The sequence below is a fragment of the Streptomyces caeruleatus genome (assembly GCF_001514235.1).
Taxonomy (GTDB): domain Bacteria; phylum Actinomycetota; class Actinomycetes; order Streptomycetales; family Streptomycetaceae; genus Streptomyces; species Streptomyces caeruleatus.
On sequence record NZ_KQ948929.1, the window covers coordinates 113,566 to 168,604 of the forward strand.

At 69.5% G+C, this 55,039-nt stretch carries 54 protein-coding genes and 6 pseudogenes (1 of these 60 cut by a window edge); 19 read left to right on the forward strand and 41 right to left on the reverse strand.

What is annotated here, in order from left to right:
- Window positions 1–637: DNA-directed RNA polymerase subunit alpha (locus tag AQJ67_RS18805; RefSeq protein WP_244190504.1), on the forward strand; the 637-nt coding region annotated here is incomplete at its 5' end.
- Window positions 638–762: 125 nt separating this feature from the next.
- On the opposite strand, the gene AQJ67_RS18810 is transcribed toward AQJ67_RS18805, so the two are convergent.
- A complete protein-coding gene (locus AQJ67_RS18810) occupies window positions 763–1,251 on the reverse strand; it encodes a GNAT family N-acetyltransferase (protein ID WP_062720166.1) in 489 nt (162 codons plus the stop codon).
- Between the two features lie 244 nt (window positions 1,252–1,495).
- Here AQJ67_RS18810 and AQJ67_RS18815 point away from each other — a divergent pair, with 244 nt between their 5' ends.
- Entirely contained in the window at window positions 1,496–2,719 is a 1,224-nt protein-coding gene (locus AQJ67_RS18815; RefSeq protein WP_062720167.1) for a metallophosphoesterase, read from the forward strand.
- 240 nt (window positions 2,720–2,959) lie between these two features.
- On the opposite strand, the gene AQJ67_RS18820 is transcribed toward AQJ67_RS18815, so the two are convergent.
- The 3 genes from AQJ67_RS18820 to AQJ67_RS18830 all read right to left on the reverse strand — a co-directional run bounded on the left by AQJ67_RS18820 (window position 2,960) and on the right by AQJ67_RS18830 (window position 8,736).
- Entirely contained in the window at window positions 2,960–3,328 is a 369-nt protein-coding gene (locus AQJ67_RS18820; RefSeq protein WP_062720168.1) for a hypothetical protein, read from the reverse strand.
- Between the two features lie 354 nt (window positions 3,329–3,682).
- Complete coding sequence (locus AQJ67_RS18825; protein WP_062720169.1) at window positions 3,683–7,243, reverse strand: SpoIIE family protein phosphatase; 3,561 nt, start codon at window positions 7,241–7,243, stop codon at window positions 3,683–3,685.
- Between the two features lie 506 nt (window positions 7,244–7,749).
- Entirely contained in the window at window positions 7,750–8,736 is a 987-nt protein-coding gene (locus AQJ67_RS18830; protein WP_062720170.1) for an NADP-dependent oxidoreductase, read from the reverse strand.
- 128 nt (window positions 8,737–8,864) lie between these two features.
- Between AQJ67_RS18830 and AQJ67_RS18835 the strand changes: the two genes are divergently transcribed.
- Window positions 8,865–9,836 (forward strand): GlxA family transcriptional regulator, encoded by a 972-nt coding sequence (locus AQJ67_RS18835; RefSeq protein WP_062720171.1) that lies wholly within the window; start codon window positions 8,865–8,867, stop codon window positions 9,834–9,836.
- 386 nt (window positions 9,837–10,222) lie between these two features.
- Window positions 10,223–11,095: a hypothetical protein gene (locus tag AQJ67_RS48615; RefSeq protein ID WP_107122921.1), complete on the forward strand. Its 873-nt coding sequence runs from the start codon at window positions 10,223–10,225 to the stop codon at window positions 11,093–11,095.
- 86 nt (window positions 11,096–11,181) lie between these two features.
- On the opposite strand, the gene AQJ67_RS18850 is transcribed toward AQJ67_RS48615, so the two are convergent.
- From AQJ67_RS18850 to AQJ67_RS18865, 5 genes are all read right to left on the reverse strand, one after another.
- Entirely contained in the window at window positions 11,182–11,745 is a 564-nt protein-coding gene (locus AQJ67_RS18850) for an MFS transporter (RefSeq protein ID WP_244190505.1), read from the reverse strand.
- A gap of 639 nt (window positions 11,746–12,384) precedes the next feature.
- Entirely contained in the window at window positions 12,385–12,669 is a 285-nt protein-coding gene (locus AQJ67_RS49405; protein WP_244190506.1) for a hypothetical protein, read from the reverse strand.
- Window positions 12,666–13,214 carry a transglutaminase-like domain-containing protein gene (locus AQJ67_RS18855; RefSeq protein ID WP_244190507.1) on the reverse strand — a complete coding sequence of 183 codons (549 nt, stop codon included), beginning with the start codon at window positions 13,212–13,214 and terminating at the stop codon, window positions 12,666–12,668. The genes AQJ67_RS49405 and AQJ67_RS18855 overlap by 4 nt, the downstream gene beginning before the upstream one ends.
- 621 nt (window positions 13,215–13,835) lie before the next feature.
- Entirely contained in the window at window positions 13,836–14,813 is a 978-nt protein-coding gene (locus AQJ67_RS18860; protein ID WP_062720173.1) for a CU044_5270 family protein, read from the reverse strand.
- The gene (locus AQJ67_RS18865; protein ID WP_062720174.1) at window positions 14,806–15,438 is read right to left on the reverse strand and encodes an RNA polymerase sigma factor; all 633 of its coding nucleotides are present in this window, start codon (window positions 15,436–15,438) and stop codon (window positions 14,806–14,808) included. The genes AQJ67_RS18860 and AQJ67_RS18865 overlap by 8 nt, the downstream gene beginning before the upstream one ends.
- Window positions 15,439–15,463: 25 nt before the next feature.
- Here AQJ67_RS18865 and AQJ67_RS18870 point away from each other — a divergent pair, with 25 nt between their 5' ends.
- Complete coding sequence (locus AQJ67_RS18870) at window positions 15,464–15,859, forward strand: metallophosphatase family protein (protein WP_244190508.1); 396 nt, start codon at window positions 15,464–15,466, stop codon at window positions 15,857–15,859.
- Window positions 15,860–16,041: 182 nt separating this feature from the next.
- Complete coding sequence (locus AQJ67_RS18875; protein WP_107122940.1) at window positions 16,042–16,479, forward strand: DinB family protein; 438 nt, start codon at window positions 16,042–16,044, stop codon at window positions 16,477–16,479.
- A gap of 764 nt (window positions 16,480–17,243) precedes the next feature.
- Here the strand turns inward: AQJ67_RS18875 and AQJ67_RS18880 are convergent.
- The 7 genes from AQJ67_RS18880 to AQJ67_RS47725 all read right to left on the reverse strand — a co-directional run bounded on the left by AQJ67_RS18880 (window position 17,244) and on the right by AQJ67_RS47725 (window position 23,237).
- Window positions 17,244–17,744 carry an acid shock protein gene (locus AQJ67_RS18880; RefSeq protein WP_062720176.1) on the reverse strand — a complete coding sequence of 167 codons (501 nt, stop codon included), beginning with the start codon at window positions 17,742–17,744 and terminating at the stop codon, window positions 17,244–17,246.
- Window positions 17,745–18,023: 279 nt separating this feature from the next.
- Complete coding sequence (locus tag AQJ67_RS50205; RefSeq protein ID WP_279616893.1) at window positions 18,024–18,146, reverse strand: hypothetical protein; 123 nt, start codon at window positions 18,144–18,146, stop codon at window positions 18,024–18,026.
- 120 nt (window positions 18,147–18,266) lie between these two features.
- Entirely contained in the window at window positions 18,267–18,905 is a 639-nt protein-coding gene (locus tag AQJ67_RS46820; RefSeq protein ID WP_107122922.1) for a hypothetical protein, read from the reverse strand.
- A 791-nt stretch (window positions 18,906–19,696) separates the two neighbouring features.
- The gene (locus tag AQJ67_RS18890; RefSeq protein ID WP_062720177.1) at window positions 19,697–20,947 is read right to left on the reverse strand and encodes an NAD(P)/FAD-dependent oxidoreductase; all 1,251 of its coding nucleotides are present in this window, start codon (window positions 20,945–20,947) and stop codon (window positions 19,697–19,699) included.
- 31 nt (window positions 20,948–20,978) lie between these two features.
- A complete protein-coding gene (tal, locus tag AQJ67_RS18895; RefSeq protein ID WP_062720178.1) occupies window positions 20,979–22,094 on the reverse strand; it encodes a transaldolase in 1,116 nt (371 codons plus the stop codon).
- A 35-nt stretch (window positions 22,095–22,129) separates the two neighbouring features.
- The gene (locus AQJ67_RS18900) at window positions 22,130–22,942 is read right to left on the reverse strand and encodes a helix-turn-helix transcriptional regulator (RefSeq protein WP_062720179.1); all 813 of its coding nucleotides are present in this window, start codon (window positions 22,940–22,942) and stop codon (window positions 22,130–22,132) included.
- A 46-nt stretch (window positions 22,943–22,988) separates the two neighbouring features.
- Complete coding sequence (locus AQJ67_RS47725) at window positions 22,989–23,237, reverse strand: hypothetical protein (RefSeq protein ID WP_159058793.1); 249 nt, start codon at window positions 23,235–23,237, stop codon at window positions 22,989–22,991.
- On the opposite strand from AQJ67_RS47725, the gene folE reads away from it, so the two are divergent.
- Window positions 23,236–23,889: a GTP cyclohydrolase I FolE gene (gene folE / locus AQJ67_RS18905; protein ID WP_244190509.1), complete on the forward strand. Its 654-nt coding sequence runs from the start codon at window positions 23,236–23,238 to the stop codon at window positions 23,887–23,889. The two genes, AQJ67_RS47725 and folE, sit on opposite strands and share 2 nt — an antisense overlap.
- Window positions 23,890–24,776: 887 nt before the next feature.
- Here folE and AQJ67_RS18915 read toward each other — a convergent pair.
- Entirely contained in the window at window positions 24,777–25,559 is a 783-nt protein-coding gene (locus AQJ67_RS18915; protein ID WP_062720181.1) for a phosphotransferase enzyme family protein, read from the reverse strand.
- 119 nt (window positions 25,560–25,678) lie between these two features.
- On the opposite strand from AQJ67_RS18915, the gene AQJ67_RS18920 reads away from it, so the two are divergent.
- The gene (locus tag AQJ67_RS18920) at window positions 25,679–26,575 is read left to right on the forward strand and encodes an aminoglycoside phosphotransferase family protein (RefSeq protein WP_062720182.1); all 897 of its coding nucleotides are present in this window, start codon (window positions 25,679–25,681) and stop codon (window positions 26,573–26,575) included.
- Between the two features lie 65 nt (window positions 26,576–26,640).
- Here AQJ67_RS18920 and AQJ67_RS48620 read toward each other — a convergent pair whose 3' ends face one another.
- Together AQJ67_RS48620 and AQJ67_RS18930 are read right to left on the reverse strand one after the other, a co-directional pair.
- Window positions 26,641–27,117, reverse strand: a complete 477-nt coding sequence (locus AQJ67_RS48620) for a hypothetical protein (RefSeq protein ID WP_062720183.1) — start codon at window positions 27,115–27,117, stop codon at window positions 26,641–26,643.
- On the reverse strand, window positions 27,110–27,340 hold the full coding sequence (locus tag AQJ67_RS18930) for a hypothetical protein (protein ID WP_062720184.1): 231 nt from the start codon (window positions 27,338–27,340) through the stop codon (window positions 27,110–27,112). The genes AQJ67_RS48620 and AQJ67_RS18930 overlap by 8 nt, the downstream gene beginning before the upstream one ends.
- Window positions 27,341–27,439: 99 nt before the next feature.
- Between AQJ67_RS18930 and AQJ67_RS18935 the strand changes: the two genes are divergently transcribed.
- On the forward strand, window positions 27,440–27,799 hold the full coding sequence (locus tag AQJ67_RS18935; RefSeq protein ID WP_208614996.1) for a hypothetical protein: 360 nt from the start codon (window positions 27,440–27,442) through the stop codon (window positions 27,797–27,799).
- Here the strand turns inward: AQJ67_RS18935 and AQJ67_RS45285 are convergent.
- Both AQJ67_RS45285 and AQJ67_RS18940 read right to left on the reverse strand, forming a co-directional pair.
- Window positions 27,796–28,221, reverse strand: a pseudogene (locus tag AQJ67_RS45285) (oxidoreductase); the annotation flags it as partial. The gene AQJ67_RS18935 and the pseudogene AQJ67_RS45285 sit on opposite strands and share 4 nt — an antisense overlap.
- Before the next feature lie 55 nt (window positions 28,222–28,276).
- The gene (locus tag AQJ67_RS18940) at window positions 28,277–29,110 is read right to left on the reverse strand and encodes an NAD(P)H-binding protein (RefSeq protein ID WP_062720185.1); all 834 of its coding nucleotides are present in this window, start codon (window positions 29,108–29,110) and stop codon (window positions 28,277–28,279) included.
- A 1,011-nt stretch (window positions 29,111–30,121) separates the two neighbouring features.
- On the opposite strand from AQJ67_RS18940, the gene AQJ67_RS18945 reads away from it, so the two are divergent.
- Entirely contained in the window at window positions 30,122–31,126 is a 1,005-nt protein-coding gene (locus AQJ67_RS18945; protein ID WP_062720186.1) for an esterase/lipase family protein, read from the forward strand.
- A 105-nt stretch (window positions 31,127–31,231) separates the two neighbouring features.
- On the opposite strand, the pseudogene AQJ67_RS18950 reads toward AQJ67_RS18945, so the two are convergent.
- Both AQJ67_RS18950 and AQJ67_RS18955 read right to left on the reverse strand, forming a co-directional pair.
- Window positions 31,232–32,014, reverse strand: a pseudogene (locus AQJ67_RS18950) (SulP family inorganic anion transporter); the annotation flags it as partial.
- 46 nt (window positions 32,015–32,060) lie between these two features.
- Window positions 32,061–32,981 (reverse strand): NADP-dependent oxidoreductase, encoded by a 921-nt coding sequence (locus AQJ67_RS18955; RefSeq protein ID WP_062720187.1) that lies wholly within the window; start codon window positions 32,979–32,981, stop codon window positions 32,061–32,063.
- 531 nt (window positions 32,982–33,512) lie between these two features.
- Between AQJ67_RS18955 and AQJ67_RS18960 the strand changes: the two are divergent.
- Window positions 33,513–33,780 (forward strand): annotated as a pseudogene (locus AQJ67_RS18960) (VOC family protein).
- Window positions 33,781–33,890: 110 nt separating this feature from the next.
- On the opposite strand, the gene AQJ67_RS18965 reads toward AQJ67_RS18960, so the two are convergent.
- Both AQJ67_RS18965 and AQJ67_RS18970 read right to left on the reverse strand, forming a co-directional pair.
- Entirely contained in the window at window positions 33,891–34,202 is a 312-nt protein-coding gene (locus AQJ67_RS18965; protein ID WP_063807339.1) for a GNAT family N-acetyltransferase, read from the reverse strand.
- Window positions 34,203–34,273: 71 nt separating this feature from the next.
- Window positions 34,274–34,456, reverse strand: coding sequence for a hypothetical protein (locus AQJ67_RS18970; protein ID WP_062720188.1), 183 nt, complete (start codon window positions 34,454–34,456; stop codon window positions 34,274–34,276).
- Window positions 34,457–34,636: 180 nt separating this feature from the next.
- On the opposite strand from AQJ67_RS18970, the gene AQJ67_RS18975 reads away from it, so the two are divergent.
- Window positions 34,637–35,092 carry a MarR family winged helix-turn-helix transcriptional regulator gene (locus tag AQJ67_RS18975; protein ID WP_062720189.1) on the forward strand — a complete coding sequence of 152 codons (456 nt, stop codon included), beginning with the start codon at window positions 34,637–34,639 and terminating at the stop codon, window positions 35,090–35,092.
- A gap of 35 nt (window positions 35,093–35,127) precedes the next feature.
- Here the strand turns inward: AQJ67_RS18975 and AQJ67_RS49415 are convergent, their stop codons facing one another.
- Complete coding sequence (locus AQJ67_RS49415; RefSeq protein WP_244190510.1) at window positions 35,128–35,502, reverse strand: SRPBCC family protein; 375 nt, start codon at window positions 35,500–35,502, stop codon at window positions 35,128–35,130.
- Between the two features lie 125 nt (window positions 35,503–35,627).
- Between AQJ67_RS49415 and AQJ67_RS18985 the strand changes: the two genes are divergently transcribed.
- Entirely contained in the window at window positions 35,628–36,560 is a 933-nt protein-coding gene (locus tag AQJ67_RS18985) for a LysR family transcriptional regulator (protein ID WP_062720537.1), read from the forward strand.
- 83 nt (window positions 36,561–36,643) lie between these two features.
- Here AQJ67_RS18985 and AQJ67_RS18990 read toward each other — a convergent pair whose 3' ends face one another.
- Both AQJ67_RS18990 and AQJ67_RS18995 read right to left on the reverse strand, forming a co-directional pair.
- Window positions 36,644–37,228 (reverse strand): DinB family protein, encoded by a 585-nt coding sequence (locus tag AQJ67_RS18990; protein WP_062720190.1) that lies wholly within the window; start codon window positions 37,226–37,228, stop codon window positions 36,644–36,646.
- A 127-nt stretch (window positions 37,229–37,355) separates the two neighbouring features.
- Complete coding sequence (locus tag AQJ67_RS18995) at window positions 37,356–38,627, reverse strand: MFS transporter (protein ID WP_062720191.1); 1,272 nt, start codon at window positions 38,625–38,627, stop codon at window positions 37,356–37,358.
- Between the two features lie 89 nt (window positions 38,628–38,716).
- Here AQJ67_RS18995 and AQJ67_RS19000 point away from each other — a divergent pair, with 89 nt between their 5' ends.
- Window positions 38,717–39,697: an ArsR/SmtB family transcription factor gene (locus AQJ67_RS19000; protein WP_062720192.1), complete on the forward strand. Its 981-nt coding sequence runs from the start codon at window positions 38,717–38,719 to the stop codon at window positions 39,695–39,697.
- Window positions 39,698–39,818: 121 nt separating this feature from the next.
- Here AQJ67_RS19000 and AQJ67_RS50210 read toward each other — a convergent pair.
- Window positions 39,819–40,028: pseudogene (locus tag AQJ67_RS50210) on the reverse strand (NUDIX domain-containing protein); the annotation flags it as partial.
- Between the two features lie 409 nt (window positions 40,029–40,437).
- Window positions 40,438–41,205 (reverse strand): annotated as a pseudogene (locus tag AQJ67_RS19010) (SDR family oxidoreductase); the annotation flags it as partial.
- A gap of 56 nt (window positions 41,206–41,261) precedes the next feature.
- Here AQJ67_RS19010 and AQJ67_RS46830 point away from each other — a divergent pair.
- Both AQJ67_RS46830 and AQJ67_RS19015 read left to right on the forward strand, forming a co-directional pair.
- Window positions 41,262–41,447, forward strand: a pseudogene (locus AQJ67_RS46830) (transcriptional regulator); the annotation flags it as partial.
- A gap of 451 nt (window positions 41,448–41,898) precedes the next feature.
- On the forward strand, window positions 41,899–42,357 hold the full coding sequence (locus AQJ67_RS19015; RefSeq protein WP_079056035.1) for a hypothetical protein: 459 nt from the start codon (window positions 41,899–41,901) through the stop codon (window positions 42,355–42,357).
- 245 nt (window positions 42,358–42,602) lie between these two features.
- On the opposite strand, the gene AQJ67_RS19020 is transcribed toward AQJ67_RS19015, so the two are convergent.
- Window positions 42,603–43,193 (reverse strand): TetR/AcrR family transcriptional regulator, encoded by a 591-nt coding sequence (locus AQJ67_RS19020; RefSeq protein ID WP_063807340.1) that lies wholly within the window; start codon window positions 43,191–43,193, stop codon window positions 42,603–42,605.
- Window positions 43,194–43,266: 73 nt separating this feature from the next.
- On the opposite strand from AQJ67_RS19020, the gene AQJ67_RS19025 reads away from it, so the two are divergent.
- Both AQJ67_RS19025 and AQJ67_RS19030 read left to right on the forward strand, forming a co-directional pair.
- Window positions 43,267–44,091: an SDR family NAD(P)-dependent oxidoreductase gene (locus AQJ67_RS19025; protein WP_062720195.1), complete on the forward strand. Its 825-nt coding sequence runs from the start codon at window positions 43,267–43,269 to the stop codon at window positions 44,089–44,091.
- A 390-nt stretch (window positions 44,092–44,481) separates the two neighbouring features.
- A complete protein-coding gene (locus tag AQJ67_RS19030; RefSeq protein ID WP_062720196.1) occupies window positions 44,482–45,297 on the forward strand; it encodes a class I SAM-dependent methyltransferase in 816 nt (271 codons plus the stop codon).
- Window positions 45,298–45,532: 235 nt separating this feature from the next.
- Here AQJ67_RS19030 and AQJ67_RS19035 read toward each other — a convergent pair whose 3' ends face one another.
- The 8 genes from AQJ67_RS19035 to AQJ67_RS19070 form a co-directional block, all read right to left on the reverse strand.
- The gene (locus AQJ67_RS19035; protein WP_062720197.1) at window positions 45,533–46,711 is read right to left on the reverse strand and encodes a Cmx/CmrA family chloramphenicol efflux MFS transporter; all 1,179 of its coding nucleotides are present in this window, start codon (window positions 46,709–46,711) and stop codon (window positions 45,533–45,535) included.
- A 260-nt stretch (window positions 46,712–46,971) separates the two neighbouring features.
- Window positions 46,972–47,667: a restriction endonuclease gene (locus AQJ67_RS19040; RefSeq protein ID WP_062720198.1), complete on the reverse strand. Its 696-nt coding sequence runs from the start codon at window positions 47,665–47,667 to the stop codon at window positions 46,972–46,974.
- A complete protein-coding gene (locus tag AQJ67_RS19045; protein ID WP_244190511.1) occupies window positions 47,664–47,939 on the reverse strand; it encodes a hypothetical protein in 276 nt (91 codons plus the stop codon). The genes AQJ67_RS19040 and AQJ67_RS19045 overlap by 4 nt, the downstream gene beginning before the upstream one ends.
- A gap of 265 nt (window positions 47,940–48,204) precedes the next feature.
- Entirely contained in the window at window positions 48,205–48,738 is a 534-nt protein-coding gene (locus AQJ67_RS19050; protein WP_062720200.1) for a P-loop NTPase family protein, read from the reverse strand.
- A gap of 203 nt (window positions 48,739–48,941) precedes the next feature.
- Window positions 48,942–49,331, reverse strand: a complete 390-nt coding sequence (locus tag AQJ67_RS19055; protein WP_107122941.1) for a hypothetical protein — start codon at window positions 49,329–49,331, stop codon at window positions 48,942–48,944.
- Between the two features lie 17 nt (window positions 49,332–49,348).
- The gene (locus AQJ67_RS19060; protein ID WP_062720202.1) at window positions 49,349–49,789 is read right to left on the reverse strand and encodes a protease inhibitor I42 family protein; all 441 of its coding nucleotides are present in this window, start codon (window positions 49,787–49,789) and stop codon (window positions 49,349–49,351) included.
- Window positions 49,790–49,806: 17 nt separating this feature from the next.
- Window positions 49,807–51,423 carry a WXG100 family type VII secretion target gene (locus AQJ67_RS19065; RefSeq protein ID WP_062720203.1) on the reverse strand — a complete coding sequence of 539 codons (1,617 nt, stop codon included), beginning with the start codon at window positions 51,421–51,423 and terminating at the stop codon, window positions 49,807–49,809.
- 82 nt (window positions 51,424–51,505) lie between these two features.
- Window positions 51,506–51,931, reverse strand: a complete 426-nt coding sequence (locus tag AQJ67_RS19070) for a WXG100 family type VII secretion target (protein WP_159058795.1) — start codon at window positions 51,929–51,931, stop codon at window positions 51,506–51,508.
- Window positions 51,932–52,129: 198 nt separating this feature from the next.
- Here AQJ67_RS19070 and AQJ67_RS19075 point away from each other — a divergent pair, with 198 nt between their 5' ends.
- On the forward strand, window positions 52,130–52,708 hold the full coding sequence (locus tag AQJ67_RS19075) for a GNAT family N-acetyltransferase (RefSeq protein ID WP_062720205.1): 579 nt from the start codon (window positions 52,130–52,132) through the stop codon (window positions 52,706–52,708).
- 113 nt (window positions 52,709–52,821) lie between these two features.
- Here the strand turns inward: AQJ67_RS19075 and AQJ67_RS19080 are convergent, their stop codons facing one another.
- Together AQJ67_RS19080 and AQJ67_RS19085 are read right to left on the reverse strand one after the other, a co-directional pair.
- The gene (locus tag AQJ67_RS19080) at window positions 52,822–53,010 is read right to left on the reverse strand and encodes a YbdD/YjiX family protein (RefSeq protein ID WP_062720206.1); all 189 of its coding nucleotides are present in this window, start codon (window positions 53,008–53,010) and stop codon (window positions 52,822–52,824) included.
- Window positions 53,007–55,039 carry the 3' portion of a carbon starvation CstA family protein gene (locus AQJ67_RS19085; RefSeq protein ID WP_208615015.1) on the reverse strand. The gene runs 121 nt beyond the window's last position, so 2,033 of the gene's 2,154 nt are visible here — the last part of the coding sequence; its start codon lies off the right edge, out of view; its stop codon occupies window positions 53,007–53,009. The genes AQJ67_RS19080 and AQJ67_RS19085 overlap by 4 nt, the downstream gene beginning before the upstream one ends.

A 55,039-nucleotide genomic window follows, 5' to 3' on the forward strand; every position in this document is an offset into this window, starting at 1 on the left:
CATCAACGGCAAGGGCAAGCTGGAGATGGAGCTCACGGTCGAGCGCGGCCGTGGTTACGTCTCCGCCGTGCAGAACAAGCAGGTGGGCCAGGAGATCGGCCGTATCCCGGTCGACTCCATCTACTCGCCCGTCCTGAAGGTCACGTACAAGGTCGAGGCGACCCGTGTCGAGCAGCGCACCGACTTCGACAAGCTGATCGTCGACGTCGAGACCAAGCAGGCCATGCGTCCGCGTGACGCCATGGCCTCGGCCGGCAAGACCCTGGTCGAGCTGTTCGGCCTGGCCCGCGAGCTCAACATCGACGCCGAGGGCATCGACATGGGCCCGTCCCCCACCGACGCCGCGCTCGCCGCCGATCTGGTCATGCCGATCGAGGAGCTGGAGCTCACCGTACGTTCGTACAACTGTCTAAAGCGTGAGGGCGTCCACTCCGTGGGTGAGCTCGTCGCCCGCTCCGAGGCGGACCTGCTCGACATCCGCAACTTCGGTGCGAAGTCCATCGACGAGGTCAAGGCGAAGCTCGCCGGTATGGGCCTGGGCCTCAAGGACAGCCCGCCCGGATTCGACCCGACCGCCGCCGCACTCGGGGCGGACGACGACACGGACGCGGGTTTCGTGGAGACGGAGCAATACTGAACGCTGCGCTGCGCCGGCCGGGGCAGCACAGCGTTTGAGGCATCGGACGCCTAAAGGTCGGTCGCCTTGACGAGGCGACCGACCTCTTCCGCGAAGCCGGTTGGCCCGCCAACCGGTACACCGCGTCATTCCGAAGGAATGCGAAACTCGAATTCGGGACGGTCCCACGGCACGGCGGGCGGGTTCGCGAACGCGGTCCCGGTCCGTACCGCACCAACGCGGTGGTAGAAGTCCTCGGCGGGAACGTGCGACACGACCTTGAGGCGGTCTATCCCGGCGGCACGGGCCTCGGACTGCATGTGCGCGACGAGGAGCCGTCCAATTCCGCGTCCTTGCACTTCGTCGGCGACGAACAGCAGGTCGAGCTCCGGTGGAGTGAGGACGAGCGAGTAGAACCCGAGGACCCGGCCTCCGTACTCGTCGGCGCCGACGGCTACGAAGACGCGGTGGGCTTCGATGTAATCAGGACCGACCCGATAGCCCGCGACTGCGGCTGCGTACTTACCCTCGTAGGCGCCTGAGCCACGCACGAGCCGCGTGAGCCGTTTGGCATCCCGCGCGACGGCCCTCCGTATCGTGATCGGCTGGCTGATCGGGGAAGTGCGTGAACCCATCAGGAGAGTATTTCGCACCGCGGAGTGCCTTCGTGCGGCGGGTCGGCCAGAGTCTCGTGGTAAAGGTCCCGTCCCAATACCCGACTGAGGTGCGCGGCCGACGCCCTCTGATCGATCGGTCCGGGCCGGTCGCCCCGTCGCGCGCGTTGCCGATGAAGTGGGCATCAGCGATCGGCAAAGCGCCCCTTGGGACGACCGGATACAGTGCGCGCGTCGGCAGTCTGGTTACTTGAGGAGGGGAAGCGTGCCCGCCACCAGTGAGGCCCGATCCGCGGACGGTGCAGCGCATGATGCGCCCCGGCAGAGCCTGCTGCGCCGCCTGATGCGCTATCTCCCATTGATCGCCCCCGTCCTGCTGTGGACCGTGCCCTGCTGGCTGCTGCTGCACGTGGGCCAGCACTGGCCGCTCCCTGTCACGCTGGCCGGAACCGCCCTGTTCGCCCTCGGTCTGATCGCTATGCCGCTCGCGATGGTGCGCGGTCACGGCCGGCGGCAGCACGACTGGGCGGCCATCGTCGGGGACACCCTCCTCGGAGCCAGCTGGGTACTGTTCACTTGGTCCGTCCTGCTCGGCGTCCTGCTGCGCCTCGCCCTGACCATGGCCGACATCGGCGACGGTCAGAGCCGGGCCCGGATCGTCACTTGGGCGGTCCTCGGCGTGTCCGCCGTGCTGCTCGCCTGGGGGTACGCCGAGGCCCGCAGGGTGCCACGGGTGCGCCGGCTCGACGTACAACTCCCGCGCCTGGGCGTCGGATTGGACGGCACCCGCGTCGTCCTCATCACCGACACTCACTACGGCCCGCTCGACCGCGCCCGCTGGTCCGCGCGGGTCTGCGCGAAGGTCAACACCCTGGACGCCGACCTGGTCTGCCACACCGGCGACATCGCGGACGGCACGGCCGAACGCCGCCGCGCCCAGGCCACACCACTCGGTACCGTGCAAGCCATCCGGGCCCGGGTCTACGTCACCGGAAACCACGAGTACTACAGCGAGGCCCAGGGCTGGGTCGACCTCATGGGCGAGCTGGGATGGGAGCCGCTGCGCAACCGTCATCTGCTGATCGAACGCGGCGGCGACGCCCTCGTGGTCGCCGGCGTGGACGACGTCACCGCCGAATCCTCCGGCCTCGCCGGCCACCGCGCCCACCTCGCCGGAGCCCTGGACGGCGCCGACCCCGACCTGCCCGTCCTGCTCCTGGCCCACCAGCCCAAGTTCGTCGACCGGGCCGCAGCAGGCGGCATCGACCTCCAGCTCTCGGGCCACACCCACGGCGGCCAGATCTGGCCCTTCCACCACCTCGTCCGCATCGACCAGCCCGCCCTCGCCGGCCTCAGCCGCCACGGCAGCCGCACCCTCCTCTACACCAGCCGCGGCACCGGATTCTGGGGCCCGCCGTTCCGCGTCTTCGCCCCCAGCGAGATCACCCTGCTCGTACTCCGCTCCCCGCAGCGGCCTCCCACGCGATGACCCGGAGCGGTCGGTCCTGCAATCCCTCATGTCGCCGTTTGGCCAGGTCGTAAACCTCCCGGGCCGCGCAGCGTTTGAGCCGGTCGGAGCAGCGCTCGATCATGTTGCGTCGCCGGTAGGTCTCCCGAAAGTGCCGCTGCGGCCCAGGGCGGGGCGGCCGGCGATCTGCTTGGACACGAGCGAGCCCCGCCACCGCTGGTGACGTGGGCTCGCCCGCCCAGATCCTCTGATGCGACGAACCTACGGGTACACGATGTAGGCGTGGCAGTCAGCGCAGCCCTTGATGTACGCCCAGCGGAACTTGCCCTTGGGGCTGGTCCGCGTGATCGACGTCGGGTCGTTGCTCCACTTGCCCAAGCTGTCGCCCATCATGCGGAGCCAGACGTGGCCGGCGCAGTGGCCGGAATAGATGTTCTTGCCGGCCACGGCCCTCGTAGAGGAGATGGTCAGGCTGTAGTAGGTCTCGCACGAACGCTCGTAGTAGAAGTGGCCAGGGACGTCGTCGTAGATCGTGTCGCCTGGGCCGACGGTACGCGCGGAAGCGGGCGTGACGGCGAGCATGAAGGCCGTCGCGAGAATGCCGAGGACGGTGGCGATGCGTTTACCCATGAGGGTCCTCCCCCTGTTTCTGTCGCACGTGGTCGGTGCGGTCTGACAACGGCGGCCAACGTAGTGAGCCTGCCGCAGAGGAGGTACCTGTAACTCTGCAGGGTGCACCGGGAGTTCGCATGGTTCGGGCCGCGGCGCTGTGGTGGCGTCCCGGGCCGGTCTGCCCATTCGAAGCGCACGTTGCCGGAGCGGGGCGCCGTCCGCACCGGAACCCCCGGACCGTCGGCTGCTCCACCACGCGGCGGCAGGTCTTTCCGGTGGCACCGGGGCCGTTCCAGGATCCGCAACTCTTTCAGCGGTGAAGGCAGTTCCTCCGCAGCTTCGTCAGCAATGACTTCGAGCAGTAGCCGTCGGTTATACGGCACTTCCGTCAGCATGCGGGTCGCCGGTTCGACCCGACGGTTCGGCGGTGGCGGCGAGCAGGGCGGTGTCGTCGTCGGCCCGGTCGGGGGTGTTCAGCAGTTCCAGGGCCCGTTCGGTGATCTGCTGGGGGTCGGTGCGGGCGGCGGCGGGCAGCGCGCCGCAGGTCTGGCGCAGGGCCGCCAGGCGGTCGTCCAGGGACAGTGCCCGGTTTTCGACCAGGCCGTCGGTGTACAGCAGCAGGCTGGTGCCGGGCGGGAACGCCACCTCCCGGTCGACGGGGGTGCTGCCCAGTCCCAGCGGCAGCGCTGGGGGCAGTTCCAGGTAGGCGGTGTCGGCGGCTACCAGCAGGGGCGGCAGGTGCCCGCTGGCGGCGTAGCGCAGGCGGTGGCGGTGTGGGTTGTAGACCGCATACAGGCAGGTGGCGAAGCGCGCGGTGGCGAGCGACTGCAGGTAGGCGTCCAGTCTGGCCAGCACCTGGGCCGGGCCGGCGCCCTCCATCGCGAGACTGTGCAGGGCGGAGCGGAGTTGGCCCATCACGGTGGCGGCTTCCACGTCGTGGCCCATGACGTCGCCGATGGCCAGCCCCACGGCGCCGTCGGGCAGTGCGAGCACGTCGTACCAGTCGCCGCCGACTTCGGCGCCGCGGGCGCTGGCCCGGTAGTGGGTGGCCAGGCGCACCCCGGGCACCTGGGGCAGGCTGTGGGGCAGCAGGGCGCGCTGCAGGGTCAGGGCCAGGTGTCGCTCGTTGTGGTACCGGGTGGCGTTGTCGTAGGCCATGGCGAGGCGGTGGGCGAGGTTCTCCAGATACTTCTGTTCGACCGCTGAGTAGTCGGTGTGCCGGACCAGTACCAAGGCCCCCAGTGTCTGATCGTGGGCGTGCAGCGGCAGGGCCAGCATGGCGGCGGGCGCCGGGTTCGGGCCGGCCGGGGCTGGGGCGGTGCCGTTGAGCGCGTGGGTGGCGGCGGCGGCCAGGGCCTCACGGTCGAGAAGGGGGGTGCCTGCAATGTATGCCGGGGGCGACTGCGCCGGGGCGGGTTTTGCGGGGGTGAGGTGGATGCTGATCTGGTCGGCGAGGTCGGGCAGCAGGATCTGGCCGGCGGTCCGCAGGATCTGGTCCGGATCGAGGGTGGCCGACAGCCGCAGGCCCGCGTCGGACAGGGAGGCCAGCACGGCCAGCTGGTTGCGGGTCTCGGTCAGGACCTGTTCGCGCAGCCGGGACAGTTCCAGCCCGGTGCGGACGCGCGCCAGCAGCTGGCGCGCGGAGAAGGGTTTGGCCAGGTAGTCGTCGGCGCCGGCACGCCGGCCCTGCATGGATTCCTCCTCGCCGGCGCGGGCGGTGAGCAAGACGATGGGCAGGCGGGCGGTGTGCGGGTCCGCGCGCAGCGCCCGGACCAGCTCGAAGCCGTCCATGCGGGGCATCATCACGTCGCTGAGCACCATCTCCACCGGCTGCGCCAGGGCCGTCTCCAGGGCGGCCCGGCCGTCGGCGGCGAGCAGCACGTCGTAGTCGGTCTGCAGGAGCTGGGTGAGGTAGGCGCGCATGTCGGCGTTGTCGTCGACGACCAGCAGGCGGGCCCGTTGGGGGCGGTCGGTTTCGTGCGGACCGGGGGCGTCGTGGGTCGACGGGGCGTCGTGGGTCGAGGGGGCGTGCGGGGTGCGTGCCGCTGGGGCGGCCGCGGCGGGGGCGGGGGCGGCCGCCAGCCAGCCCAGCGCCTCGTCCACGTAGGCCGCGGCGCGGCCGGGCCGGCCGGGCCGGCCGCCTCCGCCTTCCCTGGGGGTTTCCCCGGGGGACCCGGCGTCGGCCGCGGGCGGGTCCGGCCGGGTCCGGTGGGCGGCGGCGAAGGGGAGGAGCACGGTGACGGTGGTGCCCTGGCCGAGCCGGCTGTCCACGCCGACGGTGCCGCCGTGCGCTTCCACCAGGTCCTTGACCAGTACCAGGCCGAGGCCGCTGCCCTCGTGGGAGCGGGAGCGGGCGCCGCGGACCCGGTGGAAGCGTTCGAACAGACGCGGCAGCTCGTCCGCGGGGATGCCGGTGCCGGTGTCGGTCACGGTCAGCCGGGCCCGGTCGCCGGCCGCGGCCACCTGTACCCGGGCGCCGCCGGTGAAGGTGAACTTCAGGGCGTTGCTGAGCAGGTTGAGGATGATCTTCTCCCACATCTCCCGGTCCAGGGACACCGGCCGGGGCAGCGGCGGGCAGTCCACCTCCAGCGTCAGCCCGGCCGCTTCGAAGGCGGAGCGGAACACCCCGGCCAGCTCGGCCGTGGCACCGGCGAGGTCGACCGGCTCGAGGGCCGGGCGTATCTGCCCGGCATCGGCCCTGGCGACCTCCAGGAGGGTGTTGACCTGCTTCAGCAGGCGCAGGGCGCCGCGCTCGGCCAGCTCCAGCTGCTCGCGGCGCTCGGGCCGGTCCTCGTCGGCCAGCACCTGCTGGAGTGGCCCCAGGAGCAGGGTGAGCGGGGTGCGCAGTTCGTGGCTGACGTTGGCGAAGAAGGTGGTCTTGGCCCGGTCCAGCTCGGCCAGTGCCTCCGCCCGCCGGCGCTGTTCGTCGTGGGCGAGCGCGGCCGTGAGCGCCCCGGCCACCGCGGCGGCGAGCACCTCCAGGAAGTCCCGGTAGGCCCCGGCCGGCGGGAAGCAGGGGTTGATGCCCACGACCAGGACTCCTCTCACTTGCCCCGCACAGTCCAGCGGCAGGGCCAACGCCTCCTCGACGGGGAGTCGGGAGGCTGCGGCGTGCTGCCCGGCCGTGTTGCCGCCGGTGAACGCGGCGGCCGGCAGCGTGGCAGGGGCGCCGTCGGCGACCACCTGCGCCAGCCGGGCCGCGACCTCCGGCCCGTCGGCCGCACCCGGCAAGACGGCCTCGGGCGCCGGCCGCAGTCCGGCGGAGGCGGCCGGCCGCAGCATCCCCGGCTCGGAGGCCAGGTACAGGCCGAGGAACGGGATCTCTTCGGGATAGGAGCCCAGCACCTCCGCGACGACGCGGGCGACCTCGCCCGGGGTGGGCAGCCCGGCTGTGCGGGCGCCGGTCTCGCTCAGCAGGCGGAGCCGTCGCTCGCCCAGGACCCGGCCGGTGGTCTCGGTGATGATCTGCAGCACGCCGCCGGAGGTGCCGTCGTCCAGCAGCACGGGCTGGAAGGAGGAGTCGAAGTAGCACTGTTCCAAAAAGCCGTGGCGCTCCATGATGAGCGGCTCGTCGGGGATCAGCAGGGACTTGCGGGTGTCGGTCACATAGTGGAAGTGGGAGCTCACGGGGTGGGCCCAGACTTCGGGGAACACATCCTTGTAGGGCTTGCCGAGCGCCCAGGGGTGTTTGGCGCCGACGATGGGTGAGGAGCCCAGGTTGTACAGCGTGGCGAATTCGGCGCCCCAGTACAGAGCCATCCCGTGCTCAGAGGTGAGCATGAGGCGCAGGGTGTCCACCAGGGGCCCCGGCCAGGACTCGGGGGGCCCGAGTGGCGTCGCCGCCCACTCGATCCCAGCCAGAAGCTCGCCGAACGCACCGCCTTCGGCGAACATCCGGGCCGCCGCGGTGCGCGGGTCATCTGGCCGGGTCATCGATAAATCTTCCTCCTGGCGCCAATGTGATCCGCCCGCGCCCTCCCCAGGCTGCCGGAGGCCACTCGCTGCGGACCTTCGGGCAGAACGGACGCCGGATCCGACGGTTCTGGCTGCACTCCTGCCAGAATTGCAACGTTAAGTTAATTTAAACTCCGATTTGCTCAGAATTATAAGCTTTCAGGCTTTCCGTCGACCGCGGCGACCACCGACTCGCAGTTCCTGTGGGGCGGCCCGCACGTCGACGCCGACGCTGTGAGCCGGGACGATGGGAAGAAGGTGGCGGGCCGCAAAGGGCAGGTCATGGACTGCCTAGGATCGGTGCTGGTGGTGCTGGTAGTGCTGGTAGTGCTGGTGGTGCTGGTCACCGCCGCGAGCGTCCAGGACCGGGCCCATGCGCCGCCGACTCGTACTGCGCCGCTGACTCCGCGGCGCGCTCACCATCGTCAAACGCACCGATGGTGCCAGGGAGTTCCTCGCCCTGCCTCGGCGCCTCACCGGCAAAGCTACGGGCGCTCGGGATCAGAGGCGACAGTCAGGACGATCTTTCCGGTGGTGTGACCGGTTTCGCCCAACTCGTGGGCCTGGGCGGCTCGTTCGAGTGGGAATGTCGCATCGACGAGCACCTGAAGTCGCCCGTTTTCGATCAGTGCGCTGATCTCACGCAGCCCCTGCTGGTCGGGTTCTACGAGCATGAACACCGCTCGCACCCCAGCTGCTTCGGCCTGCTGGGTGGGGAAGGTGTCGTCGAACGGCAGGATCGAGACGAGTGTGCCTCCCTTGCGCAGGGTGCGCAGTGAGCGTGCCCAGTTGGGTCCGCCGATGCTGTCGATGACGACATCCACGTCGCGGACGGTGTCGGCGACGTCATGGGTGCGGTAGTCGATGAGCTCATCGGCGCCGAGCGTGCGCAGCAGGTCGTGCTTGGCGGCGCTGGCGGTGGCGATGACGTAGGCGCCGCGGGCCTTGGCGATCTGTACGGCCAGGTGGCCGACACCACCGGCCGCGGCGTGGATCAGGACACGGTGTCCTGGCTGGACATGAGCGGTGTCGACCAGGGCCTGCCACGCGGTGAGCGAGGCCAGCGGCAGGGCGCCGGCCTGGATGGCGTCGAGGCCGCGCGGGCGCGGGGCGAAGTGGCGGGCCGGTGCGGTGACGTACTCGGCATACGCGCCTGCCGGGTGCGGGAAGCGAGGCATACCGAACACCTCGTCGCCGGGCTGGTAGAGGGTCACGCCCGCGCCGACGGCCTCGACGGCTCCGGCCACGTCGAAGCCGAGGGTGAAGGGAGGTGTCGCTCCGGTGGCGAAGACGCCGCGCTCGCGGGTCTTCCAGTCGGCGGGGTTCACGCCCGCCGCGTGCACACGGACCAGGATCTCGCCCCGGCCCGGCTCCGGTCGCCTCGTCTCGATGACCTTCAGGACGTCGGGGGCTCCGGCCCTGTCCTGGGATACGGCACGCATGGTGAAAGAGGCAGTGACGGGCTGGGACATGAAGGCGTTCCTTCTCCGGGGAGGTGCGTTGGCTACTCGTGCCGGTGGCACCGGGCACGACGCAAGACTGCCTAGTCGGCGAAGCACCCGGTGGTGGCGTGTTGGCCATGTCCTGAAAGGATCTGGCCATGCACCGTGTTGGCGTCCTGGCCCTGGACGGCGTCGTCCCCTTCGAACTCGGCATCCCAGCCCGCATCTTCAACGCCGCCCGCGACAGCGACGGCAACCCGCTCTACTCCGTGACCACGTGCAGCGTGGACGGCGGCCCCGTGCGCGCCGAAGCGGACTACGACCTCGCCGTCTCCCACGACGCCTCCGTGCTGGCCACCGTCGACACCGTCGTCGTCCCGCCCTCCCACCAACTGGGATCGATACGGGAGGAAGGCCGCCTGCCCGGCCCGCTGCGTCATGCCCTTGCCGCCATCCGCCCCGGCACGAGGATCGTCGCCATCTGCACCGGCACCTACGTCCTGGCCGCCGCCGGCATCCTCGACGGCCGCCCCGCCACCACGCACTGGCGCGAAGCCGACCGGCTGCAGCGCATGTTCACCACCACCCGCATCGACCCCGACGTCCTCTACGTCGACGACGGCGACGTCCTCACCTCCGCCGGAGTCGCGGCGGGCATCGACCTGTGTCTGCACATCGTCCGCCTCGATCACGGCAGCCACATCGCCAACGAGGTCGCCCGCTCCTGCGTCGTCCCGCCGTGGCGCGACGGCGGCCAGGCACAGTACATCCAATGCCCAGTGCCCGATGCATCCACCGGCAGCACCGCGGCCACCCAGGCATGGGCCATGCAGCACCTGGCCGAACCGCTCACCCTGCCCGGCCTCGCCGCCCACGCCAACATGAGTGTGCGTACCTTCAGCCGCCGCTTCCGCGACGAAGTCGGCAGCACGCCCGGCCAGTGGCTCACCCGGCAACGCGTCGACCTCGCACGACACCTCCTGGAGACCACCGATTGGCCGATCGACCTGGTCGCCCACAGCGCCGGCTTCGGCACCGGCACCTCTCTGCGCCAACACCTCCACACCGCCGTCGGTGTCAGCCCCCAGGCGTACCGCCGCACCTTCCGCCCGCAGCAGACGGCTACCTGACCGGTCAGCTCCACGACCAGATCAGCGGTGCGGCGACCGCCACGGTGCCCAGGTAGACGTAACCGCGCTTGCCATACCAGCGACTGCATGTGCGCGCACGCTCATGTGAACTGATCTTCGCGCCGCCCCCCTCCCCCCCCCCGGCTCAGTGGGAACTCGCGACGTCCGCACCAGCGGGTGCCGCGAGTCAGCACACGGAAGGGCCTGCACCACGGGCGACGGCTCGGAAGGCTGCTCCAGGACCTCCCGGTAGGCATCCTCCGGCAGCAGGGCCGGGCAGCGCAGATGCATCACCGTCGACACCCCACACGGAGGGCCCGATGAGCCTCTGCACGGCCGCGAGGGCCCCGTTAGCCATCCGATCCGCACCTGGTTGAATCGGCCGGATGAGTGAGACCTCTGTTGACCTGGGAGTCGTCACCGCGCCGTCCGGCGTGCTGGTCCTGGGCATGGCCGGCTCGATCGAGCAGTGGCCCGAAATCGGCGATCCGCTGTCCATGCGGGCACTGGCCGCGGCAAGGCTCGGGGGCAGCCACCTCCACGAGCCTGCGGACGGCCCCAGCAGCGAATGGTGGTGCGAGGCGGTCGCGGTGCCGGCCGCCGCCGACCGGCCGCTGAAGGTACGCGCCGAACCGTGGGCCTCCTACGACGGGCCGGTGATCTCCGTCTTGGAAGTCGACCTCGGCCTGCCCTGGCCGGACGACCGCAGCGTGGAGCGGATCCGGCTCGGCGACCTGCCGGTCGACCGGTGCGGCATGGTCCTCGGGGACGCGCGAGCCCTGGACGCGTTCGTCGGACTGGACGGTGAATCGGTCGACGGACTCGCCGACGTCACCTACTGGGGGAAGTACGCGGATGACGCCCACGCTCGCTTCGGCGGCGAACGGACGCCCCAGTACGGCGGCCAGGGGCCCTACGGGCGGCTCGACCTCCCGTTGCGCGACGCGGACGAGTTCGCCGACCGGATGCGGAGCTGGGGGCCCCGCACCGGCCTGATGGTCTCGGTGGACGCGCACACTCACTTCCACCTGCTGGAGCGGGCCGGCCGGACCCACCCCCTGCTCGCAGGACGGATCGAGCTCGACGGATGCCCGGTCCTGGGTCTGGGCTGGGACCCCGGCGACCACTCCATGCGCCACCGCGGCGAACGAGCCTGGAACCAGGTCTACCCAGTGACCCTGGAACAGTCCGGAGCCACCACCCTCCTGCGCTGGACCATCTCCGTAGAGGCAGAGGAGACCGAACAGGCCGAAAGCTGACGACGTACCGGGCACGGACCCGCTGGGCGCATCATCGTGCGCGGAACACCACCCACCTGTGGTTGTTTTGCGCGTAGGAGTCGGGCTCAGCGGGGCACCGGATCTTCGGAGGCGGGCAGCGGTTGTGCCGTCTTCGGGACCAGCGCGCGGATGGAGGGGGTGGCGACCATGGCGAGGGTGGCGAGGAGGATGAGCGCGGCGGCCGCGTAGAGGGTGGCTTGGAGGCCGAGGAGGAGTACGGCGGGGCCGGCGGCGAACTGGGCGAGTGGAAGCGCGAGGTAGGAGCCGAGGTCGTCGTAGGCGTAGACGCGGGCGAGGCGGTCTTCTGGGATCTGTTCGTTGAGGGTCGAGTACCAGGCGACGCCGGCCTGTTCGCCGCCCACGCCTGCCACGAAGTTGGCCACGACCAGCAGCCAGGTGTAGGGGGCGAGCGCGAGCAGCAGCGGGATCGTCGCCGTCAGGCCCATCAGCGCGCAGCCGACCAGGATCGCGCGCCGGGGCCGCCATCTCAGCGACAGTACGCCGCCGGCGACCGCGCCGAGCGAACCCGCGGCAAGGGCCAGGCCCCAGCCGCTGCGGCCGATCTCGGAGCATTCCGGCCGGCCTTCCCCACACCAACGGCGTCTTCTGACGGCCGGTACAACCAGCACCCTGCCGCACCACGCTTCCGCTGGCCCCCCACCGCCAGGGTGACCACGCCGCCGCCGAGCGCCGGCGGACGGGGCCGGCACGTACGAGGCCTGCTCGATCACCCACCTGCCACTGAAAGCATCGCGCCAATCGCGCCGGTCTCGCCCGAACCACAGGAAGTCGAAGTGCGTGCACAGGTCCCGGGCATGCGCGCACGGACTGGGTGTTGCACGGCGACGACGCCAACCACACCGAGAAACAGCGGTTCAACGCCAGGTCATACCGGCCCTCCGGACTGACCAGGAACGGCTGGCCATCAGGCACGACCAGGCCGTCCAGCCGCTGGTCGAACCGGCGAACATCGCGCCGAACTCCCCTACAGACGGGTCCGCCTCGCGTGGCCACGCCGAATCCCGGCAGGTGAGGTGGCCCCGTCACCCCATGACCGGCAGCTGAAGTGGCCCCGCCACCCCATGACCGGCAGGTGAAGTGGACCCGCCACCCCATGACCGGCATGCGCTGGACGGCAGTCCGTGAGACCGGCACCGACTCCAACCGCCTCGCCCAGTCCCGGGCCAAGGCCGAAGCGGCCACCGTGACCTGAGTACGGTGGGGACCGGCACGGTAGGCGATGCCCGGTGTCCGGTCCCCGCCCCCCCTCAAGTGACCAGGCGCTGCGGAACTGCCAGGTCTTCATGGGCGAGCAGGCGAGTCAGGGTCAGCGGGTCGGCCTTGGAACAGGCGTCCGCGACCCCGTCAATCAGCTGGTCGTAGTCCGGGCCGGTCTCGCCCTCATAGGCCGCGGTCATACGGCCCCACTCGTCCCAGTTGAGTGTCTCCTGCTTGCAGAGCGCGGCGAGGTCGCGGACGGCGTTGCCGCTGATCTCATGCGGTCCCCAGGCATGGTCGGTGCCGGCCACCCCGAACATGTGGGGGTCGATCACCCCGTTGCGATACTGGATCCAGGCTTCACCCCCGTCAGGAATTCGCTCGGGGCGAGGTCGTCCGGGCGATCGACGTGGTTCTTGCCGAGGTGCTCGGTGTCGACCCGCACCCAGCGGTGCCGGTCTTCATCCCAGTACTCGGTGATCCAGTGATCGACGCCGCGGCCTGTGAGGAAGTACGTGCCGAAGCCACACCGGGCCCGGGAGGCTATGCCCCGAGCGCGCAGGATCGCGCAGGCAATGGTGGCGAAGTGGCGGCAGGTGCCGATCACCCGCGTCTCGGGCGTCCGGGGCCGGTGAAGCGGCGCGGGGTTCAGGGCGGTCAGCGCGGTGATCAGCTTGCTGACCGGCCGGATGTTCTTCTCGGCGATCCGGTCTTCGGGAACCCCTGACGCCGCGGCGTCCGCAGGCTGGATGACCAGGCTTTGCACGGCGGCACAGACGCCCACGGGATCCTCCGGCAGCCCCTCAAGAAGCCGGAGTTGGTTCGAGTTCAGGCTCGTGAAAGGCCCGGGGCGGGAGTAGTCGAGCACGTCGTCGGTCATAACCGGGCATGGTAAGGGCCGGGGCTGACACCGAGACCGGGCACAGCCGCTGACGAATCCTGGTGTTGCTGCAACTCGCCGACATTTCTGTGGCCGGGCCCCCTCAAGCGTTCCCGGAACTCACCAGCACGCGTTGCTGCTTCCCACCGACACAAGCAACCACCGGCTCCAGCTCGGCAAGCACAGAAAATCGGCGACAACCGCTGACCAGGCAGTCCGCAGGCATGCAGTAGCCTTCCGCGGCCGGTGGCGCCGGACGCGGAAGCGCGGGAGCGCGGGAGCGCGGGAGCACGGGAGCACGGGAGCACGGGAGCACCACCGGGCTATGCAGAAGTGGTGGGACGGGCCCGCGGTACACCACTGCCCGTCCGAATGAGCAGCCTGCGTACGGCACTTGGGCCCCCGCCAGCCGCAAATGCGGTCACGGGTGCGGCGCGCTGTGCACCCGCATACGCCTCCCGGTGCCTGCTACTACATCGCGCGGCGTTCGCGACGCCGGGCGGCGAGGTCCTCGGCTGCGGCATCCCCACTGACCTCCCGGAGGCGAGGCAAACCTCAGGGCCGCCGGCGACCATCTGCCGGTGTCGGCGGCCCTGCGGGTCCCGGCCGCGGGACAGCGGCCTACGGGCGCTGCTTCACCCGGTCGACGACCCCCCAGGCAACTACGTGCGACAGCTGGATGTACTTCTTCTTCCCGGAAGCCGAGGTCCGCTCGTCGCGGAAGCCCAGGAATTCATATGACGCCGGGTCGAAGATCAGGTATTGGCTTTCGTAGGACCCACGCTCGGTAGAGGCGATCCCCACCCCGGTCCGCCCGGCGGAGTCCTTCACTCCCGGGATCGTCTTGACGCCCGGCACAAGGGCCAGCGCCTCGTACGCCGCGGGGCGCAGTCCCTGGGGCAGCACCGGGTTCTTCAGGAGCTCGCCGAGCAGCCAGTAGGCCTCGTACCGATCGAGTTTGTCGAGATCGCTGACCGACCAGTCGTCGGACCCGTAGCGAGAGCCCATGGAGATGATGGCCGAGATGAGCTTCTCCGGGTCCTGGGGCAGCTTCTTCAGCTCGCTCCACTTCCGGGGTGGCCACACCCCGCCACCGTTCTCCGCGGCCTCCTCCCACATCTCGCGGCCCAGTTCCATGGACAAGGAGGGCTTGGAGACGTCCACCGACTCCCACATCTCGTCGGTGTAGGTCTTGACCTCGCCGGTCTTCTGCTCCGTCTCCTTGATGATCCGCTTCGAGTAGATGAACTGGTCGTCGCGCGGCGCCACCGGCTCCTTCTCCTGCTCGCGCTCCCACGCCGCCGCCCCGTTCAGCACCGTCGCGGCGGCGTTCTCCACCCGCGGGGTGCTCGTGCCCGGTGCACCGCCCTCGCCGGAGCCGTCCGTGCCGATCAGCGCCGCCGTCCCCGTAACCGCCGTGGCGACCACTGCGGCCGCCGCGAAGCGCAGTGCGTGGCGGCGACTGGGGCCGGTGCCGGTGCGCTGGTCCGCGTGGGCCATCGCGTTGAGCAGCTGGTGCCGGGCCCGGTCTCGGGCCGGACCGGTGAGCGGGGCCGCGTCCGCGTCCCACTCCCTCAAGAGTTCGAGTTCGTCATTCATGGTCGGATACCTCTCGCAGTGCCGTCGGATTGGATCCGCCCAATGCTTCGCGCAGCTTGCTGCGAGCCCGGTGCAGCCGTGATCTGACGGTGCCCACGGGGATACCGAGGGCCTGGGCCGCCTCCCCGTAGCCGAGATCACCCCAGGCCACCAGCAGGAGCACGTCCCGGTGCCGAGCGGGCAGCGCGGCCAGCGCCGCCGCCAGCTCGCGGCGTACGGCCAGCGCCACCACCCGGTCCGCCGCCCGGTCGGCCAGCGGCTCGTCGTGGTCGGCGAGGGCCGGGACCCGGGCCATGGCCTTGAACCGGCGGGCCTCAGCCCGCCGATGCCGGCCGACCAGGTTGGTCGCTATGCCAAACAGCCAGGGCCGGGCGTCGGCGCCCGCGCCGCGGTCCGGGTCGTAGCAATGTCGCTGCTGGAATGCGGTGGTGAAGGTCTCCGCCACGAGGTCATCGGCGACCTCGCTGCCCAGGCGGCGGGCCACATAGCGGTGCACGGCGTCGACGTGCCGGTCGAAGAGCGCGGCGAACGCCTCGGGCTCATCCCGGGACCGCGCGATCACTGAGGCGTCGCTCTCCGCATCGGCACGCGCGGTGCCGATGCCGACGCCTGGTCCGACGGTCATCGGGGCTCCTCTCGTCCAAGGGACGATGCTCGAATACTTGGGCTTTCACCTGTCCTTCGCCCATCGCGCCGAAGCGGTTCCCTCAGACCCCCTGGGCGACACCATGGTCTGCGGCCACACCCACATGCCGTTCGTCCGCCTCGCCCACGGCCGGCTCGTGATCAACCCCGACAGCATCGGCGTGCCCTACGGACGGACCGGAGCGCACAGGGCCCTGCCGGGCCCGGGCGTCGAACTCCGCACCACGCACTTCAATATCGACGCCGCAGCCACCCAACTCGGCCAGGACTGCTCCCATCCTGACACCACCGAATGGGCCGACTGCTTCCTGCACGCTCGCGCGACCGACGCCGACGCCGACACCGACGCCGACGCCCGCGCTGCGTTCGCTCCACGGGACGGACGCGACCCCAGTCCATGACACTCGCGCCCCATCCACGACAGCGGGCAACCGAACACCGACTGCACGATCAACGACGCCTGGCTGTGTTACTTCGTTGGGGAGTCATTTGGTCACTGACTCGCCATGGGAGGGGCCAAGATGCGTGTTCGTCGCCGGCGAAGGTGGTCGTAGGCCATGGCTGTCACTGCCATGGTGTGCCGATGAAGACGACACCGAATGGACGACCTGTCCCACCCGCGCATGCTGACGAGCGCGCCATGCTGGAGGCATGGCTGGACTTTCACCGTGCAACTCTTGCCCTGAAGTGTTCGGGCCTCAACGATGATCAATTACGGCTTGCTGCAGCGTCACCTTCGTCGATGACGTTGCTCGGTCTCGTGCAGCATCTGACCGAGGTGGAACGCAACTGGTTCCAGCGTGTATTCGCGGGTCAAGATGTGCCGCCGGTCTTCGGCGAGAACAACATCGACGGCTATGTGCTCCGGCCGGACCGAGGGCTCGACGAGGCATTGGCTGTCTGGCAAGCCGAGGTCGCCCGAGGCCGTGAGCTGATCGCTGACGCATCGCTGGAATACGCCCGTCACAACGGTCATGCCGATCTCATCCGCGAGCAGATCGACGGAGTCACCGGCGCATGAGACGTGCTTGCGCGGTCGCGAGTACCGCGCAAGCACCCGGCTCCGGCGCTCAGCCGGCGGCGGTGTGGGCGAGGCGATAGGAGTCCGGAACGCCAAGACGGCCGCTGCTGTCCCAACCAACGAGCCGCCAGCCCCGCCGAGCAGGGAAGAGGCGAAAGGCAGCCTCCAGCAGGTAAACCGCGCGGTGGGCGAGGATGCCTTCTGCGTCCCGTGGGAATCGTCCACGACAGCCTTGTAGGTGTAGGTTCCCTCGCCGACACACCAGCCGCCGACAGAGTCGACGTCAGTGCTGCTCAGTTGCACGATCTCGCCAACCACCTGCCAGCCGCACCACCGCTCCCGGAGCAGCGGTCACCGCGGACCCGCCGCCTGAGCGGCCCGAGAATTTCGACACGGGCTAATACGCCGAGTGCCAGGACCGCCCCTGCGGTGCCGGCACCGAGCTTGGAATGGATCCTGGCAAGGAAGGGAATCAAGGCAATGGCTATCGGCTGTCCCGGACAGTCCGTCATGTGTCCGTGCTGATCGGAACGGTGTTCCGGGACAGCCCCGGACAGTCCCATCGGCCGCCGACTCCGGGCGGTTCACCGTGTTGCCCGGAGTCGGCGGCGTGGGTGACGAAGCTGCGCTGGGAGCAAGCCAAGTCACAGAAAGGGAGAACTCTTCCGACGAAAAGCTATCGGGTGGCAGTCCCCGGGGCCCGGTCGGGCATTTCCCTTCCTATCTTGGCGAGGCGCCCAACGGCCGCCCAGCGCCCGGAATTTCTAGTCCCAGACAGGGCCCTTCGCGCCGATATCGTTAGTCGTTTTGATATCCGCCGGGTCGAAATGGTACACATTGGTGAATGTGTTCCAGTCCTTGATCGGGCGATAGACGTTCTCGCCGGTGACCCGGATGTAGACGGTGGCGTCGTTGGGGTACTTGACCAGCCGGGCTCCAGCCAGCGATGTGGAAGGATCGAAGCACTCCATGTCACCGTCCGACACCGTGCGGATGCCGTCCCAACTGCCCCACAGGGCTTCGTAGTCGGCGGCACTGGGGATGTAGTACAGCCGGCTGTTCGGACCGATCAGATAGACCCTGTCGCTGGAGGCCTTCTTGATCCGCAGGCCCTTGGCAGGCGGACAGGCGGTCGCGGACGCCGGAGACAGCGTGCTGTGCTGTGCCGGCACCGCCTCGGCGGCGCTCGAAACGCCGGACGTGCCCAGCGTCGCGGCGATTACTGGCAACGCCAGTACCGCCATCATGTTCCTGAGGTTCTTCATGGGTTCCTTCCGGTTTGACCCTGTGTCCGGCGCACAACTCGCTTCGGCTGCGCGCCCTGTCATGCACTGCTGCTGGAACTTCTGCGGCGAATGGCCGTGAGTTCCTCAGAAGTGCCAGGCCGACGTTGGCAGGGGAATTCGGTCTCCGGCGATGAATCCATGCTCAGTGGGACGCTGGGACAGCGGTACGCGAGTGACCTCATGTTTCTTTGACCTGCTGGGACGCCAGTGGGACAAAGTGCTGGGGCGGGACGGCGGTGGGGCCGCGATCGAGCAGTATCAGGCCGGCAGCCGCACGCCGCCCTCGGCGACACCGTTGTCATGCTCGTCCCCGACGTCCTCACCGCCCTGCAGGTCCAGGAGGAGGACCACACCGGCTACACACGCGACAAGTTCCGCCACTGGATCGACGCCGGCCGCCGACAGCTACCTCACAGTCGCCCGCCGCGCCGGCTTCGCCCTCTTGCGAAAGAGTCCTGCTTGCGTGACGGAGCTTTGTGAACCTCGCACTTGTGGCGCGGTTTATTGCAGCTCCTCGTACAGCTCGATCTCTGAAGGCCCGCGATCAAGCAGCAGTTCGAGATGCCCCTCTATGGCAGCGAACCACTGGTCGAGGTCCACGCCGCTATCGTGAAAGAACCAGGAGCTGAAGCTCCCCAGGCCGTCCAAGGCGGGTTCGGTCTCGTAGCGGAGTTCGCAGTGAACCTGCACGTAGTGATCGTGCTCACCATCTTCATCACTGATGTCGAACTGTCGCGCGAAGTCCACAGTGAACATCGGTCGTCCGCTGAAGGTGTACGTGCCGTACTGGAAGAGCAAGCCGTCGGAGTCTGGTCCGAGTACTGTGTCAAAGCGCTGCCGCCCGAATTGCGTGAAGGCCAGCCAAGCAGCCCAAGTGGTCAACTCAGTCGTCATCGATCGTCCGGCCGCCATTTCGGCACGCAGGAAATCGAGGGCTTCCCCCAGCCGCAGTCTGTTGGGCACGCCGGCTCTCCTCACTTCGTGAATCAACACCGTACTGTCGCGGGGCAGGATCAAATCCAGCCCAGGGACAAGCCAGCCGCTCCAGCAACGCAACGCACCCAGCTGAGCCGTCTGCGCGCCGGCGCGCAGCGCGGTCTCCGGTGATGCGTCCTTCAGCCCTACGTCGTCGGGATCCACCAGGGTCTCCGGTGCGTAGGCGAGGTGCAGGCATTGAGGACTGGACGCCGTGCCCTGTGCTCGTACTTCTCCCAGGAGTTGTGCGAGTGCGACGGCCTGGGGAGGTCGATGGGGATCGGTTCGCCCGAGGGTTCTGCTCCAGCAGTGATAGGTCAGGAACTGTCGGTCCACGTGCGCGTGGACGTCCACACGGCGGGCAAGGCGGTGACCGCCGTCGTGCCGTGTCCCACTGGGGTCATCCCGCCAGGCTGACGCGCTGTAGCAGATTCCTTGATCAGTCGATAGCCAGGCCGTGGATGATCGTGGTGACGGCCCTGTGCCCTCTGCGGCCTTGGTGGGGCCCTACTGGCTGGAACGGGAACCTGAGTCCGGGTACCAGCGCAGTGTGGCGGAGCGTGCATGCGGCATGCGTCTGCGGCCGGTTCCCACCGGCCGGGCCGTCATGGTCGCTGTCGCCACGGTCACCGTGGTCGCCGCGGTGGTGACGGCCTTGATGTAGGACCAGTTCGGGGACGGCGTCGGGCTCCGTTTCAGGGCGACTGCGCACGGATGGGGTTGGTTGGGGGAAATCTGGCGGTGGGTCCCGTCTATCCCTGGTTCGGATCGGCCCGACCAGATTTCTTCAGCGCGAGGCCGAGCAGTTTGTCGGCTCGGACCGCGGTCGAGGTGGTCGCGGATCGTCATAGCCTTGGTGCCTGGAGGGTCGCTCGCCCGCGCCACCCTCATCGTCGGCTCGGGCGGTTTCGCCGGCCATGCTCAGCCAACTGCGCCATTTGAAGCCTCCACCGATGTCAACTGGCCCGGCCGGAATCGTCGAGCAGGTCCACGAGCGGCACCTTCGTGTCGGCGAGCTTGGTCGCGTCGACGGACCGGCCAGAGGTCACGAGGCGGCGGATCGGGTCGGTGACGTCCCAGACGTTGACGTTCATCCCGGCCAGGACCCGGTCCTCGAACAGCCAGAACGCGATGAATTCGCGGGTGTCCCTACGGCCACGGAAGACGACCTGGTCGTAACCGCCTGGCTCGACGTAGCCGGTGTACTCCATGCCCAGGTCGTACTGGTCGGTGAAGAAGTAGGGCACGCGGTCGTAGGACACGTCCTGGCCCAGCATGGCCTTGGCGGCGGTCTGGGGCTGGTTCAGGGCGTTGGCCCAGTGCTCGACGCGGATGTGTGTGCCGAGCAGCGGGTGGGCGGCGTTGGCGACGTCGCCTGCGGCGTAGACGTCGGGGTGGGAGGAGCGCAGGTGGGCGTCGACGCGGACGCCGTTGTCGACTTCCAGACCGGCCGCTTCGGCAAGGCCGGTGTTGGGGGTGATGCCGATGCCGACGATGACCGCGTCGGCCTCGATGCGGCTGCCGTCGGCCAGCAGGACGCCGTCGGCCCGGCCGTCTGCGCCGGTGATCTCGGCTACCTGGGCGCCGTAGCGCAGGTCGACGCCGTGGTCGGTGTGCAGGTCGGCGAAGAGCGGGGCGGCCTCGCGGCCCAGCACACGCAGCAGTGGCAACTCCCCCCTCTCCAGCACCGTGACCTCGACGCCGGCGGCGCGGGCGGCGGCCGCGGTCTCCAGGCCGATCCAGCCCGCCCCGATCACCGCGATCCGGGAGGCGGACGCCAAGGTCTCCTTGATCCGGTCGCTGTCGTCGAGGCGGCGCAGGTAGAGCACGCCGTCGAGGTCGGCTCCGGGTACCGGCAGGCGGCGGGGTGAGGAGCCGGTGGTCAGCAGCAGTTTCGCGTAACCGAGGCGGCTGCCGTCGGCGAGTGTCACCTCGTGGGCAGCGGGGTCGATCGCGTTGACCGTGGTACCGAGGCTCAGGTCGACGTCGTGGTCGGCGTACCACTGGGGCGGGTGGACGTAGACCGTGTCACGCTCGTCCTTGCCCAGCAGGTAGCCCTTCGACAGCGGCGGCCGCTCGTAGGGGCGTTCGCTCTCCTGTCCGAGCAGGAGGACCGGGTCGCTGAAGCCCTCCTCCCTGAGGGTCTGCGCGGCTTTCGCGCCGGCCAGCCCGGCTCCGACGATCACCAATGCCGTGTGTGCGGCCATCTCCGCTCCTCTGCTGGGTTCGGCGGCGTCGTCAGGCGGCGTCACGCTCGGTGTTCAGGACGGTGTCCAGGTCCCTGAACAGGTCGGTCCCGGAAGCCGTGAACTTGGCGACGCCCTCGTCCTCCAGCACGTGCACCACGTCGTCGTAGGACACCCCGACAGCGTCCAGGTCGTGGAGTACCTGGCGGGCTGCCGGATAGGTGCCGTGGATGGTGTCGCCCTGGATACGGCCGTGGTCGGCGACCGCGCGCAGGGTCTGCTCCGGCATCGTGTTGACCACGCCGGGCGCCACCAGTTCGGTGACGTAGCGGGTGTCGTCGTAGGAGGGGTCCTTCACTCCGGTGGAGGCCCACAGCGGGCGTTGCGGGCGCATGCCGGCCGCGGCCAGTGCCTGCCACTGCTGGGAGGAAACGGCCCGCTCGAAGTGCTGGTAGGCCAGGCGTGCGTTGGCAATCGCGGCCCGTCCACGCAGAGCGCCTGCCTCGCGCGTGCCGATCTTGTCCAATCGGCTGTCGACCTCGGTGTCCACGCGGCTGACGAAGAACGAGGCGACCGACGCGATGGATGCCAGATCACGTCCGGCCGCGTGCGCCTGGGCCATGCCGTCCAGGAAGGCCCGGAGCACCTGGTCGTAACGGTGGAGGGAGAAGATCAGCGTCACGTTGATGCTGATGCCCTCCGCGAGCGCCGTGCTGATCGCCTGCAGGCCCTTGTGGGTGGCGGGGATCTTCACGAACAGGTTCGGCCGGTCCACCAGCCACCACAGGGCACGCGCCTCGGCGATCGTCGCCGCGGTGTCATGGGCGACGCGCGGGTCCACTTCGATGGAGACCCTCCCATCCACCCCGTCACTGGCCTCGTACACCGGACGCAGCAGGTCGCAGGCCCAGCGCACGTCAAATGCGGTCAGCAGCCGAACGGCCTCCTCCACCCGCACCCCGCGCCGGGCCAGATCACCGATCTGTTCGTCGTAGCGGTCACCGGAACGGATCGCCTTGGCGAAGATCGTCGGGTTGCTCGTGATGCCGACAACCCGGTGCTCGCGCACCAGGTCGGCCAGCCCCGCGCCGGCCAGCCGTTCCCGGCTCAGATCATCGAGCCAGACCGCTACTCCTTCGGCGGTCAGCCGGTCCAGGTTCTCACTCATGATCTTCTCCCTTACGTCGCCTCACGCGACGCCGTTCAGGGCGCGCTGTCCGGATTCTGCGGTGGCGTGGCGCCGGGCTCCTCCCCTCCGGCGCCGACGGCGGGGTTCGGCGCGCCGCGGCCGCCTGACGCGGCGCGCAGTTCCACACAGCACCGTCCCGGGCGCGGCGCGAGGACCGCGTCGATCCCGGCCGCCCGCACTCCGGTGAGGAACCCGCCGAGGAAGGCATGGTTGATCCCGCACACCAGCTCGGGCGAGCGGGCGGCGAGCGGATGGAAAGGGCAGTTGAGCAGCCGCAACTCGGTCGGGGCCGGGCGGTCGGGTTCGAAGCCGTGCTGCTCCAGCACGGCCTCAGCGAGGCTGACGGAACGCTCTGGCCCCAGGCGGCCGGGACGGCTGCGGGCGCGCGTCGCGGCGCCGAGGTCCTCGCCGCGGCGGCGGGCCGAGCGCAGGGCGGCCAACTGTGCGTCCTCACCTGGCTCCTGGCCGAGGACCGCGTCGACGAGGATCTCCGCGAGCAGGTCGGGACGGCGCTCCGGGATGCTGATGCGGATGTCGGCGTCCGCCGGTTCGTAGACCTTGGGCCTGCGGCCGACCCGGCGACTGCCCTCCGGGCTGTCGTAGCGGGAACGCAGCAGGCCGGCGGCGACGAGCTTGTCCAGATGGAAGGCGGCCAGCTTCACCGAGACGCCTGCGTCGGCAGCGGCTTCCTCCCTCGTCACCGCCCGGTGGGCGCGCCGCGTGAAGCCGAACATCCGACGGCGCACATCGTCCGCAAGGACGGTGACCGCTTCCAGGCCCACAGCGGCGGGCGGCGAAGACGAAGCCGGAGTCAGGTCAGAGTCCATACATCCACAGTAACGCCAATCGTCATTGGAGAAACCCGCTTCGGCCTCACAAAACCTTCCAGCCTTGACCGATTCGAGAATAACTCCAATGATGGTTGGTGAAATAGGCGGGGGTGGCGGCCGCCGTGCCCATGGGCATGGAGCAGTCGACCACGGCCGACTCGCCCCGCCGGCGCACGGTAGCCGACCGTGCACCCAGGGCCAGGCGATGCCCATGGACATCGCCGCCCTCGATCGCCAGGCGGCCTTCGGCGCTTCGTACGCACCAGCGGAGTTCAGAAACGGTGAGTGACATGACCCAGCACCCCCACCCCAAGCTGCACATAGCCGCGGACGGCGCGCAGACTCCGGCACCGGCGCCCGCCGCCCTGCGCGTGGCCCACGAGCCGCAGGGGACGGATCTGGAGGCCGCCGAACTCGCCGCCGCACAGTTCCTGCGGGCGCTGGGTGTCAGCACCGACTCCGAGAGCCTGCGCGATACGCCGCGCCGGATGACGCACGCCTACGCCGAACTGTTCAGCCCCCGTCCGTTCGACCTGACCACCTTCCCCAACGACGAGGGCTACGACGAACTCGTCCTCGCCCGCGGCATCCCGCTGCGCAGCGTCTGTGAGCATCATCTGATGCCGTTCGTGGGCACCGCCCACATCGGCTACCTCCCCGGGCAGCGCATCCTGGGCCTGTCGAAACTCGCCCGCGTCCTGGAGCACTTCGCCTTCCGGCCTCAGGTTCAAGAACGCCTCACCAAGCAGGTCGCCGACTGGCTCCAGCATCAGCTCGAACCCAAAGGCGTCGGCGTCGTCATCCAGGCCGAACACACCTGTATGACTCTGCGCGGCGTCCAGGCCACCGGCACCGCCACCATGACCTCGACCCTCCTCGGCCTGCTGCGCACCGATGCCCGGTCGCGCAGCAAGTTCCTCGCACTGACGGGCCTGCCTCGCTGACCGGCGCGGCGGCCGGGAGTCATGTCGGCAGCAGGGCACGCGGGCGTACGGCGTAGGGCGTAGGGCGTAGGGCAGGATGCGCCCGTGCCGGTCGGCCTCAGCGGAGTTGTCGAGCCGTACGCGTGCGGTGAACTTCTGGGGGCCCGCCGGGAGCGGCAGAGCGGCAGCTCGGCAAGCCCCCGGACATGGAGGTCGCCTCGCCCGTCAGGCCCGGCAGGCGGGCGTTTCGGGCCCGGGACGAACTGCAGCGGCGCGGGGTGGGGACGAACCGGGACCGGCTGGCGGCGTCCGTGGTGCCCGGCTCCCGCACCGCGCCCGATACGCAGAGGCCCGAACCGGCGGCGGAGGGTGCGCCCGGGTCGGCGTCCTGAAAACCCCCGCACCCCGCTCTCCCTCCGTGACGAACTGAACGCCGCTACTGCTGAGATGAGCAGTGCGGCCCGGTCACGGGCGCTCAGCCGCTGCGGTGCCGTACTGGGAACGGCGAGCGCGGCTGGCGCCACCGGTCTGTGGCCGACATCCAGGCGTTCGCCGACATCAAATCCCGAGGTACGCACGGCAAGTGGCACTACGTATGGGTCTGTTGAAGAAGGCCGCCCGCTGAGCTTGTCTGAGGTCGCTAGGCGGTGCCTTCGTGCATGGGTTTCATCGCCACTGCGGCCGCCGCGTTCAGCTTGTTCCTATCGACTGAGGTCGAAATGGGCCTTGAGCGAAGTCGCTCACCTGGGCTTTCACCGGACGCTGGAGCGTCCTTCGTCTCGATCGGTGCACCATGGGCGGAGCACATGATCAGACGAAGGCCGCTTCCATGACCGGCGGATGCCCAGGCAAGTGGTCCAGTTCGAGATGTCCTTCGACGCCGGGAGCCAGGCACGGGCCCTGATGCATCAGCCAGCTAGCAGAGCCTGCATCCACTGGTCTTCGCGTTGCTCGATGTATTCGGCGTCGTTTCGCCAGGCGTCACCATGTCCTTCAGCCCACAGCCTTGCCCAGGGCTGGGCTCCTTGGGCCGCCTGGTCGCGCAGGAAGTCGTGCATGGAACGCGTACGGCGCCCCAGTAGAGGGACCAACTGGCGGCGTTCGGACTCAGCCAGACCGTAGGCGTCGGCGAAGACTCGCAGTCGGTCCGCCGCGTCCGGGCTCTGCCAGTCCGGATGCGCGGACAGCGGGATGAACCCGTGAATGGCGTATGCGACATCCCACAGGCGCGAGCCGGGACCTGCAGCATCCCAGTCGATGAAGGCCCATCGCGCCTCGTCTGCGACCACGAGATTCCAGGGAGCCAGGTCGTTATGGGCGATGATGTCACTGCCCTCAGCGGGGATCAGCTTCTGCCACCGCGCATCGGAGGGCGGCGTGAAGCCTTGCACGGCGTCGTGGAAGTCCCGGATCAGCCGTGCCACGCGAGCCAGTTGACGAGCGGGTTCCATCAGCGAGAACCGGTCGGGCCAGACCACATCCCCCGGCATGAAGGTCAGGACCTCACGCCCCTGATCGTCAATGCCGAGTGGGCTAGGCGCCGCGCCGAATCCCACTTCATGCAGGTGGGCAAGCAGAGCATGCACAGCGGGAGTCCATGGTCCGGCCGGACGGCGAACGGTGTTCCCGACGCGAACGACACCATCACTGACGTTGCCGCCGGACAAGGGTTCTTCATCATCGTGCCGCATCGAACCAGTGTGTCGGATCAGCCCGTCATGATCACCCCATTAAGGGGGGAGCGTCAGGACGCGGCGATCCGCCATGATGCCGGACGTCTCCGTCTGCCCCCTTAGTACTGTGACTTCGCATGACCGACACCGAGATCGAGATCACTGCGGACCTGGTCCGCGACCTGCTGCAGGAGCAACATCCAGACCTTGCAGGGCTGGCCATTCGCGAGGTGGCGGGCGGCTGGGGCAACCAAATGTGGCGCCTCGGGGATGAGTTGGCCGTGCGTATGCAGCGCATGGATCCGACCCCGGAGCTCCAGCTCAAGGAGCGGCGGTGGCTCCCCGTGCTGGCCCCGCGCCTGCCGCTCCCGGTGCCAACCCCGGTGCGGTTCGGCGAACCGTCCGAGAGCTTCCCCAAGCACTGGACCGTGATGACCTGGGTTCCCGGCGAGCCGCTGGACCACGGCTCGATCAGCCGCGGCGACCACGCGGCCGACACGCTGGCGGGCTTCCTCCGGGCACTCCATGTGGAGGCGCCCGCCGAGGCGCCGATCGCTGCGGACCGCGGTGGCCATCCCAAGGACTGCACGCACGGCTTCGAGAACTTCTTCCAGGCCGTTGTCCCCGACGACATCGCTGCCGACGTCCGGTCCGTCTGGGACGACGCTGTCGCGGCCCGCGCATGGGAAGGCCCGCGCGTGTGGGTGCACGGCGACCTCCATCCCGCGAACGTCGTCGTCTCGGACGGAACGCTCTCCGGCATCGTCGACTTCGGCGACATGTTCGCCGGCGATCCTGCGTGGGACCTCGCCGCCGCATGGGTGCTGCTACCCGCGGGCACGGCCTCACGGTTCTTCGACATGTACGCGCATGCCGACGAGGCTGCGATCCGGCGCGCCCGCGGGCTGGCCGCGATGAAGAGCCTCTTCCTGATGCTCATGGGGCAGAACGGAGATCGGGGCCTCCCCGGCGGCAAGCCGCACTGGGGACCCGCAGGCCGGGCAGCACTTGATCGTGTTCTGAAGGGCGTTTGACGCACGCTTCTTGAACCCGTTCTGGATCTTGATTCAGGGTCATGCGGCAGACCGCCTTCGTGGGTTCATCGATCACCACGCATGGTGGGGACGCCAAGGTTCAGGGCCGTATGCTGCCCGTGGCCCTGATCGAGCCGGCGGAGCTTCTCCTCGGCGCCAGCCAGGGTGACCTGGAGACCCTCAATCTCGCCGAGCCAGCCTTCCGTCTCGGCTTCGGCGTTTCGGGCGATCAAGTTGTCGCGGATCTCGGCCAGCCGTGCCCGCTGGGCCGGGTCAGGCCGGAGGAGCGAGCATCCGACACAAGCGTGCTCATGGATGCAGGGGGATCCGAAGGCGCGTGCGCAGGTGCCGATGGACACCTTCCGCTTCTCGACGTGGGCGGGGAAGGCGTCCCACGCCTCCTCTGTCGGGATCCGGTACTGCTCGCCGGGACGGGAGGCCCGTCGGCGAGCGATGAACGCCCTGTAGGCCTCGATCGTCTCGGCAGGGTAGACCGCTAATGGTGGAGTCGGGTACTGGAAGTGTCGGAATACCTCAGCCATTACGGACCCATGCCGTGAAGGCGTCGGCGAGCCCGGGCGGGCTGGCGGCCTCGGTTCGCCGGGCGATCCCGTCGTAGTACTCGAGCTCGTGAAGGACCACGGGCACTGGCTTGCCGATCGCGTTTTCAAAGACGCCAGCGTCGTGAAGGTGGCGGGCGAGTTTGACGCTTGCCTGGTTGAAGTTGCCCTCGATCCGTGCGGCGATCGGCCCGATGGTCGTCATCCAGTCTTCGGGGTCGGTGTGCTCGTCGTACCAGAGTCCGAGTTCGGTGATCCACTGGTGGCGAGCGGCGGCTCCGTCGGGTCTCGGGGGAGGTCGCCGATGACCGTGACTCGTTCTGGAGTCAGAAGGCTTGAGGCGGTGCCGCCGGTGCGGGGCAAGCGCGGTCGGCCGCGGCGCCGCCCGGACGTGGTGCTGGGCGACCGTGGCTACGACCACGACAAGTACCGGCGCCTGGTCTGGGATCTCGGCGTGAAGCCGCTGATCGCCTACCGGGGCGCTGAGCACGGCTCCGGACTGGGGGCCCAACGCTGGGCCGTGGAGCGCGCGTTCGCTCACCTGCACTGGTTTCGCCGCCTGCGGATCCGCTGGGAAGTGCGTGACGACATCCACGAAGCCTTCCTCATCCTCGGATGCGCAGTGCTCTGCTGGCGACGCCTGAACTCAGCTGTCGTTCACTAGTTTTTCTGCAGGGTGCGCGTGACACCCGCGATGACGGCGGTCGTCAGAACCCAGCCGAAGGCGATCAGTGGATAGGCCAGCCACTGGAGGCTGCCGTTCGACCAGTACCAGGCCGTGCGCTGACCCAGACCACCGATGGGGATCAAGAGGTCGAGTGTGTAGACGACGGGCCGGAAGGGGGCGCCTTCGCCTGGTTTGACCTGGGTGGGGGAATGCGCATGGAAGGCCAGGGTGCCCAGCAGGGTCAGCGCCAGGAGCCAGACGCCGGCCAGCCAGGGACGGTAGCCATAGCCGACGGTCGCGTCGAGCAGGTGCCCCCAGACACGCGCGGCCGGGGACAGCGTACGGCGCCGGTGGCGCTGTTTGGCCAGGAGTACGCGGCGGGCGTCGCCGTCGTGGCCGGCCGTCCGGTACCAGCTCGCACCTCAACTACTCACACCCGCATCCGACAGCAGACCCGACGCAGGACCTGGTGGCTCAGCGGAAGAGGTCGGCGTTCTCCGCGGCCCACTGCCGGAACGATCTGGCCTGGGAGCCGGTGACCTGTGAAACGGTGTCGCGCACCGCCAGCAGTTCGTCGTTGACGGCTCCGCCCGTGACGTCCAGCACCGCGTCCGCGGCCTCGTCCCCGAAGACTGCGGCCATCTGGGCGTGAGCTTCCTGCCGACTGGTCTCGACGAAGGGAACATTCCGCCCGATTGCTGCCGCTACGGCCTCGACTTGCTGCCGGGCGGTCACCAACTCCGGACCGGTCAGGGCATACGTCCGCTCCTTGTGGCCGGGCTCGGTCAGCGCTACCCGCGCCACGCATGCGATGTCCGCGGGGTGGATGGTGGGCAACCCGGTGTCCGCATACGGTGCGCGGACCGTTTCGTGGTCACGGATCGACGCCGCCCACATCAGAGCATTCGAGGCGAACTGTGTCGGCCGCAGGATCGTCCAGGCCAAGCCGCTGTCCTTGAGCAGCAACTCGACCGCGAGGTTCTCGCCGGCGGGGCCCAGATACGGATGGGTCTGAACGGTAATGGAGGACACCAGCACCACATGCTCCACACCCGCCAGCCGGGCGGCCTCGATGATCTCGGCATCCGGGCCCAGCCGCGACACGAGGAACAGCGAGCGCACCCCATCCAGAGCGGGCTTCAACGACTCCGACTTCGCGAAATCACCCTCAACGGCCTCGACCCCGTCGGGGAAAGTGACCCGTGACGCGTCACGTGTGAGCCCTCTCAACGGTCCCACACCACATGCTTGCAACTCCCTCAGCAGCGCACTTCCTATGTTGCCGGTGGCTCCGGTCACAAGCATCACGGGCACGTTCTCCTGTCGTCCATCGTCTGTCGTCTGTCGTCTGTCGTCTGTCGTCTGTCGTCAGATGATCAACCTGAGGAAAACGCTAAAAGCTCAATCGCACTTCAGGTCAAGGAGAACCCTGCCCCTCCCTGCTGCCGGACGCACGCGAACACCCCGGCGCTTCGCGCCCGGACTGCAGTAGGAGCTCCGTGTCGGGCTCGCGTAGATAGCCGGCCGTGACGGCGGTCGGGATGTAGGCCGTGAGCTTGCTGACTCCGGCGGGCCGGGAGCTGCTCTCACCCGGCCGCCTGCGGGAACCCGTGGACGGGCTGGACGTTCTCCGCCGGGTGGGGATCGAAGGACACCTTGAACGTCACCCTGGTGCAACCCGGCCTGGTCTCGGAGGTCGACGTCGGCGTCCCCGGTCGAGCGCCGGCCGATGGCGCCACCCCGCGCGCCGGCACCGCAGCCGCCCAGACCTGTCCCCCGGGGACGCGCCCCCATTCGGCAACTGACCGGCCCGTCACGCGCATGCGAGGTGCGCACTCCGTTCGGGGGCTGGAGCTGCCCAGGGCCGTCGCGGCGGTGTGCCATCCCCCGACCGATATGGTCCGGTGCGATCAGGGCAGAGACTGCAGTGGCCTCAAGCGCGGTTGCCATGCGTGCCCGACCACTGGCAGGGCGCCTGGGGGGCCCGGCCCAGACGAAGTTGCGCTGATGAGGACGACATCGACGCGGTCACCTCTTCTTCCGCGCGGGCGAAGTACGGATGGTGGTCCACCGTGATGGCATGAGCAGCTGCGCACACCCCAGCCAGGAAGCTCCTCTACATCGCTTCGAAGCCGCCGCGCAGTCGATCCGCGTCGCAGCGACAGAGCTGGTGCAGGCTGTTGAGTGACCATCGTGGGCTGGAAGGATGAACCGGTCTGCTCCATAAGAGGCTCCGCGGGCGGCTGTTGAGCACCACGAGCAGCCTTGCCTCGATCATCTTCGCGTCGGCGCCCGGCCGGCCCGAGGCGAGGAGTACGTGTGGCCAAGCGGAATGTTTCCCGGAGACGCTCGAACCGGCTGCGCGTCAGGTGGGCAGCGGTCTGTGCGGGGCTCGCCCTGGCGCTGACCGGAGGGCTGGCGGGTGCGGCGGCCGCAGCCGACGATCCCGCTCCCCCGCCCCCGCGGGGACAGCTCCTCGCCGCCCCCACGGCGTTCCTCGGGAGCCTCGTCCACCCTGACGCATCACCGCCCGGCGCCAACGACTGGACCTGCCGGCCCACGCGTGAGCATCCGCGCCCGGTCGTTCTGCTGCACGCGACCCTGGCGAACGCGTACAACAACTGGAGCCTGCTCGCCCCGTGGCTGAAGCAGCAGGGCTACTGCGTCTTCGCGCCCAACTACGGTGGCGTGCAGGGCAGTCCGTTCCAAGCCACGGGGCCCATCCCGGAAGCCGCCCGCCAGGTCGCCCGCTACGTCGACCGGGTGCTGAAGGCCACCGGTGCCCGCCAGGTCGACCTCGTCGGGCACTCCCAGGGAGGCGGTCCGACGCCCCGCTGGTACCTGCGGTTCGAGGGCGGCACGGATCCCGCGCATCCCAAGCGGAACAAGGTCCACAGCCTCATCGCCCTGGCGCCCTCGAACCACGGTGGCACCGCTTCCGGCATCGGCATCCTGACCACCAAGCTGGGCCTCAACCCGACCGTGTCCGCCATCGCCGGCCAGGCGTGGTCGGACCAGATGGTCGGCTCCGAGATGAACAGGAAGCTCGACAAGGACGGGGACACCCAGCCCGGGGCCCGCTACACCGTCATCTCCACCCGCTACGACGAGTTCGCCACGCCGTACCAGAACAACTTCCTGACCGCCGGACCGGGCGCCACCGTCCGCAACATCCTGATCCAGGAGATCTGCCCGCTGGACGTCTCCGAGCATCTGGCCATCGCGTACGACTCCAACGCCGCCCAACTCGTACGCAACGCCCTCGACCCCGCCCACGCGAAGCCGGTGCGCTGCGGTCTCACCCTGCCCGTAGTCGGCGGCTGAACCGAAGCACCCGACGTGCTCGTCGACATCGGCCCGCCGATCGGGCCGGTGCCGTCGACCACCGACCGCAACGAGGCCCGCCTCCCAGCATCAAGAGCCTGCTCGCCGGGTGCGGGCGCCGGACACCTTCACGTTGATCATCGTCTGGCCGATCATGGCACAGCCGCCCATGCCGCCGAAGAACCCGGTGACGATGTTGGCTATGCCCTGACCGATGGACTCGCGGGTCTTGTTGGAGTTCGTGTCGGTGATGTCGTCGACCAGCCTCGCGGTCATCAGCGACTCCATCAGACCGACCAGCGCCATGGCGAAGGCGTACGGGGCGATCGTCGTCAGCGTGTCCAGTGCGAACGGCACGTCCGGCAGGCCCGGTACGGGCAAGGAGGAGGGCAGGGCGCCCTTGTCTCCCACGGTCGGCACCGCGATGGCCGCGCCGACGGTGATCACGGTCAGGATCACGATGGAGACCAGTGGGGCCGGGATCACGGTGGTGATCTTCGGGAAGAACACCATCAGCGCCAGGCTGCCGGCGATCAGCGGATACACCTCCCACGGCACGTCGTGTATCTCGGGGACCTGGGCCATGAAGATCAGGATGGCCAGGGCGTTGACGAAGCCGACCATCACCGAGCGGGGAATGAACCGCATCAGCTTCGCCACCCCGAGCGTGCCCAGGATGACCTGGAAGACGCCGGCCAGGATGACGGCGGCGACCAGGTAGCCGAAGCCGTGCTCGCGGTTCAGCGGCGCGATCACGAGCGCGACGGCGCCGGTGGCGGCGGAGATCATCGCCCGGCGTCCGCCGACGATCGAGATGACCACGGCCATGGTGACTTGGCCGTAGCGGTCAGATCCGGCTCCACTCGAGGCGGCTGTCACGCACAGGCCGGTGCCGGGCGGCCGCCGAGCTGATGCGGCTCAGTTGCTCGCCGGCTCAGTCCTCGGCAACGCGGATGATCGTCTTGCCGTGGGTCCGCTTGCCCGGTGTGAACGCGGCGACCGCTTCGGTGAGCGGCCGCACGTCACCGATGACCGGCTTGAGGCGTCCGTCCCGCACCCGTTGGGCGAGGTCGCTCAGGCGGACGCGGTCGGGTTCGACGACGAAGAAGACAGCGCGTGCGTCGCGGGGGTGGACGGTGACGGGCTCGGCGATGGTGACCAGGGTGCCGCCGGGGCGGACCAGAGCGGTGGAACGTTCGAGGATGTCGCCGCCGATCACGTCGAACACCACGTCGACGTCGCCGATGCCCTCCAGCTTCTCTGCCTGGAGATCGACGAAGGCATGGGCGCCCAGCCCCAGTGCGGTGTCGCGGTCGCCGGCCCGTCCCGTGCCGATCACGTGGGCGCCCGCCGCGCGGGCCAGTTGCACGGCGATCGAGCCGACGCCGCCCGCGGCGCCGTGAATGAGGACGCTCTGCCCGGTTCGGAGGCCGGCGTGGTCGAACAGGGCCTGCCAGGCGGTGAGTCCGGAGATGGGCAGCGCAGCGGCCGTGACGTGGTCGACGTCGGCGGGGAGCGGGGCGAGGTTGCGGGCTTCGACCGCGGTGTACTGGGCCAGGGTGCCGTTGCGGGCCCAGTCGGTCAGGCCGTACACGCGCTGCCCGATGGTCAGGCCAGTGGTGCCGTAGCCGAGTTCGGTGACGACGCCGGACAGTTCGTGGCCGGGCACGCTCGGGGTCCGGTCGCGTCCGGCCCGGTCGATCCAGGTGCCGGGCCAGTCCAGCTCGCCCGGTGTGAAGCCGGCGGCGTGGACCTTCACGATCACGTCGTTCTCCGCGGCGTGCGGGTGGGGCAGCTCGGCGAGAGTCAGGCCGCCGGCACCGGCCTCACGGTCTTGGACGGTGATGGCTTGCATGAGGCATTCCTCCGAGGTACGGGAGGCGGACGCTGGCGTGCGCCGCGGTGGTCACCTTCGACCTTAGGATCCGGGCAGCCCACGCATGTGGCCATTCCTTCCCATGTCGTACCTGCTGCACATCGACGCGTCCTCGCTCTGCGAGACCTCCGTCTCCCGTCAGGTCGCCGGGTCCTCCCGGTCCTCCCGGTCCTTGCCGACGTACAACCTCACGATGCCGTCCGTGTTCAAGGCATGGCTGGACCACATCACGGTCAACGGCAGCACCCTGAGCTTCAACGGGCAAGCACGGCATGGACCACCTCGTGCCGACGCTGGAAACCGTCCTGGGCCACCCGACCACGCTCGGCCTCGACGCGACGTCGGTCACCTGCATCACCTGGAACCCGGTGAACGTCTCCACCCACACACGGTCTGCCCTTAACACCCCGGCCGTACAGGGGAGATGCCCAGCACAGTATGTGTGCACCACACTTAAGGGCCTGCTGCGAGAGGGGACGGACTGTCAGACCTGCCTGGGATGCTCCGAGTATGGAGATGACAGTGCAGCTGACGATCGACTGCTCCGATCCGCAGGCCATGGTGACCTTCTGGGCCAAGGCCCTGGGCTATGTGCCTGAGGCGGAGCTGTCGGCCGGTGCCGGGGACATACCGGAGTCGATCATCGATCCTGCGGGCCATGGTGGAACGGCTGGTCAAGGCTGGTGCCACCGTGCTGCGGATCAAGGACGAGCCGGGCATGGGGCTCTATGCCGCCGCCATGCAGGACCCTGAAGGCAACGAATTCGACATCGTCTGAGGGCCGTTGCGGCGGTGCCGGTCACAGCCACTCGTTCATGGCTGCGCCCAGCACAGTCGCCTCGTAGCGGACGGAGGGTTGTCGTACCTCGTGGGGCCACCGCTCGGTGTCTACTGAGTAGCTGATCCCGCACACGACCGCACGGCGCTCGCCTCCGCAGGGGATGCGATCTTCTTGTGGAAGCACACGCGGTCCTGACCAGGGCCGTCGTAGTCACTGTGCACGGGCAGGCCGTCGACCTCACGATCGCCCTCTTCGAGGTCAAAGCCCATGGCCCGGTGAAACGCTATGGACCCCGTGTCCGCGGGCGAGGTGATCGCACGCACTTCCTGGCGGCCTGCCTCCGAGTCACCCCACCACTGCTGTACGCACTCGACGATCGTGCCGTCGTCGGAGACGAGAGCCTGGCGCACCTCCGGCATTCACTCCCCCTTCGAATCGGGCCCATCACATCAGGTTGCCGTAGCCGATCATTGCGCGGCGGATGGCCCTGTCAGCCCAGGAAAGCCATCAGCCGGTCGTCCAGCTGCTTCGGCGCGGTGAGCGGCAGAGAGTGATGGGTGGCTCCTGGGAGCAGGGCCACCTCCCCCTGGGAGAGCATCCGACGGGCTCGGTCCGCGACCTTGACCGCGTCGTGGGCGCGGCCGTGTTCCGCGAGTAGGACAAGGACCGGCATGGACAGGCCGGCGGCCCGAGGGCGGGCCCCGGTGACCAGTTTGCGGCCGGGGACGGTGGTGGCCAGCGCGTAGAGGCGCTGCCAGGTCGGCGAGGTCGAAGGCGGGCAGGGACACAGTATTCCTCTCGCCGGGCGATAATCTCGTTGAGCGAGACATTACAGCCATGTCGAGGAGAGTGCATGGACGAGCAGAGCCCGGCGATGGCACTGGTTCACCTGCTGCGCGCAGTCACCGTGGAATTCGACCTGCTCGGCGCCGAGTTCGCCGCGCGGCACGGGCTGCATCCCACCGACGTACGCGCGCTGATCCACCTGCTGGACGCGGCACGCGACGGCACACCGGCCACACCCGGATGGCTCGGCAAGCAACTGCGCCTGAACTCCGCCGGGACCACGGCCCTGGTGGACCGGCTGGAGCGACTCGGGCTCATCCAGCGCAACAGGGACACGGCGGACCGGCGACGCGTGCTGCTGGAGGTCGAGGAGAAAGCCACGGAACTCGGGTGGGCCTTCTTCGGACCGGTGATCGGCGAAGTGGTCGTGGCCGCGGAAGGCTTCGAGACGGCCGAATTGGATACGGTGCGCCGCTTCCTCACTGCGGTGCTGGCATCCGTCGGACAGGCCCGAACAACCTGAACACTACGGCCGACCTGACACTACGGCGAGGTCGATCAGGCTCCGAGCCGGCCGGACGCCGCGCGGACCAGCCCGTCCAGCCATGCCTGGTGGCCGTTGAGCATCGGGTTCGGGACCTGCTGGGCCAGTTCCTCGGCAGGCGGACCGATTTGCGTCTCCTGGGTGAGGACGCGCACCCGGCCGCCGGGGAGGTCCTCGACCAGCCAGGCGTGCAGTACGTCGAGTCGCTCCTCGGGCTTGCCGTCCTGCTTCGCCGTCCAGGACAGGCGCCCGGGGACGCCGTCGGCCGGGGCCTGGAACTCGACGACGTGGGCGTCCAGGGGCGGGAAGCCGAAGGTACCGGAGCTGAAGACGGTGTCTCCCCTGAGCTCGGACTGCGCCGCGGTCGAGCTTGAGGTGCGGCGGTACACCGCGTCGAAGTCCTCCGCTCTCGTGCCCTCGACCTTGAACTACTCGTAGGGGACGACCGACTCGTCGGGTCCGGTCATTACGAAATGGATCTTCGCCATGTGCTCTCCAGAGGGGTTTGACCTGCATGATCGCCGTCGGCACCGGATCCCAGCTTCCGGCGCACGCCGACCTGAACCTGCTGCGCACCTTCTTGGCCGTGTACCGCGCAGGCACCTTCACCGCCGCCGCCCCGGCGCTCGGGCTGTCCCAGCCGACCGTGACAGCGCAGATCCGCACGCTGGAGCAACAGACCGGCCGCGAGCTGTTCACCCGGCTGCCGCGCGGCGTGGAACCCACTCCCCTCGCCCACGAGCTCGCCACCCAGATCGCGGGCCCGCTCGATGCTCTCGCCGCCCTCGAAGACGGCGGCCCGCTCGCGGGGCCCGCCACGCCGGTGCACCTGGCCGGCCCGTCGGAACTGCTGTGCGTGCGTGTCCTGCCCGCCCTCGTCCTCCTCGTCGCGGACGGCGTCCAACTGCGTGTCGCCCAAGGGCTGCCCGAACCGCTGCTGGATGAGATGCGCACGGGACGCCACGATCTGGTCATCGCCACCCGGCGGCCCCGCGGCCGCGCTCTGGACTCCGTACCGCTCGCCGACGAGGAGTACCTGCTCGTCGCCTCCCCGACCTGGGCCCAGCGCATCGCCGCACACCCGCAGGCAGACGACGACCTGTGCACAGCCCTACGCGAGGTCCCCCTGGTCACTTACGCCGAGGACACGCCCCTTGTGCGGCGACACTGGCGCACGGTCTTCGGCAAGCAGCACAACGCCCGCGCCGCGGTGACCGTGCCGAACCTGTACGCGGTCCTGTCCGCGGTCAACGCGGGCGCCGGCCACAGCGTGCTGCCCCGCTCGCTGTGCCAGGAGCATCTCGACTCCGGTCGTCTCGCCCTTCGGCACGACCCGGAAGAGCCCCCGCTCAACACCTTGTTCCTCGTCCAGCGGCCCGGCTCCGAGACCAACCCGCATGTGAGCCGGGTCCGCGACACCCTCCAGCGCGCCGCTCGGAACTGGTAGACGAGCGGGGACCCTTGGCGTACGCCGCACGGCGCGACCGCGGAGCTCACGCGCAACTGTCGACTGTCCTCCGGGTGTCACAACTAGGCCTTGCTTGCTGCGGCCGACCTGGCGGCCTGCTCGATCTTCGCGCAGTAGGCTGCCCGGGCTTCCTCGTCGATCTGCTGCTCGTTTTCGGCGCGCACCCCGGTCCGGCCGTCGAGGCCCTCGCGCAGGATGTCGGCGTGCCCGGCATGCCGGATGGACTCGCCGAGGACATGGACCATGACGGCGAACAGGTTCGTGTTGGGAAAAGGCTCCGGCCACCACGGCACGTGGCCGGGGGCGTCGAGGGGAAGCTCGTTGATCGTCGCGTCCGAGTGTTCCCATGTGCGCCGGTAGAACCCGATGATCTGATCGCGGGTCTCGTCCTCGGTCGCCCACTGATCGCTGCCGTCGGAGTCCTGCCACCGGGACAGCGGTTCCGGGGAAGGGCGGTCGAAGACCTCGCCGAAGTACCTGGCCTCGACGGTGGCCACGTGTTTGACCAGGCCGAGGAGGTTGGTCCCGGTCGCTGTCAAAGGTCGGCGGACGTCGTATTCGGACACGCCGTCGAGTTTCCAGAGCAGCGCCTCGCGGTCCCGCCGCAGTCTCCCGTGCAGGTTGTCCTTCGCGAACTTATCGATCATGTGGCATGAACCTTCCTTGGGCTGTTCGTGGGCTCAAGTTGTGGGGTGCGTGACGGCTCGCGGCCGACCCGGCCTGCGACGGTTACTGCGCAGGAGAACTACGCGCATGCTGTTCGGTGCCGTTCTCTCATCCCGTTGAGTGGTTCGGGACGGGCGCCGGGGAGGTCGGCGGGTGCCAGGTGAGTATCCAGCCGGCGGTAAGCACCGCCGCGCCGCCTGCCAGAGCGATTGCGCCGCCTGTTCCGACGCCTGCGGCCACCGAGCCGAAGCAGGCCGGCCCGAGGCCCTGCAGCGTCATGCTGCCGGAGCCGAGCAGACCGAAGGCCTGGCCCTGGCCGTCCTGCGGCAGGGCGTCCAGGAACGGCCGTTGCAGGCCAAGACCGTAGGCCAGTCCGAAGCCGCAGAGCAGCAGCAGACAGGACGAGACGGCCACTCCGGGCTCGGTGGCGAAGCCGACCAGCGGCAGTCCCGTCAGCGCGATCAACGGGACTACCAGTCGCTCCCGGGTGGGTGGCCGTAGCAGGCGACCCACCAGCAGGTCACCGACGAGCATGCCGACCGGCAGACAGCCCATCAGCACCGCGTACCAGCCGGACGCGAAGTGGCGTCCGCCCGCGTAGGCGACGATCAGACCTTCCGCGCCCGCCACGAACGCGGGCGGTAGCCACTGGGCCAGCATCAGTCGCCGTACCGTGTGTCCGCGCAGCAGCAGGCCGGCACCGTGCAGGCTTGCCCGGACGGCGCCGCCATCGCCCCGAGCGCTGCCGGGTGTGCCGCCGAACTCTCCCGGCTCCAGCCGGGGTAGCCGGATGCGGACGGCGAGCGCACAGCCGAGGTAGAGGGCGGCGCTTACCGCGAGCGCCCGGTGCGGGCCGAGTACCGCGACGACCGCACCTCCCAGCGCCAGACCGAACAGTTGCGCGCCGGAAGAGGCGATGTTGTTCAGTGAACGGCCCAGCACATAGGCGTCGCCCTTCAGCCACTGCGCGACCAGCCGACTCGACGCGCCGCCGAACACCGGTGTGGCGAGGGCGACCAGCGCCACGACACCGAGGCTTGCCGCGATCGGCATCCGCACCAGGGCGAGCAGCAGGGCGGCGGCGCACTCCAAGGCGTAGCCGCCGGCGATGAGTGCGCGGGGCGGCAGTCGGTCGGCCAGTGAGCCCAGCAGCAGCGAGCCGAACAACTGCGGGAGAAAGCCGATGCCGAAGGCCAGAGCGCTCAACAGCGCGGAGCCGGTGGTCGCGAAGACCAGCACCGAGAACGTGGTGATCCGCAGCGAGCCCGCGGTGATCGCGACGGCACGGGTCGAGAAGAGCAGCCGGAATCGCGGCTCGGCGAGCACCTCCCGGTAGGTGGCACGGTGGTTGCCCTGCGCGGGTTCGGCGGTTGGGATCATGGCGCCCAGCGTCGCCGTGCGCCCACACCACTCACCAATGATTCGTCCCTGGACGAATCGGAGCAGACGTCCGGCGGTAGCATCGCGGGGTGCTCCGCTTCGAAGTCTCCGTCGAGGACCTGCTGCGCAGCCGCTTCGCGCTGTCGCCCGCGCTGGACCTCTGCTTACTGCTGCGCTCGCTCGCCGGCCAGGACCGGCCGCTGCCGCGAGCCTGGGCCAGCCGGCTCCGGCCGGCCTTCGAACGGCTTCGCCGCGAGACCGAACTGGAGGCCGTCCTCGCCCTGCACACCCCGCGATCCGGACCGGGCTTCGTCGCCCCGCCCCCGCGCGGCCTCAACCAGACCTGGGCGGATGACCTGGCCATGATCCGGGCCGCACCGCTGGAAGCGGCCCGCCACGAAATCGCCATCACCGCGACCGGCCCGTCCGCCCGTTATCCCCGCGTACGCGCAGTGCTGGACTCCACGGACGTCGTCTCCAGGATCGCCGAGGCGATGGACCAGGCGTGGCACGAGCTGCTCGCCACGGACTGGCCGCAACTGCGCGCGATCTGTGAGCGCGATGTCGTGCACCGGGTGGGTGTGATCGGCGAGCACGGATGGGCCACGACCATCGAGAGCCTGCACCCGAGCATCGCCTGGCGCGCCGGCGGTATCGAGATCGGCTTCTTCCCCCCGGTCGGAAGCGTCCGCCTCGTCGGCGACGGGCTACTGCTGATCCCTTCGGTCTTCGTCGGGAATGTCGCCGCCCACCTGGATGACCCCTGGCCCAGGACCTTGGTCTATCGCGCCCGCGGCACCGCCGCCCTGTGGGGCGAACAGGCGGCCGTCCCCCAACCGGACGCGCTGACCGCTCTGGTCGGCCGGGCCCGAGCCCGGCTGCTGTTGGCGCTGGACGCCCCGGCCAGCACCAGCCACCTCGCCCGAAGCCTTACCATGGCACCCGGCGCGGTGGGAGACCACCTCGCCATCCTGCGAGGCGCGGGGCTGCTCGTCCGTGCCCGCTCCGGACGGTCGGTGCTCTACCGGCGCACCCCGCTCGGCGAGGCGCTGGTCGCCGGTTCGGGCTGAGGGCTCGGATCAGCACTGTTTTCTGAGGCGCCGTCGGCAGAGCCTGGAGGGCGCTACCCACGATGCCTCCTGGTCCGGGCATTCCTCGGGTGATGGTGAGGAAGAGAGGATGCTCGCCGGTGATCGGCGATGCCACCGCCTCGATGCCCAGTTCCTCACGGCATTCGCGGACCACCGCGGCCCACGGGTCCTCACCGGGCTCGACGTGTCCGCCGGTCGGCAGCCACAGGCCCGCCTTGCGGTGCGCGACGAGCAGCAGTTGCCCGCGCGTGCCGTCGAGGACAACGAAGTAGCTCACCAAGTGCGCCGCCGGGACGTTCGGCTTGCGCACCCGGTGGATCGGGGCTCCGCCGGCGATCCACCGGGTGGCAGACTCCAGGTGGGAGCGCTCCAGGGCATCCCACGGTTCGATGCCACCGACCAGCTTGAGAAACCGACCAGCTTGAGAAGGTGGCTCGTGCCTGATCGTCAGGGGCGGTGGGTGGGCGGTCAGTTGAGGTCATCTGCGCATGCTGGCAGGAGCCACTGACAACCGTGCGCGCGGCCGCCAGGGGCCACGGGCACCTGGGGAATCGCAGGAACGTCTGGCCGGGGCTCTGGCCGCAAGTAGGTGAAGGCCAGCCCGAGCGCCCCTTTATGTGGTCGGTCGCAGGCGTGACTCTGACCTGCGGGTCTCCGTGCCTACGGCCCTCCTGGCGCACCGGGCAGGTCGGGTGGCCTGCCCGGTGCGTGGGGTGGGGTCAGGCGCTGGTGCCGTCGTGGCCGAGGTTGCCGCCCAGTTCACGGGAGGCTTCGGCCTGGGCGAGGAGTTCCCCGGCCTTGGCCGAGATGCCCTCGACAGCGTCGGCACCGGCGACGAAGCGCAGCGGCGGCTGGTCCTGGTCGGCGAGGGCCAGCAGGGCGTGGGCGAGCTTGGCGGGGTCGCCGGGCTGCTGCCCGTTGATGCTCTTCCAGGCTTCGACCGTGGCGGTGGTGCGCTCGGCGTAGTCGTCGATCGTCGGCTCGGGCCAGGTGGTGGAGGCGTCCACGAGCAGTTCGGTACGGAAGTAGCCGGGCTCCACGATGGTGGTGCGGATGTTGTACGGCTTGATGTCGTGGTGCAGGGCTTCCATCCAGCCTTCGACGGCGAACTTGGATGCGGCATAGGCGGAGGTGAACTCCGTGCCGACCTGACCGGCGAGCGAGGAGAGGGTGATGACGTGGCCGTCGCGCTGAGCGCGCATGACGGGCAGGACGGCGCGGGTGACGTTCATGGGTCCGTAGAGGTTGGTCTCGATCTGCTGGCGCATGTGCGCGGGTGAGATCTCCTCGAAGTAGCCGGCGTAGAAGTTCCCGGCGTTGTTGATCAGGACGTCGATGCGGCCGAAGCGGTCGACGGCTGCCTGTGCGGCCGCGTGCGCGTCGTCCAGGCTGGTGACGTCCAACTTGGTGACCAGCAGGTTCTCTTGCGGGCCCCCCAGGGTCTTCTCGACCTCTTCGGGGCGGCGGCCGGTGGCGACGACCTGGTGACGATGTCGTCGCCCACACCACCGGCACCAAACGCCTCCACCACCCGGTCGTCGGCGACCTCACCCTCGACTACCTCGTCCTGGCCGTCGAAGGCGACCCCGAACAGACCCTCACCATCTACACCCCCGAACCCGCCTCCCCCTCCCTCTCCCCCGAAGCCCTCGCCCTCCTCGCCAGCTGGGCCGGCACCTCCGCCTCCCTGCCGCAGGCACCCGAAGAGGCACACAACCCGGCCGGCTGACGCCCACGCCCTTTCGCAACGCGAGCGTGCCGGGCGTTTAGGCACGGGAGCCGAAGACGCGGCCGCACCTGTCACATCTACGGCCACGCTGACACCGTCCCCAGCCGCTACCTTGACGGCATGACAGATCCGATACGCGGCGCCGAAGAGGTATGGGCGACCTGACAGGCCGTCAACTTGCGGTGTCGGCCAGCGGTCCGTGAGGCGGCCGACCAACGGCGCGGGATGGGATCGACCCTGCCCTGTGGGCAGTGCGGCTCATCAGGGAGGGGCGCACGCCCCGTGAGCTGGACGCATTCACGGCGGCCGCCGTCAGCGTCTGGGGGGATCACCGCTGACGATCCGAGCCGTGGATGACCGGGATGCCGATCGCTGCAAAGGCATGGAACGAGTACCAGCGCATGGTCCGACTGACAGTCTGTCTTCGGCGCACCCCGACCGAGAGGAACCCATGAAACTGAAGCAGCTCGCCGCCACAGCAGGAGCAGCCCTGCTGACCGCGCTGGCACTGCCGGCAGACGCCCACGCCGCCGCCATCGCCTGCGGAGGCGCCGTCTCGACCCAGAACATCGGCGCACAGGGCTGTATCTCCGCCGAACGGTGGAAGGACGGCCGCGTCTTCATGCGGAACATCACCGCCCACGCCGTCATCACCAACTCCCGCGCCCACGCCACCTACGTCGACTACGAAGCGTATTTCCGGATCCGCGAAGGCGGCCACTGGGTCAAGCTCGGCAACGGCCGCACGATCGTCCAGCGCAGGTCCACGATCGGCCCGATCGAGCTCGGCAACAGCGACCGCGTCTGCGGCCCCGTCAACGCCACCGCCGAAATCCGGGTGCATGTGAGGCCGGCCGGCGGGGCGTGGAGCAACTGGAGCGGAGCCGCAACGAAGCAGTGCCAGACGTGAGCTAGATACGACGACGCCCCCGCCTCCCGGAGTTGGAGGACGGGGGCGTCCGTGTTTCACCCCGGTCTCGCGCCCGTCAATCGGATGGGCGAACAGCAATCACGCGGCTTGTCCGGTCTCGACTGGGCTCGATGGCCTCTGGCTGCGGCTTACGGCCGGATGTTCGGTCCTGCTGGGCGCGGTTGGACGGGTTCGGGCCCCGGTCCTCACGCCGACGAGCGTGGGGGAGCTGGATGCGGCCGGTTTCAGGTGGGGCGGCGGATGGCCTGTACGGCGGTGTCGTAGAGGTCGAACAGGTCGACCTGTCCGCCCAGGCGTACCCATTCCTCGTTGGCTGCCTGCAGGCAGATGATCGCTGCGGCTGCGACCGCGCGGGCTTGCAGGGTACGGCGGTCGGAGTCGGGCAGTCGCGGCTCGATGTGCGGTGCGAACAGGTCTTGCCAGCGGGCTTGCTTCTCGGCATGTCCGGCACGTAGGGAATCGTTGCCGAACAGCAGCGTGATGAATTCCAGGCGCCCTTCGGCTGTCATGTCGATCTCTTCGAGCACCTGGAACGCGGCGCGCAGCGCCGTCCAGGCATCCTCGTCGGCCGGGCGCTCCGCGAGGCGCGCGGCGATCAGTTCGCCCTGTTCGTCCAGGCCGCTGAGCGCGAGGTCTTCCTTGTTGCGGAAGTAATTGAACAGGGTCCGCCGGGAGACGCCCGCGGCCGCGGCGACCTCATCGAGGGTCGTGTTGTCGTAGCCCTTGGCGGCGAACAGCTCGATGGCGGTCCGGGCCAGCAGTGATCGGACCACGGAGCGGGTCTGTTCCCGAAGAGGCGTCGGTTTCTGAGCCATGCACCGATGGTACGTCATCGCACTCGACGCAGAGTCTTGCACTCAGTGCAAAAACGTGCGTAGAGTGAATGCCATGAGCGAAATCGACTACCACCGCCAGACCGTCATCGTCACCGGCGCCAGCTCCGGCCTCGGCGCAGAATTCGCCCGCCAGCTGGCCCGCCACGGCGCGAACCTCGTGCTGGTGGCCCGCCGGGCGGACCGGCTCGAGAGCCTGGCCGCCGAACTCACCCGCGCCCACGGCGTCACGGTGACCACCGTCGCCCGCGACCTCGGCCTGCCCGACGCCGGCCGCACGCTGCGCGCCGAACTGGAGTCCCGCGGCATCTACGCCACCGGACTGGTCAACAACGCCGGCTTCGGCACCCACGACGCGTTCACCCACGAGGATCCCGACCGCCTGCAGAGCATGATCGCGCTGAACGTCAGCGCGCTGGTCGACCTCAGCCGCGCCTACATCGACCCGCTGACCTCAGCGGACACCGGCGTCCTGATCAACGTCGCGAGCCTGCTGGGCTTCCAGCCGACCCCGTACCTGAGCGTCTACGGCGCCACCAAGGCCTTCGTCCTCAGCTTCACCGAATCGCTGTGGGAGGAGACCCGCGGCACCGGCCTGCGCGTCCTGGCCGTGTGCCCCGGCGCCACCCGGACCGAGTTCTACGACGTCGCCGGCAGCCAGTCCGCCGACTACGGCACGAAGCGGGTAACCCCCGAGCAGGTCGTGACGATCGCCCTCGACACGCTCGACCGCCGATCCGCGCCCCCGTCGGTGATCACCAACGGCCGGTCACTCGCCCTCGCCGGCAAACTGCTGCCGCGCCGCTCGATGGTCCGGCTCATGGGCTGGATGGCCCGCCGCCAGCGCACCAAGCTTCCCGCCGCCCCCACCAACAGCTGAGGAACACCAAGACGGCGCTGATCGCCCGGCGCGGCGCCATCGAGGAGGTAGCCGACGGAAGGCGTCCAGCTCGATCGCCCCAGCGACAGCATCAACGGCTCATCCGAGTCCGCGCCGCCCAACACCGCCAACTGGATCCGTCCGGCGATCAGGACGCGTGCCTCCCGCCCGGTGCCTCCCTGGTCTGCGCCCGCCCACCTCGGAGACCGCGCTCCCGGCATGCTGCGCACGGGTCGAAGTTCGCCTCACGGTGCTTCCAGTGCTCGTAGGCGGCCAATGCGCGCATGACCGGCCGGGCGCGCGTGACGCCAGGTCCACTCATCAGGCCCCCTGGCATCGATCTAGGCTGGCGCGGTGACTGATGAGCAGGAGCAGGTGCGGCCGTCGGGAGTGTGGGCCACGGCTGTGGGGGTGGCCCGAGTGCGGGCGCTGGAGACCGAGCGGGAGAACGCGCTGTTCCGCGACCCATTGGCACAGGCCTTCGCCGCCGCCGGCGGTCTGTGGCCCTCCTCGCCGGCGCTGCCCGATGACGAGGCCGGGCGACGCCGTCGGCTGGCCGTGTCGTTGTCCATCGTCATCAGGACGAAGTTCCTCGACGACCTGCTGCATCAAGCCTCCGCGTCCGGGGTCCGGCAGGTCGTGCTGCTCGGCGCCGGCATGGACAGCCGGGCCTTCCGGATGGACTGGCCCGACGGCACCCGGCTGTTCGAGGTCGACGTCGCCGCCCCACTGGACTTCAAGGCCTCAGTGCTGCGCCGGGAGCGGGCCGTCGCGCGCTGCGAGCGGATCACCGTCGCGGTGGATCTGCGTGAGGACTGGCCAGGTGCGCTGGCCTCCGCGGGGCACGACCCGGCCGCGCCGACCGCCTGGATCGCCGAAGGACTGCTGATCTATCTGCCCGAGGATGCGGTGGAGTTGCTGCTGGCCCGGATCAGCGCACAGTCGGCGGCGGGCAGTCGGATGGGGCTGACGTTGGGCACGCGCGGCGTGATCGAGCGCTTCGGCGCCGACGCCGTGCCAGGGTCGGCGGCGTCCATGTGGGTCTCGGAGATGCCGGACGACCCGGTGGGCTGGCTGGCCGGACACGGTTGGGAGGCCGAGAGCCACACCTTGCGCGAGCGCGCTGCCGCCTACGGCCGCCCGATCATCACCCCGCCGCAGCGCGAGGAGCGGCCCGGCGGACTGATCTCGGCAGTCCGCCGGTAGAGCGCCTCCCGGATCCCTTGTTGCACGTGCACAAGTGTCGGTACGTTCGGCAACTCCGCGACGACCAGACCGCCCTATCTGTCCAGCAGCTGCTCGCCGGACGCTGCGCGATTGCGCCGGCGGACCGTACGACCCGGGAGCCCTGCGACGCCCCGGAGGCCCAGCGAGCCGGGCGTGCGGCTGCGCTGCTTCCTGGGCCTGGTTCCCTCGATGTTCAAAGGGGCGTTCGCATGTGTCACTTGAGTACCTCGGTGCTTCGGCCAGCCACGATCACGGTGCGGAGGGGGGCCGCGATGAGCAGGGCCACAGCGACCAGGACTCCGCTCGACCACAGCGGTCCGAGGTTCCCGGCCGATGTACTGAGGGTGGTCGCGGCGATGAGGGGGCCGACAGCGGCGCCGACGTTGAGTGCCGCGGTCGCGTACGAGCCGGCCATGGTCGGGGCTCCCGCGGCTTCGTAAAGGACCCGCGTGATCAGGGTGCTGCCCAGTGCGAACGACAGGACACCCTGAACGAACACGAGGGCGAGCAGGGCGAGAGGCTTGTCGGCCAGCAAGGCCAGGGCCGGCCAGCCGGTGAGCAGCAGCGGGCCGGCGACCGCGATGACCGGGCCGGGGTGCTGGTCGGACAGCCGACCGGCGGCCGTGACCCCGAGGAAGGAACCGATACCGAAGAGCACCAGTGCCACGGAGATCCACAGTTCACTGAGCCCTGCGGTGCCGGTCACGACGGGGGCGAGGAAAGTGAAGCCGGCGAAGGTGGCCGCGTTCACCAGCGCGCCGAGCAGCATCACCAGGAGCAACCTCGGCCGTGCCAGCTGGGCGAGTTCCGCTCGCAGGGCTGGTCCGTCAGGCGTCTGTTCCTTCGCCCGTCCTGCTGGGATTCCCTTCAGGATGCCGAGAGCTGCAGGCAGGCAGAGAGCGGCTACAGCCCAGAATGTGGCCCGCCAGCCGAGCAGCGTGCCGAGCACCGAGCCGCCGGGGACACCGGCGATCGTGGCGGTCGTCGTGCCTGACAGCAGCACGGCCAGCGCACGCCCCTTCTTGTCGGGCGACACCAGGGTGGTGGCAGCCGCCAAGGCGACGGCGAGGAACCCTGCGTTTGCTAGCGCGGCGACGACCCGGGTGGCGAACAGGAGCGGGAAGCTGGTGGTGACGGCGCCCACTGCGTGGGCTGCCGCGAAGGCGAGGATGAACCCAAGCAGGCTGGAGCGCCTGGACCAGGTGCGGGCGAGTGCGGCCACCAGGGGGGCGCCGACGATCATGCCGACCGCGAAGGCCGAGGTGAGTACGCCTGCTGTTCCTACGGTGATGTCGAGATCGGCGGCGATGGCCGGCAAGAGGCCGGCGAGCATGAACTCCGAGGTGCCCATGGCGAAGACGGCCACGGCCAGCAGATACAGCGGAAGAGACATCGAGTGGCTCCGGAGTGAGGAGAAGCACGACAAGGTCATCTCGTCACCGCGGCCAGCCCGCGAGGGCGCCCTCGTCGCACCGCAGAACGCGGAGCGACGGCAGGTCCAGGAGCTCAGTGGTGCAGGGGGCTGACGGCGTGACCGAAAGCCCCCACCTTGTCTGACTCAGGACTCGACATGGCGTGCACGCTACCCGACCGCTGTCCGGCCCGAACGTCGTCCCCGGGCGAGCTGGAGTTCCCGCCTCTCCTCTACCGCACTCAGGAGAGCGCTGACGGCTTGCGCGGTGGTGGCAGGGCGCGTAGCAGCTCCCACAACGGCCTCGAACCCGCGGCCCACTCCGCCAGGACCTTGCGGTCGACAAGGTGCAGCCGCTGCTGTTTCGCGAAGGTGCGGCCGGGCTGGGTGATCCGGCCGTTGGTCACCAGGACCACGACGTCCCCCTTGTGGACCGGTCGTCCCGTGCCGTTGAGGACCTGGAGGTCCGGCGTGCCCACGGCCGCGCCTCGCTCTCCGTTCTTGCGGTGCTTGCACTGGAGCACCCAGCGTCGTCCCAGCGGATCGGTGGCCTTCACGTCCGCTCCCAGGTCACCCTGCCCGCCGACCTGGACGGCGTCCGTGCAGCCGTCACGCCGCATCAGGTCCCGCACCGCGTGCTCGAACTCCCGGTGCGTCAGCGCGTCCAGCTGCCCCAGCCCGTACCGCAGCGCACGCGCCTGAGCCTCTTCCCACTTCACGCGCTGAGCCCGCTGCTGCCACCACCCCGCACCGGCCAGGACGGCAAGGAGGGCGGCGACGAGCAGCACCCACCAGTGGGTGAGCAGCCAGTTGACCACCATCACAACCAGGGACATGGCCGCCACGGCGACGACCAGGAGGACGACGAACTCCACGTCCCTCTGCTGCCGTCGACTGCTCCTGCGGCGCGGGCGACGCCGCGCGGGCCGCCGGCTCACCGGCCGCTGCCCATCGCGAAGAAGTCGATCGGGTACGACACCGTCGGCCTGGGAACGGCCGCCGCTGTCTTGGGGGTGTCGAACTTGATCGGGTAGGAGACCGTCGGCAGCGGCTGCGCCCCGCCTCCCTCCCGGGTCGTCATCTGCTCGAACCGGATGGGGTACCGCACTGTCGACTGCGGCCGCGGCGCCGAGCCGTCGGTGGTGCCCACCTGCACCCCACCGTTGCCCATCCCGACCACGGCTAACGCGATCACGGCTAAGACAGCCATCTCCCGGCGCGCTCCCGCCGCCCAACGGTAGTGGGCTCGCACCCGAGTCCCGTCGGCACGCTCGTACTCCTCGATCCAGGGCAACCCGCTGCCTCCCCCTCGTAGTCGATCCCCCGTGCAACAGACCATGCTTGCATCCACCACTGACAACCGGGCAGCACTCCGTGACCTTCGCCCCGGCATCAACTCCCCTACCTGTCCTCGGTGTTGAGGGCAATGCATCGGCCAGGTGGCCGAGCGGACGGCTCATGCCCGGGTGTCTCGGTCAGCGGTCCACGGCGGGCAGGTGGGCCAGGCCGGTGTCGAGCAGGATGCGGTCGACCGTCTCCCGAAGGGTGCTGTCGGCGCCGATGACGGTCTCGGTGCCGCAGGGCAGCAGATCGCGCGGCCGGTACCAGTCGCGCAGCTGCGATTCGTTGATGTCATCGGCGATGGGCTTGGTGGTGTGCCGGGCGAGGGTTTCGTCGAACGGGACATCCAGGTAGTAACTGTGGGTCGGGCCGCGGTGGTCGGCGCGCAGCTGGGCGAGCATGTCGCCGTAGCGGTCGGCGTAGAGGATGCCTTCGACGACGACGTGGAATCCGGCGTCCAGGGCGTAGCGGGCCGTCAGGTCGATCAGGCCGATGTTCGCCGCTCCTGGCCGGTCCCGTTCGCGGAGCACGACGCGGCGGAGGTTGTCCTGGCCGACCAGGGCCAGGCCGCGGCCGAACCGATCGCGCAGGCCGGCCGCGACGGACGACTTCCCCGAGGCGCTGTTTCCGCGCAGCACGACCAGCCTGGTTTCTTCGGTGCCCACCATCACGGCAGTCACGTTACCGACGGCCGGTGACAGCAGCCGTGGCGTTCCAGGAGGGCGGCGGCGAGACGCCCGGACAATTGCGGAGGCCCGGGACCGTGCGGTGTTCGGCGAACTGCTGTCGTCGCCAGAGGTGCACACCTACCTCGGCAGTCCGGCTGGGGTTACGACTCAGAACGTTGACCGGGACGCTGTTGCCCGCGTCATCAGCGGGCGGCGCGCTCCCGGGTGGTGTGGCGCAGCCCGATGAGTTCGGCGACCGCCTCCAGCCAGCGGGCCACGACCTCGTCGCCCTGCACGGGCCCGGCCACCGACGCGGCCGCGTCCAGCCAGCCGCGCATCAGGTCGGAGGCCGTCGGCTGGGGAAGCAGCTCCGGCAGCCGGGCGGTGTAGGCGGTGCCGCCGCTGCGGACGGTTCTGCCGAGGAACGCCACCGAGCGGGGCTGGACTGCGAGGCGGTCGAGTGTGACCGCGGCTGCCACGGCGCCGTCGCCGAACAGGGCGGTGCGGCGGGGGCCCTGGGCGCCGATGCCGTAGCGCAGGAGCATGGCGACGTCGGCCTGCGCCGAGTCTTCGTCGGTCTTGCTGGGGTTCATCGGGACCTCCGGTTTGGTCATCGCACGGTGACCGTGTAGATGAAGAACGCCGGGTCGTTGCCGGGGCTGCCCGTCGCGGTGCGGTCGTCGCCGTCGGGGCATTCGCCCAGCACGCAGTAGCTCATTCTGATCTTCGTGGTGCCCGCGGCGACGCCCTGGAAGGTGAAGGTCTGCGTACCGTCACCACCCCCGTCCACACCGCTGTCGCCCCCGAAGTCCTCCTCCCGGTCGCCCTCCTGACGCACCGTGGCACGGTCGGGACCGGGGTCCACGATGGTCCAGTCCTGGCCCATCGAGGGGCTGGCCGGGAGCACCAGCTCGAACGTGTCGCCCGCGTCCACTTCGATGGACTGCTCGTCGGCCTCGAACGTCTCGGGGCCGAAGAGGCCGCACCCGGACAGCATCACGGCCGTCAGCGGCAGGGCCAGGGCGGTGGACAGGCGGTGGCTGGACTTCACGTGGATCGGCCTTCCGTTCACTGGGTGGGCAGGTGGACGCCGTAGGCGTCGGGAAGGTCCTTGTCGGAGGCCTTGCCCATGTTGCCGTTGACGAAGTCGTCCTCGCTGACCCATGTGGTCGTTCCCCAGGGGTTGTAGACCTGCAGCATGTCGCCTTCCTGACCGATGATCATCATGGAGTGGCCGACCCGGTCGCCGTCCTCGTCCTCGCCCTCGACGCCGATCGGCACCGGTCTGCCCTCGGCGACGGCCCGCTGGATGTCGGGCAGCGCGTCCCGGCGGTCGTCCGCGCTCCGGATCTCCTGGAACTCGTACTCGCCGCCCGTGTGCGGACTGATCTCCTTGTTGGAGATCTCGGTCTTGCCGTCGTTGTCCATGCCGTCGGGTGTCGAGCCGAAGGGGAAGTCGTAGGCGTTGTTGCCGTCGCCCTCGTCGTGCATCCGGTGCTGCTCGTCGCGCAGCCGCTCCCGGAAGGCGCCCGGGTCGTCCTCCTGCCCGGACGGGCCGCCGGTGAGTTCGAGGGCGTACACCGGATCGACCATGGCGCGGCCGGTGACGACGGTCGACGGCACGCAGGTGTTGCCTTCCTGCGACCACCTCTCGCCGTTGAACGTCTGCTGGTCCGTGTTGTGGTTGGAACCCTTGTTGGGGCCGCTGGTGTTGATCCCCTCGTCCTTCATGCTGTCCCCGGCCGTGGTGACCGGCGTCAAGTGCCGCTGCAGCCAGTCCGGGTCCTTGCCGTGGATCTTGTCGCGGAACTCGCCGACCTCCTTGACGTCGTACCCGGCGGCCAGTGCCTTCACGAGGTACGCCCGTTCCTGCGGGGTCTTGGCCTCGGCGAGCATTCGCTCGAACTCGGCCTCCTCGCGGGCGTCGAGGCGCTCCATCGCGCGGCCCGAGCGCTCCAGGTCGTTCGCGGTCAGCAGTTCGTTCATCTCGGCCGGGCCGCCGGGGCCCGCGATGTCGGCGAGCACGAGGCGGTCGGCGGCGGAGATGTTGTCGGTCTTCATCTGGCCCGCCCGGGCCTCGGACGCCAGCTTGTTGAGGTCGCGTGCCGCGGCCCGCGCCGCGTCGTCGGCCACCTCCGCGGCGGTGTGCATCGTCTTGGCGCCCGATGCCGCGATGTTGCGGGCCCGCAGCCGCTCCGCCTCCTCGGCGTCCTTCTCCACCATGTCGTCGAAGAAGCCGTCCTCACCGCCGAGCATGCCGAGCGCCTCGCGCAACTGCTCGCGGCCGCCCTTGTCCTGGGCCTTGGCGTTGGTCAGCGCGTCGGCCAGGCGGAACAGAGCGCCGGCCGCGCCGCTGAACGCCTGCTCCATCTGCTCGGCGGAGCGGGCCGCCGCCATCACCACCTCGGACGCCCGGGCCCCGGTGCTGCCCACCCAGGCGTCGGGCAGGCCCTCGTTCGCGACCTTCTGCACCCGCCGGTGCACGTCGGCGACGTCGTCGATCTGTTTGCGGTAGGTCTTGGCGAGACCCTCGATGATCCCGGGTTCACCGACCGGTGCCGAGACGCCCAGGGCGTTGTCGATGGCCCCGATGAGATCGTTCTTGCTGTCGGCCGAGGCGATGGAGTCGTGGTACTCGGCGAGTTTCTGGCGGCGGTCGGTGGTGGATTCGCCTGCGTCGGGCATGACGGTGCGGCCTTCTGTCGTGGTGAGGGCAGGAGTGTGGACTCGTACGCGGTACGGGCGGTACGGGCGTTACGAAGGACGCTCAGCCGAAGTCGGACAGGCCGCGCGGCGGCGTGCCGGGCGCGGGCATGGTGCTGTAGCCCGCCGAGGGCGCACCCCCCGCGGGCGCGGGCACAGTCGTCACGCCCTCGCCGCCGGCCGCGCTCATGTCCCGGATGGAGGCGTGCTCGGCACCCTGGTAGTTCGCCTTGGACACCCGCACCTTGTCGGCCAGTTCGTGCAGGGCGCTCTCCAGGACCTTGGCCTCTGCCTGCCAGTCACCGGCGAAGTTGTTGTAGGCGGGGCCCGCGTCGGAGCCGCCGAGTGCGTCCGAGGTGTAGCAGGCGGTGTCCTTGACCGCCCTGGCGATGACTCCGACATCGTCGCCCGCGGTGTCGAGTGTCTGCGCCTCGCTGTCCATGGCGCTTGTCTGGAGGCGATAGCCCCCGGCGTGCCCTTGCACGGTCATGTCCGGCCCCCCGTTTTTATGATCTTGAGGGCGCAATGTAGCAGGGGGCTGTGGCATGAACGCAACGACCGCAACGACCTTCACCGCTGTGGCTCCCGCTCCAGAGCGCACGTCGTTCCGCCGGCCCGCCGAGTAAAGCCGTTGCGAGCGGCCCGCATCGGATGTCTGATTGATCGGCCACCGATCAGGGGAAGGAACATGACGACGCCGCTGCCCACCCCCTCGTTGCGCACCGCTCGCCTTCGACTGCGCGCCTTCGAAGACGCGGACGCGAACGACCTCTTCACACTGCACAGCAGCGCCCACGTGCTGCGCTACTGGGACAGTCCACCGTGGACCGAACGCGAGCGTGCCGAGAGGTTCATCGCCCGTTGCCGAGAGATGGAGAAGGAGGGCGTCGGGGCGCGGCTGGCCGTGGATCGTGTCTCTGACGGGGCGTTCATCGGCTGGTGCACCCTGGACTCATGGAATCCGGACTTCCGCAGCGCCTCGCTGGGCTACTGCTTCGGCGATGCGGCGTGGGGCCACGGCTACGCGACCGAGGCCGCGCGCGCATTGCTGCGGTGGGCGTTCGACACGCTGGACCTCAATCGCGTCCAGGCTGAGACCGATACGCGCAACGTGGCATCTGCCCGCGTGCTGGAGAAGCTCGGCTTCCTGCGGGAAGGGACACTGCGGGAGGACTGCGTCGTCAGCGGCGAGGTCTCTGACTCGTGGGTCTACGGGCTGATCAGGCGGGAGTGGCAGCCGCCGTCCGAGCCGGCTCCCGCCCACTGAGTTCCGTCGCTCGGCACCCGGTACCGGCCAACCCATTCTCGGAATGCGGTGCACTCGTTCGGTCCTGCGCGGGACACCCGTGAGTCACACGATCCACGGGTGTCCCGCGGTGCTCAACAGCAGCGGCTGTGCGAGCGGGTCTCCTGGTGCAGGGTGCGCAGTACCTGGTACTCGCGGCGGGTCGGTACCGGGGCGAGCGGATGGTGGTGTCGGTGCCGCTCGCAGTAGCGGTCGTATTCGGCCTCGCCGGTCAGCTCGCGCAGGTACCAGCGCACGGCGCGCATCCAGCGCCGGGTGTTCACGGGCGGGCCCCGACCAGGGGTTCGGCGGGCAGGCCGGGTGCGTCGATGCGGGACTCGACGTACGGGGCCTCGGTGTTCGGCAGCGGGGTGGCGGACCGTAGGGCCCGTACGCAGACCACGGCAGCGTTGCCGATGACGACGGCGACCAGCAGCAGGAACAGGGCGATGAGGACGCCGTCGACGGTGGAGTTGGTGACCACGGTGTGCATGTCGGCGGTGGTCTTGGCGGGGGCGAGGACCTGGCCGGCGTCCAGGGCGTCGGCGTAGTGGTCCCGTTGGGCGAAGAAGCCGATCTTCGGGTCGGAGGAGAAGATCTTCTGCCAGCCCGCGGTGAAGGTGATCGCGGTGACCCAGGCCAGGGGGGCGCCGGTGACCCAGGCCCAGCGGAGCCGACCGGACTTGACGAGGACGGTGGTGCAGACCGTGAGGGCGATGGCGGCGAGCAGTTGGTTCGCGATGCCGAAGAGCGGGAAGAGCTGGTTGATCCCGCCCAGCGGGTCGGTGGCGCCGCTGTGGAGGAAGTAGCCCCAGGCGGCCACGACGAGACCGCTGCACAGCCAGATGCCGGGCTTGAAGTTGACCCGGCCGAGGGGCTTGCAGACGTTGCCGAGCATGTCCTGCAGCATGAACCGTCCGACCCGGGTGCCCGCGTCGACCGTCGTCAGGATGAACAGCGCCTCGAACATGATCGCGAAGTGGTACCAGAAGGCCTTCATCGCGGTGCCGCCGAAGATCGTGGAGAAGATCTCCGACATGCCGACGGCGAGGGTGGGCGCACCGCCGGAGCGGGCGATCAGGGTCTGCTCCTCCACGGCCCTCGCCGCCTGCGTGAGCTGGTCGGGCGTGATGGTGAAGCCGAGGCCCGCCACCGCGTGGGACGCCGACTCGGCCGTCGTACCGAGAAGTCCCGCGGGGGCGTTCATGGCGTAGTAGAGGCCGGGATCGAGGGTGGCCGCTGCGATCAGCGCCATGATCGCGACGAACGACTCCATGAGCATGGCTCCGTAGCCGATCATCCGGACCTGGGACTCCTTCTGGATCAGCTTCGGGGTGGTGCCGGAGGCGACCAGGGCGTGGAAGCCGGACAGCGCGCCGCAGGCGATGGTGATGAACAGGAAGGGGAAGAGGGAGCCGGCGAAGACAGGGCCGGCGCCCGAACCGGCGAACTTGCTGACCGCGTCCGCCTGCAGCGTGGGGGCGGCGAACACGACGCCGACGGCGAGCAGCGCGATGGTGCCGATCTTCATGAAGGTGGACAGGTAGTCGCGCGGTGCGAGCAGCATCCACACCGGCAGGACGGAGGCGACGAAGCCGTATCCGATCAGGCAGAAGACCAGGGTCGTCGGGCTGAGGGTGAAGGTGCCGGCCAGTGAGGAGTTCTGGACCCAGCTGCCGCCGGCAATCGCGAGCAGCAGCAGCGCCACTCCGATCAGGCTGGTCTCGACGACCCGGCCCGGCCTGACGCGGTGCATCCACAGACCCATGAACAGGGCGATGGGGATGGTCATCGCGACCGAGAAGGTGCCCCAGGGAGAGTGGGCCAGCGCGTTGACGACGACCAGCGCCAGCACGCCCAGCAGGATGATCATGATGGCGAAGACGGCGATCAGGGCCGCGGCCCCGCCGGCCCGGCCGATCTCGTCGCGGGCCATCTGTCCCAGCGACTTGCCGTCGCGCCGCATCGACAGGAACAGCACGACCATGTCCTGTACCGCTCCGGCGAAGATCACCCCGGCGACGATCCACAGGGTGCCGGGCAGGTATCCCATCTGGGCCGCGAGCACCGGTCCGACCAGGGGTCCGGCGCCGGCGATGGCGGCGAAGTGGTGGCCAAGCAGGACCCGGCGGTCGGTCGGCTGGAAGTCGACGCCGTCGTCGAGGCGTTCGGCGGGGGTGGCCCTGCGGTCGTCCGGCTGGAGCACGCGGCGGGCGATGAAGCGGGAGTAGAAGCGGTAGGCGATGGCGTACGAGCCGAGCGCGGCCACCACCAGCCAGACCGCGGAGATCCTCTCCCCGCGGGCCAGTGCGA

Bases quoted from the DNA above. Each gene is read 5' to 3' on its own strand.
- AQJ67_RS19025 (WP_062720195.1), top strand. From the start codon at position 43,267: ATGAGCGAAATCGACTACCACCGCCAGACCGTCATCGTCACCGGCGCC.
- AQJ67_RS18935 (WP_208614996.1), top strand. From the start codon at position 27,440: ATGACCGTGACTCGTTCTGGAGTCAGAAGGCTTGAGGCGGTGCCGCCG.
- AQJ67_RS18890 (WP_062720177.1), bottom strand. From the start codon at position 20,947: ATGGCCGCACACACGGCATTGGTGATCGTCGGAGCCGGGCTGGCCGGC.
- AQJ67_RS19070 (WP_159058795.1), bottom strand. From the start codon at position 51,931: ATGACCGTGCAAGGGCACGCCGGGGGCTATCGCCTCCAGACAAGCGCC.
- AQJ67_RS18830 (WP_062720170.1), bottom strand. From the start codon at position 8,736: ATGTCCCAGCCCGTCACTGCCTCTTTCACCATGCGTGCCGTATCCCAG.
- AQJ67_RS18975 (WP_062720189.1), top strand. From the start codon at position 34,637: ATGGACGAGCAGAGCCCGGCGATGGCACTGGTTCACCTGCTGCGCGCA.
- AQJ67_RS19050 (WP_062720200.1), bottom strand. From the start codon at position 48,738: ATGGTGGGCACCGAAGAAACCAGGCTGGTCGTGCTGCGCGGAAACAGC.
- AQJ67_RS18995 (WP_062720191.1), bottom strand. From the start codon at position 38,627: ATGATCCCAACCGCCGAACCCGCGCAGGGCAACCACCGTGCCACCTAC.
- tal (WP_062720178.1), bottom strand. From the start codon at position 22,094: ATGAGTGAGAACCTGGACCGGCTGACCGCCGAAGGAGTAGCGGTCTGG.
- AQJ67_RS18825 (WP_062720169.1), bottom strand. From the start codon at position 7,243: ATGACCCGGCCAGATGACCCGCGCACCGCGGCGGCCCGGATGTTCGCC.
- AQJ67_RS18835 (WP_062720171.1), top strand. From the start codon at position 8,865: ATGCACCGTGTTGGCGTCCTGGCCCTGGACGGCGTCGTCCCCTTCGAA.
- AQJ67_RS48620 (WP_062720183.1), bottom strand. From the start codon at position 27,117: ATGGCTGAGGTATTCCGACACTTCCAGTACCCGACTCCACCATTAGCG.
- AQJ67_RS18985 (WP_062720537.1), top strand. From the start codon at position 35,628: ATGATCGCCGTCGGCACCGGATCCCAGCTTCCGGCGCACGCCGACCTG.
- AQJ67_RS18820 (WP_062720168.1), bottom strand. From the start codon at position 3,328: ATGGGTAAACGCATCGCCACCGTCCTCGGCATTCTCGCGACGGCCTTC.
- AQJ67_RS18860 (WP_062720173.1), bottom strand. From the start codon at position 14,813: ATGAATGACGAACTCGAACTCTTGAGGGAGTGGGACGCGGACGCGGCC.
- AQJ67_RS19045 (WP_244190511.1), bottom strand. From the start codon at position 47,939: ATGGCTGTCTTAGCCGTGATCGCGTTAGCCGTGGTCGGGATGGGCAAC.
- AQJ67_RS18900 (WP_062720179.1), bottom strand. From the start codon at position 22,942: ATGGACTCTGACCTGACTCCGGCTTCGTCTTCGCCGCCCGCCGCTGTG.
- AQJ67_RS19065 (WP_062720203.1), bottom strand. From the start codon at position 51,423: ATGCCCGACGCAGGCGAATCCACCACCGACCGCCGCCAGAAACTCGCC.
- AQJ67_RS18810 (WP_062720166.1), bottom strand. From the start codon at position 1,251: ATGGGTTCACGCACTTCCCCGATCAGCCAGCCGATCACGATACGGAGG.
- AQJ67_RS18880 (WP_062720176.1), bottom strand. From the start codon at position 17,744: ATGAAGAACCTCAGGAACATGATGGCGGTACTGGCGTTGCCAGTAATC.
- folE (WP_244190509.1), top strand. From the start codon at position 23,236: ATGACCCAGCACCCCCACCCCAAGCTGCACATAGCCGCGGACGGCGCG.
- AQJ67_RS19055 (WP_107122941.1), bottom strand. From the start codon at position 49,331: ATGAACCCCAGCAAGACCGACGAAGACTCGGCGCAGGCCGACGTCGCC.
- AQJ67_RS18865 (WP_062720174.1), bottom strand. From the start codon at position 15,438: ATGACCGTCGGACCAGGCGTCGGCATCGGCACCGCGCGTGCCGATGCG.
- AQJ67_RS18870 (WP_244190508.1), top strand. From the start codon at position 15,464: ATGCTCGAATACTTGGGCTTTCACCTGTCCTTCGCCCATCGCGCCGAA.
- AQJ67_RS18970 (WP_062720188.1), bottom strand. From the start codon at position 34,456: ATGCCGGTCCTTGTCCTACTCGCGGAACACGGCCGCGCCCACGACGCG.
- AQJ67_RS18920 (WP_062720182.1), top strand. From the start codon at position 25,679: ATGACCGACACCGAGATCGAGATCACTGCGGACCTGGTCCGCGACCTG.
- AQJ67_RS19020 (WP_063807340.1), bottom strand. From the start codon at position 43,193: ATGGCTCAGAAACCGACGCCTCTTCGGGAACAGACCCGCTCCGTGGTC.
- AQJ67_RS18855 (WP_244190507.1), bottom strand. From the start codon at position 13,214: ATGACCGACGACGTGCTCGACTACTCCCGCCCCGGGCCTTTCACGAGC.
- AQJ67_RS47725 (WP_159058793.1), bottom strand. From the start codon at position 23,237: ATGTCACTCACCGTTTCTGAACTCCGCTGGTGCGTACGAAGCGCCGAA.
- AQJ67_RS18875 (WP_107122940.1), top strand. From the start codon at position 16,042: ATGAAGACGACACCGAATGGACGACCTGTCCCACCCGCGCATGCTGAC.
- AQJ67_RS19015 (WP_079056035.1), top strand. From the start codon at position 41,899: ATGAAACTGAAGCAGCTCGCCGCCACAGCAGGAGCAGCCCTGCTGACC.
- AQJ67_RS18915 (WP_062720181.1), bottom strand. From the start codon at position 25,559: ATGCGGCACGATGATGAAGAACCCTTGTCCGGCGGCAACGTCAGTGAT.
- AQJ67_RS48615 (WP_107122921.1), top strand. From the start codon at position 10,223: ATGAGTGAGACCTCTGTTGACCTGGGAGTCGTCACCGCGCCGTCCGGC.
- AQJ67_RS19035 (WP_062720197.1), bottom strand. From the start codon at position 46,711: ATGTCTCTTCCGCTGTATCTGCTGGCCGTGGCCGTCTTCGCCATGGGC.
- AQJ67_RS18930 (WP_062720184.1), bottom strand. From the start codon at position 27,340: ATGACGACCATCGGGCCGATCGCCGCACGGATCGAGGGCAACTTCAAC.
- AQJ67_RS19075 (WP_062720205.1), top strand. From the start codon at position 52,130: ATGACGACGCCGCTGCCCACCCCCTCGTTGCGCACCGCTCGCCTTCGA.
- AQJ67_RS18965 (WP_063807339.1), bottom strand. From the start codon at position 34,202: ATGCCGGAGGTGCGCCAGGCTCTCGTCTCCGACGACGGCACGATCGTC.
- AQJ67_RS18990 (WP_062720190.1), bottom strand. From the start codon at position 37,228: ATGATCGATAAGTTCGCGAAGGACAACCTGCACGGGAGACTGCGGCGG.
- AQJ67_RS18955 (WP_062720187.1), bottom strand. From the start codon at position 32,981: ATGCAAGCCATCACCGTCCAAGACCGTGAGGCCGGTGCCGGCGGCCTG.